This window comes from Micromonospora yasonensis, assembly GCF_026013475.1.
In the GTDB taxonomy this organism is placed as follows: domain Bacteria; phylum Actinomycetota; class Actinomycetes; order Mycobacteriales; family Micromonosporaceae; genus Micromonospora; species Micromonospora yasonensis.
This window is the reverse complement of record NZ_JAPDPH010000018.1, coordinates 1-56492: the sequence shown is the minus strand read 5'-3', so window position 1 is coordinate 56492 and position 56492 is coordinate 1. Positions and strand designations below refer to the sequence as shown.

The 56492-nt window shown below is 68.3% G+C and carries 59 protein-coding genes and 2 pseudogenes (1 of these 61 running past the window's edge); 25 read left to right on the top strand and 36 right to left on the bottom strand.

Going from position 1 to position 56492, the window contains the following annotated elements:
- From ONA70_RS06650 to ONA70_RS06640, 3 genes are all read left to right on the top strand, one after another.
- Positions 1-463: the 3' portion of a hypothetical protein gene (locus ONA70_RS06650; protein ID WP_265005438.1), read on the top strand. 122 nt of this gene lie to the left of the window's left edge; the window shows 463 of its 585 coding nt (coding positions 123-585); the start codon falls outside the window, past its left edge; its stop codon occupies positions 461-463.
- Between the two features lie 434 nt (positions 464-897).
- On the top strand, positions 898-1443 hold the full coding sequence (locus ONA70_RS06645) for a DUF2231 domain-containing protein (RefSeq protein WP_265005437.1): 546 nt from the start codon (positions 898-900) through the stop codon (positions 1441-1443).
- Entirely contained in the window at positions 1443-1838 is a 396-nt protein-coding gene (locus tag ONA70_RS06640; RefSeq protein WP_265005436.1) for a hypothetical protein, read from the top strand. The genes ONA70_RS06645 and ONA70_RS06640 overlap by 1 nt, the downstream gene beginning before the upstream one ends.
- Positions 1839-2169: 331 nt before the next feature.
- Here the strand turns inward: ONA70_RS06640 and ONA70_RS06635 are convergent, their stop codons facing one another.
- Complete coding sequence (locus ONA70_RS06635; protein ID WP_265005435.1) at positions 2170-2886, bottom strand: alpha/beta fold hydrolase; 717 nt, start codon at positions 2884-2886, stop codon at positions 2170-2172.
- 25 nt (positions 2887-2911) lie between these two features.
- On the opposite strand from ONA70_RS06635, the gene ONA70_RS06630 reads away from it, so the two are divergent.
- Positions 2912-3607: a helix-turn-helix transcriptional regulator gene (locus tag ONA70_RS06630; protein WP_265005434.1), complete on the top strand. Its 696-nt coding sequence runs from the start codon at positions 2912-2914 to the stop codon at positions 3605-3607.
- 13 nt (positions 3608-3620) lie between these two features.
- On the opposite strand, the gene ONA70_RS36880 is transcribed toward ONA70_RS06630, so the two are convergent.
- The 6 genes from ONA70_RS36880 to ONA70_RS06605 form a co-directional block, all read right to left on the bottom strand.
- The gene (locus ONA70_RS36880) at positions 3621-4151 is read right to left on the bottom strand and encodes a CbrC family protein (protein WP_406601156.1); all 531 of its coding nucleotides are present in this window, start codon (positions 4149-4151) and stop codon (positions 3621-3623) included.
- The gene (locus ONA70_RS06625) at positions 4094-6106 is read right to left on the bottom strand and encodes a family 10 glycosylhydrolase (protein WP_406601155.1); all 2013 of its coding nucleotides are present in this window, start codon (positions 6104-6106) and stop codon (positions 4094-4096) included. Before ONA70_RS06625 ends, ONA70_RS36880 begins: the two co-directional genes overlap by 58 nt.
- Positions 6107-6428: 322 nt before the next feature.
- On the bottom strand, positions 6429-7490 hold the full coding sequence (locus tag ONA70_RS06620; RefSeq protein ID WP_265005432.1) for an N-acetylmuramoyl-L-alanine amidase: 1062 nt from the start codon (positions 7488-7490) through the stop codon (positions 6429-6431).
- An 812-nt stretch (positions 7491-8302) separates the two neighbouring features.
- A complete protein-coding gene (locus ONA70_RS06615) occupies positions 8303-8926 on the bottom strand; it encodes an HIT family protein (protein WP_265005431.1) in 624 nt (207 codons plus the stop codon).
- A 240-nt stretch (positions 8927-9166) separates the two neighbouring features.
- Entirely contained in the window at positions 9167-9292 is a 126-nt protein-coding gene (locus ONA70_RS06610; protein WP_265005430.1) for a hypothetical protein, read from the bottom strand.
- 331 nt (positions 9293-9623) lie between these two features.
- Positions 9624-11795 carry a HelD family protein gene (locus ONA70_RS06605; protein WP_265005429.1) on the bottom strand — a complete coding sequence of 724 codons (2172 nt, stop codon included), beginning with the start codon at positions 11793-11795 and terminating at the stop codon, positions 9624-9626.
- Between the two features lie 298 nt (positions 11796-12093).
- Here ONA70_RS06605 and ONA70_RS06600 point away from each other — a divergent pair, with 298 nt between their 5' ends.
- The 4 genes from ONA70_RS06600 (at position 12094) to ONA70_RS06585 (ending at position 13541) form a co-directional block, all read left to right on the top strand.
- The gene (locus ONA70_RS06600) at positions 12094-12453 is read left to right on the top strand and encodes a transposase family protein (protein ID WP_265005428.1); all 360 of its coding nucleotides are present in this window, start codon (positions 12094-12096) and stop codon (positions 12451-12453) included.
- Complete coding sequence (locus tag ONA70_RS06595; protein ID WP_319956225.1) at positions 12454-13065, top strand: ISAs1 family transposase; 612 nt, start codon at positions 12454-12456, stop codon at positions 13063-13065.
- The gene (locus ONA70_RS06590) at positions 13066-13260 is read left to right on the top strand and encodes a hypothetical protein (RefSeq protein ID WP_265005427.1); all 195 of its coding nucleotides are present in this window, start codon (positions 13066-13068) and stop codon (positions 13258-13260) included. It abuts the gene before it with no gap.
- 77 nt (positions 13261-13337) lie between these two features.
- Positions 13338-13541, top strand: a complete 204-nt coding sequence (locus ONA70_RS06585; RefSeq protein WP_265005426.1) for a hypothetical protein — start codon at positions 13338-13340, stop codon at positions 13539-13541.
- 68 nt (positions 13542-13609) lie between these two features.
- On the opposite strand, the gene ONA70_RS06580 is transcribed toward ONA70_RS06585, so the two are convergent.
- From ONA70_RS06580 to ONA70_RS06570, 3 genes are all read right to left on the bottom strand, one after another.
- Entirely contained in the window at positions 13610-14161 is a 552-nt protein-coding gene (locus tag ONA70_RS06580; RefSeq protein WP_265005425.1) for an MmcQ/YjbR family DNA-binding protein, read from the bottom strand.
- 194 nt (positions 14162-14355) lie between these two features.
- Positions 14356-15585 carry a PqqD family protein gene (locus ONA70_RS06575; protein WP_265005424.1) on the bottom strand — a complete coding sequence of 410 codons (1230 nt, stop codon included), beginning with the start codon at positions 15583-15585 and terminating at the stop codon, positions 14356-14358.
- On the bottom strand, positions 15582-16733 hold the full coding sequence (locus ONA70_RS06570; RefSeq protein WP_265005423.1) for a HesA/MoeB/ThiF family protein: 1152 nt from the start codon (positions 16731-16733) through the stop codon (positions 15582-15584). The genes ONA70_RS06575 and ONA70_RS06570 overlap by 4 nt, the downstream gene beginning before the upstream one ends.
- A 616-nt stretch (positions 16734-17349) precedes the next feature.
- Here ONA70_RS06570 and ONA70_RS06565 point away from each other — a divergent pair.
- The 4 genes from ONA70_RS06565 to ONA70_RS06550 all read left to right on the top strand — a co-directional run bounded on the left by ONA70_RS06565 (position 17350) and on the right by ONA70_RS06550 (position 19772).
- Positions 17350-17913 carry a hypothetical protein gene (locus ONA70_RS06565; RefSeq protein ID WP_265005422.1) on the top strand — a complete coding sequence of 188 codons (564 nt, stop codon included), beginning with the start codon at positions 17350-17352 and terminating at the stop codon, positions 17911-17913.
- A gap of 30 nt (positions 17914-17943) precedes the next feature.
- Positions 17944-18267, top strand: coding sequence for a DUF7919 family protein (locus ONA70_RS06560; RefSeq protein WP_454557352.1), 324 nt, complete (start codon positions 17944-17946; stop codon positions 18265-18267).
- 116 nt (positions 18268-18383) lie between these two features.
- Positions 18384-19064, top strand: a complete 681-nt coding sequence (locus tag ONA70_RS06555) for a hypothetical protein (protein ID WP_265005420.1) — start codon at positions 18384-18386, stop codon at positions 19062-19064.
- A gap of 78 nt (positions 19065-19142) precedes the next feature.
- The gene (locus ONA70_RS06550) at positions 19143-19772 is read left to right on the top strand and encodes a YfbM family protein (protein ID WP_265005419.1); all 630 of its coding nucleotides are present in this window, start codon (positions 19143-19145) and stop codon (positions 19770-19772) included.
- Positions 19773-19957: 185 nt separating this feature from the next.
- On the opposite strand, the gene ONA70_RS06545 is transcribed toward ONA70_RS06550, so the two are convergent.
- The 4 genes from ONA70_RS06545 to ONA70_RS06530 all read right to left on the bottom strand — a co-directional run bounded on the left by ONA70_RS06545 (position 19958) and on the right by ONA70_RS06530 (position 23444).
- Positions 19958-21253, bottom strand: a complete 1296-nt coding sequence (locus tag ONA70_RS06545; RefSeq protein ID WP_265005418.1) for an MFS transporter — start codon at positions 21251-21253, stop codon at positions 19958-19960.
- Positions 21254-21494: 241 nt separating this feature from the next.
- Entirely contained in the window at positions 21495-21833 is a 339-nt protein-coding gene (locus ONA70_RS06540) for a DUF6193 family natural product biosynthesis protein (RefSeq protein ID WP_265005417.1), read from the bottom strand.
- Between the two features lie 173 nt (positions 21834-22006).
- Positions 22007-22567, bottom strand: a complete 561-nt coding sequence (locus ONA70_RS06535; protein WP_265005416.1) for an SMI1/KNR4 family protein — start codon at positions 22565-22567, stop codon at positions 22007-22009.
- A gap of 151 nt (positions 22568-22718) precedes the next feature.
- Complete coding sequence (locus tag ONA70_RS06530) at positions 22719-23444, bottom strand: TetR/AcrR family transcriptional regulator (protein WP_265005415.1); 726 nt, start codon at positions 23442-23444, stop codon at positions 22719-22721.
- 24 nt (positions 23445-23468) lie between these two features.
- Here ONA70_RS06530 and ONA70_RS06525 point away from each other — a divergent pair, with 24 nt between their 5' ends.
- On the top strand, positions 23469-24599 hold the full coding sequence (locus tag ONA70_RS06525; RefSeq protein WP_265005414.1) for an FAD-dependent oxidoreductase: 1131 nt from the start codon (positions 23469-23471) through the stop codon (positions 24597-24599).
- A 206-nt stretch (positions 24600-24805) separates the two neighbouring features.
- Here ONA70_RS06525 and ONA70_RS36875 read toward each other — a convergent pair whose 3' ends face one another.
- Positions 24806-25024, bottom strand: coding sequence for a MarR family winged helix-turn-helix transcriptional regulator (locus ONA70_RS36875; RefSeq protein WP_406601157.1), 219 nt, complete (start codon positions 25022-25024; stop codon positions 24806-24808).
- Between the two features lie 89 nt (positions 25025-25113).
- Between ONA70_RS36875 and ONA70_RS06515 the strand changes: the two genes are divergently transcribed.
- The 4 genes from ONA70_RS06515 to ONA70_RS06500 all read left to right on the top strand — a co-directional run bounded on the left by ONA70_RS06515 (position 25114) and on the right by ONA70_RS06500 (position 29478).
- Complete coding sequence (locus ONA70_RS06515; RefSeq protein WP_406601154.1) at positions 25114-25494, top strand: hypothetical protein; 381 nt, start codon at positions 25114-25116, stop codon at positions 25492-25494.
- A gap of 616 nt (positions 25495-26110) precedes the next feature.
- Positions 26111-27952, top strand: coding sequence for a glycoside hydrolase family 3 protein (locus tag ONA70_RS06510; RefSeq protein WP_265005412.1), 1842 nt, complete (start codon positions 26111-26113; stop codon positions 27950-27952).
- Positions 27953-27965: 13 nt separating this feature from the next.
- Positions 27966-28817 (top strand): endonuclease/exonuclease/phosphatase family protein, encoded by an 852-nt coding sequence (locus ONA70_RS06505; protein ID WP_265005411.1) that lies wholly within the window; start codon positions 27966-27968, stop codon positions 28815-28817.
- A gap of 358 nt (positions 28818-29175) precedes the next feature.
- Positions 29176-29478 carry a hypothetical protein gene (locus ONA70_RS06500; protein WP_265005410.1) on the top strand — a complete coding sequence of 101 codons (303 nt, stop codon included), beginning with the start codon at positions 29176-29178 and terminating at the stop codon, positions 29476-29478.
- 24 nt (positions 29479-29502) lie between these two features.
- Here the strand turns inward: ONA70_RS06500 and ONA70_RS06495 are convergent, their stop codons facing one another.
- The 4 genes from ONA70_RS06495 to ONA70_RS06480 form a co-directional block, all read right to left on the bottom strand.
- Entirely contained in the window at positions 29503-31029 is a 1527-nt protein-coding gene (locus ONA70_RS06495) for a HoxN/HupN/NixA family nickel/cobalt transporter (RefSeq protein WP_265005409.1), read from the bottom strand.
- A 44-nt stretch (positions 31030-31073) separates the two neighbouring features.
- On the bottom strand, positions 31074-32360 hold the full coding sequence (locus tag ONA70_RS06490; protein ID WP_265005408.1) for a tetratricopeptide repeat protein: 1287 nt from the start codon (positions 32358-32360) through the stop codon (positions 31074-31076).
- A 59-nt stretch (positions 32361-32419) separates the two neighbouring features.
- Positions 32420-32968: a sortase domain-containing protein gene (locus ONA70_RS06485; protein ID WP_265005407.1), complete on the bottom strand. Its 549-nt coding sequence runs from the start codon at positions 32966-32968 to the stop codon at positions 32420-32422.
- Positions 32969-33201: 233 nt separating this feature from the next.
- Positions 33202-34692: a DUF4331 domain-containing protein gene (locus ONA70_RS06480; RefSeq protein ID WP_406601153.1), complete on the bottom strand. Its 1491-nt coding sequence runs from the start codon at positions 34690-34692 to the stop codon at positions 33202-33204.
- Positions 34693-34967: 275 nt separating this feature from the next.
- On the opposite strand from ONA70_RS06480, the gene ONA70_RS06475 reads away from it, so the two are divergent.
- On the top strand, positions 34968-35186 hold the full coding sequence (locus ONA70_RS06475; RefSeq protein WP_265005406.1) for a hypothetical protein: 219 nt from the start codon (positions 34968-34970) through the stop codon (positions 35184-35186).
- A gap of 60 nt (positions 35187-35246) precedes the next feature.
- A pseudogene (locus tag ONA70_RS36870) lies at positions 35247-35321 on the top strand (BBE domain-containing protein); the annotation flags it as partial.
- A gap of 18 nt (positions 35322-35339) precedes the next feature.
- Here the strand turns inward: ONA70_RS36870 and ONA70_RS06470 are convergent.
- From ONA70_RS06470 to ONA70_RS06425, 10 genes are all read right to left on the bottom strand, one after another.
- Positions 35340-36131 (bottom strand): DUF1684 domain-containing protein, encoded by a 792-nt coding sequence (locus tag ONA70_RS06470; protein ID WP_265005405.1) that lies wholly within the window; start codon positions 36129-36131, stop codon positions 35340-35342.
- A complete protein-coding gene (locus ONA70_RS06465; protein WP_265005404.1) occupies positions 36128-36907 on the bottom strand; it encodes an ATP-binding cassette domain-containing protein in 780 nt (259 codons plus the stop codon). The genes ONA70_RS06470 and ONA70_RS06465 overlap by 4 nt, the downstream gene beginning before the upstream one ends.
- Complete coding sequence (locus ONA70_RS06460) at positions 36904-37710, bottom strand: ATP-binding cassette domain-containing protein (RefSeq protein ID WP_265005403.1); 807 nt, start codon at positions 37708-37710, stop codon at positions 36904-36906. Before ONA70_RS06460 ends, ONA70_RS06465 begins: the two co-directional genes overlap by 4 nt.
- Positions 37707-38606, bottom strand: coding sequence for an ABC transporter permease (locus ONA70_RS06455; protein ID WP_265005402.1), 900 nt, complete (start codon positions 38604-38606; stop codon positions 37707-37709). Before ONA70_RS06455 ends, ONA70_RS06460 begins: the two co-directional genes overlap by 4 nt.
- Positions 38603-39553 (bottom strand): ABC transporter permease, encoded by a 951-nt coding sequence (locus tag ONA70_RS06450; protein ID WP_265005401.1) that lies wholly within the window; start codon positions 39551-39553, stop codon positions 38603-38605. Before ONA70_RS06450 ends, ONA70_RS06455 begins: the two co-directional genes overlap by 4 nt.
- A 10-nt stretch (positions 39554-39563) precedes the next feature.
- A complete protein-coding gene (locus ONA70_RS06445; RefSeq protein ID WP_265005400.1) occupies positions 39564-41117 on the bottom strand; it encodes an ABC transporter substrate-binding protein in 1554 nt (517 codons plus the stop codon).
- Positions 41118-41347: 230 nt separating this feature from the next.
- Positions 41348-41623 (bottom strand): hypothetical protein, encoded by a 276-nt coding sequence (locus ONA70_RS06440; protein WP_265005399.1) that lies wholly within the window; start codon positions 41621-41623, stop codon positions 41348-41350.
- A 65-nt stretch (positions 41624-41688) separates the two neighbouring features.
- Positions 41689-42528: a citryl-CoA lyase gene (locus ONA70_RS06435; RefSeq protein ID WP_265005398.1), complete on the bottom strand. Its 840-nt coding sequence runs from the start codon at positions 42526-42528 to the stop codon at positions 41689-41691.
- Positions 42525-43733: a CaiB/BaiF CoA transferase family protein gene (locus tag ONA70_RS06430; RefSeq protein WP_265005397.1), complete on the bottom strand. Its 1209-nt coding sequence runs from the start codon at positions 43731-43733 to the stop codon at positions 42525-42527. Before ONA70_RS06430 ends, ONA70_RS06435 begins: the two co-directional genes overlap by 4 nt.
- Positions 43730-44500 carry an IclR family transcriptional regulator gene (locus tag ONA70_RS06425; RefSeq protein WP_265005396.1) on the bottom strand — a complete coding sequence of 257 codons (771 nt, stop codon included), beginning with the start codon at positions 44498-44500 and terminating at the stop codon, positions 43730-43732. The genes ONA70_RS06430 and ONA70_RS06425 overlap by 4 nt, the downstream gene beginning before the upstream one ends.
- A gap of 198 nt (positions 44501-44698) precedes the next feature.
- Here ONA70_RS06425 and ONA70_RS06420 point away from each other — a divergent pair, with 198 nt between their 5' ends.
- The 5 genes and pseudogenes from ONA70_RS06420 to ONA70_RS06400 form a co-directional block, all read left to right on the top strand.
- Complete coding sequence (locus ONA70_RS06420; protein ID WP_265005395.1) at positions 44699-45709, top strand: Bug family tripartite tricarboxylate transporter substrate binding protein; 1011 nt, start codon at positions 44699-44701, stop codon at positions 45707-45709.
- Between the two features lie 71 nt (positions 45710-45780).
- A complete protein-coding gene (locus ONA70_RS06415; protein ID WP_265005394.1) occupies positions 45781-46296 on the top strand; it encodes a tripartite tricarboxylate transporter TctB family protein in 516 nt (171 codons plus the stop codon).
- The gene (locus ONA70_RS06410; protein ID WP_265005393.1) at positions 46293-47843 is read left to right on the top strand and encodes a tripartite tricarboxylate transporter permease; all 1551 of its coding nucleotides are present in this window, start codon (positions 46293-46295) and stop codon (positions 47841-47843) included. The genes ONA70_RS06415 and ONA70_RS06410 overlap by 4 nt, the downstream gene beginning before the upstream one ends.
- Positions 47844-48240: 397 nt before the next feature.
- On the top strand, positions 48241-48459 hold the full coding sequence (locus ONA70_RS06405; RefSeq protein WP_265005392.1) for a hypothetical protein: 219 nt from the start codon (positions 48241-48243) through the stop codon (positions 48457-48459).
- A 15-nt stretch (positions 48460-48474) separates the two neighbouring features.
- Positions 48475-48930, top strand: a pseudogene (locus ONA70_RS06400) (TOTE conflict system archaeo-eukaryotic primase domain-containing protein); the annotation flags it as partial.
- On the opposite strand, the gene ONA70_RS06395 reads toward ONA70_RS06400, so the two are convergent.
- Positions 48829-50691: an elongation factor G gene (locus ONA70_RS06395; RefSeq protein ID WP_265005390.1), complete on the bottom strand. Its 1863-nt coding sequence runs from the start codon at positions 50689-50691 to the stop codon at positions 48829-48831. The pseudogene ONA70_RS06400 and the gene ONA70_RS06395 sit on opposite strands and share 102 nt — an antisense overlap.
- 613 nt (positions 50692-51304) lie before the next feature.
- Between ONA70_RS06395 and ONA70_RS06390 the strand changes: the two genes are divergently transcribed.
- Positions 51305-52294, top strand: a complete 990-nt coding sequence (locus ONA70_RS06390; protein ID WP_265005389.1) for a TolB-like translocation protein — start codon at positions 51305-51307, stop codon at positions 52292-52294.
- Positions 52295-52394: 100 nt separating this feature from the next.
- Here the strand turns inward: ONA70_RS06390 and ONA70_RS06385 are convergent, their stop codons facing one another.
- The 6 genes from ONA70_RS06385 to ONA70_RS06360 form a co-directional block, all read right to left on the bottom strand.
- Positions 52395-53366, bottom strand: a complete 972-nt coding sequence (locus ONA70_RS06385; protein ID WP_265005388.1) for a hypothetical protein — start codon at positions 53364-53366, stop codon at positions 52395-52397.
- Between the two features lie 601 nt (positions 53367-53967).
- Positions 53968-54483, bottom strand: coding sequence for a YcxB family protein (locus ONA70_RS06380; RefSeq protein ID WP_265005387.1), 516 nt, complete (start codon positions 54481-54483; stop codon positions 53968-53970).
- Positions 54484-54684: 201 nt separating this feature from the next.
- Complete coding sequence (locus ONA70_RS06375) at positions 54685-55185, bottom strand: SUKH-4 family immunity protein (protein ID WP_265005386.1); 501 nt, start codon at positions 55183-55185, stop codon at positions 54685-54687.
- 147 nt (positions 55186-55332) lie between these two features.
- Positions 55333-55818: a hypothetical protein gene (locus tag ONA70_RS06370; protein WP_265005385.1), complete on the bottom strand. Its 486-nt coding sequence runs from the start codon at positions 55816-55818 to the stop codon at positions 55333-55335.
- 30 nt (positions 55819-55848) lie between these two features.
- Complete coding sequence (locus tag ONA70_RS06365; RefSeq protein WP_265005384.1) at positions 55849-56085, bottom strand: hypothetical protein; 237 nt, start codon at positions 56083-56085, stop codon at positions 55849-55851.
- Between the two features lie 190 nt (positions 56086-56275).
- On the bottom strand, positions 56276-56492 hold a 217-nt coding region (locus tag ONA70_RS06360; protein ID WP_265005383.1), incomplete at its 5' end, for a hypothetical protein.

Sequence of the window (56492 nt, the reverse complement as noted above, 5' to 3'; positions counted from 1 at the left end):
GTTCGTCCTTGGCGTAGCGATCGGCGGTATCGGCATAGCCGAGGTACAGAGCTCACGCAACGCACGAACGCGGGCTGCCACTGTCGCGGTTGTCGTCATAGCCAGCTCGGCAAGTGACGGCGGTGAAATCTCCGGCAGCATCGCCCAGTTCAACGCGCAACTGACGGTGGTCAACGCTGGTCCGCAGCCGGTTACGGTTCGCACGGTTGGAGCACGCCTCCCCGGCACAGTGATCGATGCCACCGCTCCGTTTCGCCGGTTGCGTCCTGGCGAGGTAGGCGTGATAGACGTCCAGGTTGTCGTTCACTGCTCCGTCAAGCCTGATCCGGTGCCGATGCGCCTGTCGGTTGAGACGGCCGACCAACGAACCCGTGAGGTGATCTATCCCATGGCGTACATCGGCAGGCGGCGTGGTGGGACGCGCACAGGTTGGCGTCCGGGGCGGCGCGGGTGGTGGAGCTGACCGGCGAGTCGCGCTTGGCGCAGTCGAGGGTCGCCGATCGCCGCCGTACGCCGGCCTGCGCCACGGCACTGATCGGCTTCGTTTTCCACGCCAGCCATGGCGCGCCACTCGCTGCCTCATCCTGACCCGCCACGGTGCCACCTCGCCGCCACTGAAGCGAGCGATAGTCTGCGGGCTCGTCGCCCATGCACTGCCGGCTGGCCCATCGGGCAGGCGCCGGCGGTTCGCCCGCCCAGCTGGCAGGTCCGCACCGAGCTGCCCGCACCACCAGCGTCGCCTACGTTAGCCGGCTCGACCTGCTCGATCGGTTGGATGGTGCACCGTCACCCCACCGACAATAACACCAATCCATGCTATTGAAATTGCCGACCGCAGGGTACAGGATGGACATTAACGATAGCGCCGGTTGGTGAAATTGCTGGGAGGTGGACGGCGTGGAACGGGCCATGGAGCAGGCCAAACGGCCGGTGACCGGGCTGGCCGGCAGATACGGGCATCCGCTGCACCCGGCACTGGTGGCGGTGCCGATCGGGACGTGGATCGCCAGCTTCGTCTTCGACATCGCCTCACACCTGATCCCGAATCCGGGGTTCTTGACCCAGGGCTCGCGGTGGCTGATCGCACTCGGGGTGCTCAGCGCGCTGGCGGCAGCGATGTTCGGGTTCCTGGACCTGTTCGCCATCCCCACGGGCACCAAGGCGTTCCGGACCGGCCTGGTGCACATGTCGATCAACCTGGGCGTCACCGTCCTGTACGCGGTCGGCTTCATCATCCGCGGCGGAGCAGCCGCCGGGCCGGTGGGCTGGATACCGCTGGCCCTGTCCGCCGTAGCTCTGGCCGGGTTGGGGGTGGCCGGGTATCTGGGCGGGAAGCTGGCCTACCACTACGGCGTGCGGGTGGCCGACGAGGCGACCCAGGCAGCCGGCTACACCCGCACCACCACAAGCAAGTCCACCACTTCAAAGGAGGAAAGGGTCTGATGGCTGTCGCCGCACTGATCACCTGGCTGGTCACCGCCGTCGGCGGGTTCGTCATGCTGGGCATCTGGATCTCCCGGGGCGGGCACCGACCCGACAGCGGCACCCGGCTGGCCCCCGGCCTGGTGCTCGGCCACTTCGCCCTCGCCGCGATCGGCCTGGTGCTGTGGATCGTCTACCTCGCCGTGGACAAGACCGCTCTCGCGTGGGTGGCGTTCGGGCTGCTGCTGCCGGTGGCACTGCTCGGGTTCACGATGCTGGCCCGCTGGATCCCGGCCCGCCGCGCCGGCACCGCCGAATCCCGCTTCCCGGTCCCCGTCGTGGTCGGGCACGGCCTGTTCGCCGCCACAACCCTGGTCCTGGTGCTGCTGGCCGCCCTCGGGGTAGGCAGCAGCTGACCTGACGGTGACCCCACTGCGGGCAGTCCGACAACGGCCGCGGCCGGGACCCGGCCGCGGCCGAGGACACCCGACGGCGTTCCTGACCGCCCTCGGCGCCAACCTGGACTCCGACAGCCTCGCCGACACTCCGCGACGGACAGCCCGCGCCTACGCCGAACGCGGGTAAGACCGGGACGGCTTCACCGCAAGGCGCGGCAGCAGGTGCACCCAAGAGCGCTCATTTGAACGGACACCCTGCTACGGATGTTGGTCGACCGGGCCGGCCTGACCGCGGCGCTGTGGGGCGCGTTGGCCCGGATCGCGTCGGCCGGTGAAAGGACGGCCGACCTCAGGGTCGCGAATCGAGGAATCGAGCGATCGAGCCGGCCAGAGCTTGGGGGTCTTCAAGCATGGGTAGGTGACCAGTGTCGAGGTTGTCCCCCCATGCGTGACCGAGCCGCTGAGCGCATCGTCGTTGTAGCGCGATCGGCAGTTCGCGGTCCTGAGCGGTGAGCACGTATCCCCGCCAGCCGTTCCACGAGTGATGGCTGGTCTTGTCGCGATACAGACCGGGTGACTCGGGGCTGAAGTCTGCGACGAGGCGGTCAGCGGCCTGGTCATCGAGACGGTGCGCGAGGCGGCGGTGGATCACGGAGGCCGGTGGACGGGTCCCGGCGAGCCGCATCGCAACGTTCAGCACCCACCGGTTCGGTGCCGGCATCGCCGAGATGAACGATCCTGCGGGCTTGGGGATCACGGCAGTCACCGCCAGAAATGCGCTGACACGTTCGGGCGCGAGCCGGGCGACCTCGGCGCCGATCACGCCACCGGCCGAATGCGCGACGATCGCGAACCTGCCCGTAGGCGCGGAGCCGATGGCCGCCTCGGCATAGTCACGCAACCGAGCCTCGGCGCCGCGAGTCGGTCGAGCAGCGACGTGGACCTCGTGAGGCCAGCCCATGAGCTGGTGGACGTCATCCCAGATCCAGGCCGGAAGCCCGGCGCCGCTGATAAACAGGATCGGGTCGCGTGGAGCACTCATGGCGGCATCGTCACGCGCAAGCATGTCACGGGTATGTCACCATTTTCGAATGAACCGCACAGACCGGCTTTACGCGCTGAGGGAGGAACTGCGGCGCGCCGGCCGGGTCGGACGGACCGCCGAACGTCTCGCCGAAGTCTTCGAGGTCAGCGTACGGACGATCAAACGTGACATCTCGGCCCTGCAACACGGTGGTCTGCCCGTCTACGCGCGCCCCGGACCCGGCGGAGGCTATGTCGTCGACAAGGCCGCGACACTGCCGCCGGTCAACTTCACTGACGCCGAGGTCTGCGGGCTCGCCGCGGCCGTGGCAGCCCACCGCGGGCAGCCCTTCGACGGCCACGCCCGCGCCGCGCTGGTCAAGGCGCTGAGCGTTATGGATGTGCAGGCCCGACAACGCGCCAACGTCGTGAACGACCGCGTATGGATCGACCACACCGACACGCCGCGTGACGCCCGGACCCGTCACACGATCGAGCGAGCTCTCCACGAACAACGCGTCCTCGTCGTGCACTACCGCGACACACACGACAGGCAGACCGTGCGCCACGTCGACCCGGTGCTCCTCGCCCGCACTCGAGGACAGTGGTATCTCGTCGCAAACTGCCGGACCCGCAAAGCGATCCGCTGGTTCCGCCTCGACCGGGTGCTCTCCGCGCACTTGACCGGCGAAGCCGCCGCCAGCATCCCTGTCGAGGCCGTCGGCATCCCACCCGCCACCGCTCAAGCCATCGCCGACCTCTGACCCTCGTCCAACGTCACAGGCTGGTCGAAGACCGCCCTATCCTTGCTGGAGCTTCTGGTGGGACTGATCTCGGCGGCGGCTGCCGGCGACGTTCCCGCATCCGTCTAGCGGGCTGTCCAACCGAACGTGAGCATGACAACTGCCGCTGGCGCAGGAGAGCCAATGCCGCGCAGCATCCACACTGATACAGCCAGCTCGGCTGTGGCCAGGAGTCGAACGAGGGCGTGCGTTGCGACCTCCGCGCGACGGCGAACGGAATGCCTGGTGGCACGTCGGTCGCGTCGGTGCACGTGCGCGGGAGGTCGGCGGCGCCCGTCAACGCCCACGCCGCCTCACCCGAGGCGATGCAGTGCAGGCACAGCACATCGACCTGGCTGCCGTAGATCGGCCCGACAATACGGTCTTGGGACGAGCCAGCAGGGCAGAAACGGCGCCTTCGTTGAGGGTGCCAGCCGGCGGCGGTCAACCGGGGACGGCTCGGCGGATCTAGACAGAGGTGATGCGCACCGCGTCGGCGATCACGTAACCGGTGCCGGTCGTCCACCGGCTCACCCCGACCACGTTGTAATCACCGGCAGCGAGGGTGAAGGTGCCGAGGACCATCCACTGGCCGCCGCCTGTACGTTGGTCGATGTTGACCGTCCGGTTACCGCTGGTGGTCACGATCACGTGTGGCGTAGCGGCGTTGTAGCCGGCGTTGCTCGGATACCAGACCTCGATGCGGTAGCTGGCGGTGGCCGGAATGTTGACCTTGAACCATGCCGGGTCGCTGGCCGCCACGGGGGTGGCGAACCGGTAGTCGGTGCCGTAACGCTGCGTCGAAAACGACGAGGTACCCCAGTTCGCGCTCGCGGTGAACCGCCCCGCCGTAGTGTTGTCCACGATCGCACTGAAGCCGCCGACGGTCACCACCGCGCCCACGCTCGCCACGCTCTCGTTGTGCAGGCGGTCCAGCGCGCTCACGTGGTAGGTGTACGTACCCGCCGCCGCGGGCTTGTCGGTGAACGAGCCGGTCGTGCCGGTGGCCCGGACGGTGGCGATCAGGTTCCTGGCATCGGCAAAGGCGCAGGCGTCGGTCGGGCCACTGCCGCTGACCCGGTACACCGCGTACGACGTCGACGTCGCCGATCCGCCGGCCTGCCAGTTGAGCGTGACCCCGCCGGTGCCGGACACGGCCGAGGTGATGGAGGGTGCCGCCGGTGCCGTTCCGCCCAGGTGGGCGGCGACCGGGATCAGCGCCGGACGACTGTAGTGGTCCGCGACCATCCGACTCACCCCACCGAGCCGGTCGGCGCGCACGTCCTTCGCGCTGAACTGGATGTCGCCGAGAACCTGTGGATGGTTCCGGTTGAGCAACAGGTGGTCGCTCAGCTCAGCCGGGTCCTGCCACGCCGGGTCCTGGCCGGTCGCGCCGAGACGGTAGGTGGCCTGACCGATGAAGAGTTGGACCCGGGTTCCGGCGACCACGTTGGACCACCACGGAACCAGGACCGCGTAGTCGGCGGCGCTGAACCCGATGTGCCAGTAGACCTGCGGCGTGATGTAGTCGATCCATTGCTGCTTGACCCAGCGACGGGTGTCGGCGTAGATCGCATCGTAGGACTGCAGCCCGCTGGTGGCCGAGCCCAGCGGGTCGGTCGACGAGTTGCGCCAGATGCCGAACGGGCTGATCCCGAACTTCACCCAGGGCTTGACCGTCTTGATGCGCTGGCCCATCTCCTGCACCAGCAGGTTCACGTTGTTGCGCCGCCAGTCGGAGATGTTGCTGAATCCACTGCCGTAGGCGGCGAACGTTTGCTGGTCCGGGATCTGCTCGGTGCCGGATGGGTACGGGTAGAAGTAGTCGTCCCAGTGCACGCCGTCGATGTCGTAGCGGGTGACCGCGTCCATCATCGCGTCCTGGACGAACGCGCGCACCATCGGGAGGCCCGGGTTGTAGTAGAGCCTACCGCCGTAGGAGAAAATCCAGTCCGGATGCTGGCGGGCCGGGTGGCTGGCGACCAGCCGTGACGGGTCGTTGTGGGTGGCGACGCGGTACGGGTTGAACCAGGCGTGGAACTCCAGGTTCCGGGCGTGCGCCTCGGCGACCATGAACGCCAACGGATCGTACCCGGGATCCACCCCCTGGGTGCCGGTGAGCCACTGCGACCACGGCTCGTACGGCGAGGGCCAGAAGGCGTCCGCGGTGGGCCGGATCTGCACGACCACCGCATTCATGTTGCGCTGCGCGGCCAGGTCGAGCCAGGAGCGGAACTCGGCCTGCTGGGTGGACATGCTCAGGCCTGTGCCGCTTGGCCAGTCGATGTTCGCCACGCTGGAGATCCACATGGCTCTGAGCTGCCGCTTCGGGGTCGCTGGGTTGGTCTGGCAGGCGGTTGTCCCGAACCCTGGCCGGCTGCTCGCCCCGGCCGGTGCCACAACCGTCAGGATGCCGGCAGCGGTCACCGCGGCGACCGTCGAGGCGAGGGTACGAAGCCACAGAGTTCGATGCGCGCCCATGGTAGAAAATTTTCGGCAGACCATGGACTGGATGCAAGACTTCTCCAGCCCCAACTTCAATCGGCGGTAACACGAATCCGCCAAGGAGACGATGTGCCGGCGGCGCGTCCTGGTCAGATCAAGCTCATGGCCCGACCCACGGTCAACCGCAGGATGGGCATGGACTACAACCGGCCGCTGACATCAACAGTCGGAATGCGTCGCGGCCGACATCCGATAGATGTCGGCCGCGATGATTATCGAGAATCGGAACCCACGACGACCCGCTGCCGTGGAAGGCCTCCGTTGCCGGCCATCGACTGCCGGCGCGGGTGGCAGCGTCTCAGACTTGGGTTACCCGTACCGCGTCGGCGATCACGTATCCGGCAGCGCTGGTCCAGCGGCTCACGCCAACCAGGTCGCGATCGCCGGCGGCGAGGTTGAAGGTGCCGAGCGAACGCCACGTGCCGCCATTGGCACGCTGGTCCACGTACACCGTTTGATTTCCCGCGGCGGTGAGGATCACATATGGCGTGGCACTGTTGTAGCCGGGGTCGGCCGGGTGCCATACGTCGATCCGGTAGTTGCCGGCCGCCGGGACGTTGACCTTGAACCATGCCGCGTCGCTCGCGAGGACCGGGTTGGCGTACCGGTAATCGGCCCCGTAGCGCTGGGCGGAGTACGTCGAAGTGCCCCAGTTGGAGCTTGCGGTGAAGCGGCCCACCGTGGCGTTGTCCACAGTGGTGCTGTATGTGGGCGGCGGGGTGCTGAGCCCAAGGTAGTAGGCGATGCCCTGGGCATGCCCGGTGGCGGTGGCGGTAATGAAGTCGGCGCGCTTGAGAAGGTTCGCGTCGGCAACGGTGTCGATGAACAGGTTCTCGGTAAGGACAGCTGGCATGTTGGTCTCACGAAGCACGTGGAAGTTGGCGGTCTTCTGACCCCGGTCGGTGACTGTGGCGACCGAACGCATGCCCGCCAAGACCTTCGGGTGCAGCGCGTTGTGCAGGTTGATCGTCGCCGCGTCCGCCGCCGGGTATCGGTAGCTCTCGAATCCAGTGCCGCCGCCGGAGTTGATGTGGACGCTCACGAACAGGCCAGCGCCCCACGCATTGGCGTCGTTGGTGCGGTCGGCGAGGCTAACGGTGGCATCGGTCGTGCGGGACATCCGCACATCGACGCTCCAGTTGGCCTGAAGGATGCTGCGCAGTTGCAGCGCGATGCTCAGGGTGAGGTCCTTTTCCTGTAGGCCGTTTCCGACCGCGCCGGGGTCGGTGCCACCGTGCCCCGGGTCGAGGTAAATGCGGGGGACCGCGGCCTGTGCTCGGCCGGCAACCATGGGCGCGACCATAGCGCCGGCTGCGGCGGCCAGCAGGGTACGGCGCCGCACGATGGATTCACTGAGCATGAGCACCTCTCAGCTGGGATGGGATTGTCGGTTACCTGCCGGCCTGATCATGGATCTATGCAGGCAGATTTGAGCCGGGCTTCCTTCGGGAGCCCTCCCTGGCGCGGCCCATCATCGAGCCGCCGAGCGTGTCGCCCGCGCGCCACTGTCTTCTGTCGCTCGCAAACGCCCCGCCAGATGGCGCCGAGTCGTTGGCGGCACATCCGCACTGGTGACGGGATCGCCGAGCAGAAGCCCGGATGTGCGGTAACTGGGCCTACTTCTTCGCTGGCAAAGGCCGATGCGTTTGGCGCGACCAGGGTCCCCGCGCTGGCCCGGCTCGGTCACCGAGCCGGTGACGTCGCCGAATTGCATCGTCCATTAGCCACGGTGCGTGGCCTGCTTCCCCTGCCTGGTTCATCAGACGTCTGGGGGGTACGGCCGCAACATCGCAGCAGGTGCTGCGGGCACCGCTGGCACGCGTTGGCAGTCCACCGAATCGTCACGGAGCGACTATAACGAATGTCAATGGATTAGTGAAGGATGTTTTCGATCTCCGGCGTTGATCTTGAAAATTTCCTACGCCACGTGGCTGTGTGCACAGGGCCTGCGAGGTACAGCCCGGCAAGGTGACCACGCCGATGCTCTGGCCCCCAGAGATCAGCTCGACCAACGACTTCACCGGACCGTCCGCGCACAGCACAGCGTCGGCCAACTCGAAGGAGACAGGTCACCCTTGACCGGCCCGCTCCTTCATGCATGACACAGAGGGAAGCCAGATGACGATGGCGACGCGGCGGTGACGGGAGCGGTTGCTGCTGCGGATCAGCCGGTCAGGCACGCGGTGGGCTGGCGGCCGACCGGCGGCCCCCATGCGAGGCGACCAGGGCATCAGCCACGATCGCGGCGTCCGCCTCGGCGACGTCGGCGGGATACTCCGGCAGGAGGTCGTCCCAGACGACCAGCCAGGATCCGTAGAGCTGCGCCTGACCCTCCGGCCGGGCGAAGAACCAGACATGCAGGTGAGCGCCGCCGTCGCCGATGCGGTAGACGTGGGCTCGCGAGATGTGCGGCAGAGCCTGCACGTGGCGGACGATTCGCGTGGTCAGCAGTCCCAGCTCCGCGGCGAGATCGTCGGGGAGATCCGCCATGTCATAGTGATCGCGCGGGTACAGCATCAGTACCAGCGGCACGCCCACTCCCGGGACACGGGCCAGCCGCCAGCGATCATTGAACCAGATTCCCTCGTCGCGCTCCTGGCAGTTCCGGCACTCCGCCGGGTCCTCGCCATGTCGGGCGGGCTCGGGCAGCACCGGCGGGCGCAGCGGCGCGACGCGCAATCCATCTTGTTCGAACGGGCTGATGTCCCATCCCGTCATGCGCGCCAGCGGAAGCCGCCGCTCGCTGTCCGCGACGGCCACCGCGTGGTCATAGAACTGGTCCGGACGCAATGCCATGGGGCGAAGACTAGTACAACCAAGATCCCATCGCGATTCATCGCTACTACGTGGCCTGGCTGCCACGGCCCGACGCGTGGCCACACGCCCGACGGCACGGATACGCAGTGAGAACCCACTTGTCGGCTATGAGCGGAGCCGCCAGCGCCAAGGAGGCTCACGCGCTGTGACGACCGTCCGTCGGCCGGCGCACCTACGGCGGCAGATCCATGCGCCCCGATCCAGGGCCCGGCAAAGTCGTCAGGTGATGCCGAGTAGGGCCAGCGGGCGAGTGCTGTCGCGGGCGTAGTGGCGGTTGGCGGCGGCGATGTTGGTGACGCCGGCGGTGCGGAGCGCGCCGATCGCGGCGTTGCGCAGGGCGGCCATGACTTGTGGTCCCGTGCCGGTGCGGATCTGAGAGCGGTCCTCGTCGTAGGTGACGTCGCGGACCCAGTGGACCTTGTGCTCATTGACCAGTGACCACGGATCCAGCCGGCGAGCTGGGCGGGTTTGGCTTGGTGGACGCGGAGGTCGGTGATCGCGTAGACGGTCTCGGTGGTGAACCGTTTCGGCTGGTCGTATGTCACGAACGCTGAAGGAGGGGTCGAGAGTGGTGTAAATCCGCGTGCTCACCCCTGCTCACGTTCAGACAGAACGATCCTCACGTCCCAAGGGCGCGCCCAACATCCGGAGACTTTGTCCATGAGTGTGGCGATTGCTACGTGAGCACCAGCTGTCCGAGTTCCTGGGTGCATCGGGTGAGCGCGACGTAGAGGCCGTTCCAGCCGCGTGGTTCAGCGGCGATGCCCTGGGGGTCAATGAGTAACGTCGCGTCCCATTCCAGTCCCTTGGACTGGGTCGCGGTGAGCACCGGCACATCGCTCAGCACGGCTAGGAGTTCGGCGATGCGGTCGGCGGGGGCGATGACGCCAACGGTACCGCCATGCCACCGTTGCTGCAGCTGTCGCACAGCTTGGGCGGCGGCGCCGGCAAGCTCGGCGGGCGTGATCGTGAGCACCCAGGGGGCGATGCCGGAGGAGCGTACCGCCCGTGGTGGCGTGTTGTGGCTGCCAGCTTTTTTCAAGACGGGTTCGGTGAGGTCCATGACCTCACGCGGGGTCCGGTAGCAGATGGTCAGTTCCGCAGCGGCCCAGCGGTCTCCGAAAACAGCCTGCACCGCTTGTGCCCAGCTGGTGTGCTGGTGTGCTGCCTCCGCCTGATCGATGTCGCCGACGGCGGTGATGGAGCGACTGGGACAACGCCGTAGGACCATTTGCCACTGCATCTCGGACAGCTCTTGCGCCTCGTCGATGACGACGTGGCCGTACACCCAGTCGCGCTGCCGGCGAGCATGGTCAGCGACGAACTCGCCCTGTGGTTGCGGGGCCTCGACCTCGCCCAGCAGGTCGGCGAGGGCGTCGAGCAGGGGGATGTCGCTCGATGCCCACAGTGCGGGCTCGACCGAGACGGCGGTGATCTCCTCCATGGACAACTGCGGGGCAAACCGGGCTAGCAGGGTGCGGTCGGCCAGGAGATCACACAGTAGGGTTTCGGCGTCGAGGGTGGGCCACCATGCCTCGATGAACCGGGCGATGGTGGCGTTCTCGGCGATACGATAACGAAGGCTCTCTATCTCTTCCTCGGAGAGCATTCCGTCGACGTCACTGCCGGTGGACCTCCTGTCGAAATGGTGGTCATGCTGCATTCCTTTGTCGACGCGGGCGAGGATGTCCTCGAAGCCCTCCTCCATTTCGTTCATCAGCGCCTCGCGCTGCTCGACGACGGCTTCGGCAAGGATGTGGTGCAGCTGCTCGGCGAACGCCGTGCGGGCGCGGTGGTACGGGCGTCCCTGCACCGCCGAGGCGAGCGCCTGTGCCACTGTTTCGGCTGTGATGACGTAGAACTCGCCCTCCCAGCGCAGCTTCAGCTCACGGGGCCGGGGGAGCAGCGACGTGACGTAGTTTTCGAGCGCGGGTTGCCAGAGGGCGCGGCCCTTGATTTCGGCGAGAAGCCGGCTCTCGTCGCGGCCCACGCGGATCTCGGGCAGCAGAGTGTCGCAGGTCGCCGAGACGACGGCGGTCTCACCGAGCGCGGGCAGCACCTGGGCGATGTACTGGAGGAACCGCGGCGAGGGGCCGAGGACCAGGACCGCTTGGTCGGCCATCTTTGGGTGGGCGAACAGCAGGTAGGCGACGCGGTGCAGGGCAACCACGGTCTTGCCGGTGCCGGGACCGCCCTGAACGATCAGCGGGCCGGTCGCCTCGGCCCGGATGATGTCGTCCTGTTCGCGTTGCAGCGTGGAGATCGCCGTCGACATGCGACCGGTGCGCCGCTGGTCCAAGGCAGCCAGTAGAGCGCCTTCACCGACGAGTTCCGCCGTTATGGTCCCGTCCAGTGGCTCGTCGTCCACGCCGACGACGGCCGATCCCGTCGTGCGTATGTGACGGCGCCGTGCCTGACCTTGTGGGTCGACAGCCGTCGCGGTGTAAAACGGCCGAGCTGCGGGAGCGCGCCAGTCCACCAGCAGCGGCTCGCTGTCCTCGCCGTCGTTGCGGAGACCGACACGGCCTACGTGTCGTACGATGCCATCAAGGCCGTCGAGGCGGCCGAAGACCAGCCCTTCCCGTGCTCGCCGTAGCTCCTCGTACTGCTGGCGGAGCATGCGCCGCCGCGCCCGTTCCAACGCGTCCAGGGCGTCTGACGAAAGCTCGGCCTGTAGGTGGTCGACAAGCCTGTCGCGCCGGGCCGTGGCCAAGTCGAGAAACTCTTGTTCCTCGGCAACCGCGGATCGGCGCGCAACGCCCTCTGCGTTAGAGGTTGGCGGTTCGCCGTTTGGTGTTATTTCGCTGACGCCAGCAGTGCCGTTGTTCAGAGCAAAATTCCGGCGCATTCGCAAATCCTTGCATTGGTGCTTTCCCTCGGCCCGGATGAGCCACAGGTATTCCGGCGGCAAGCATAGAGTTGGTTTCTCCTCGTCGACCAGGAACCCTCTCGGCGGAGATAGGAATCTCAATGCCTTGCAGTTCGGAGCCGCTTGTGGCCTCAGAGCCAAAGCAGTTAGTTGATCTTCGTTTGGCCTGGTGAGGCGGGTATCTCGCGGGGGCCCAAGGGCGGTCACGGGCGCGGTCTTCCTAAGTAGACGATGGAGGTTCTTCACGCCAGTCGTCGTCTACAAAAGAAGGGCGCTCGTGTCAGTCTCCCATGCTGTCGTCGGTGTCGTCACGGATGAGGGTGGGGAGGTCGACACCGGGCAGGTGGCGACGCTGGCGGCCCTGTTCGGGCAGGTCAGCGATCCGCGTAAGGCACGGGGCGTGCGTCATCGGCTCGCGGCGGTGTTGACCGTGGTGACGCTGGCGCTGTTGTGCGGAGCGCGGAACTTCCGGCAGGCCGCCGACCGGGTGGCCGAGTTGCCGCAGCCGTTGCTGGCCGCGGCGGGTGCCCGCCGGCATCCGGCGCTCGGGTTCCGGATCGCGCCGGGTCGGGACACCCTGCGCCGGCTGGTCGAGGCCGTCGACGCGGCGGTGGTGGACCGCCTCGTCTGCGCCTGACTGGCCGAACGGCTCGACGATCCCGCCGGGGTCGGGCTGTCGCTGGACGGCAAGACCGTCCGACACTCGGGCGGCACCGACATCCACGTGCAGTTGTTTTCCGCGATGCGGCATGACACCGCAGTGGTCATCGCCCAGATCCAGGTCCCGGCCGACACCACCGAGGTCACCCAGATCGAAGCCCTGCTCGACCCGATCGACATCACCAGCATGGTGGTCACCGCGGACGCCGCGCATCCCAGCAGCGGCACCGCCGCCTACCTGCGGCAACGAAGCGCGGACTACGTGTTCACCGTGAAAGGCAACCGGCCCGCCCTGCTGGCCGCGATCACCGACCGGCTACCCGCGGCGACAGCGGCGACCAGCGCCCACACCGACACCGAACGCCGCAGCGGCCACCGGATCACCCGCACCATCTGGATCGCAGCCGCCACAGGCATCGACTTCCCCGGCGTGGCCGTGGTCTTCCGGCTCCGCCGTGACGTGTACGCCCCCGACGGCCAACGCGTCAGCAAGCAGATCGTCCACGGAATCACCAGCCTGACCAGCACGGCAGCCGAGATCGCCGCCCACGTACGCACCCACTGGTGGATCGAGAACAAGATCCACTGAGTGCGGGACGTCCTGTTCGGCGAGGACACCCACCACGCCTGGCTCGGCAGCGTCGCCCACACCATGGCCGCCCTACGCAACCTCGCGATCGCCCTGATCCGGCTCGCCGGACACTCCAGGATCAAACAGGTCATGGAACGCCACCACGCCGACAAGATGCTCATCCCCGCCCTGCTCAACGCATCCCGGCCATGATCAACAGACTTTGCTTCGGCTCTGCGCCCCAACCTTGAACAAACCGGTTCCGCGCGACGCGCGATTAGGGTCTGCGCATGCGGGATGACATCATTCTGCAGCTCGACCGCGCAACCGCCGAAGATCTGTACGTCGCGCTGCACGAGGCCGGAGAGCACATCGCGGCTGGCGCAGCGATCACTCCGCCCACCGCCGAGGAGTCCGAGCGGCTGGGTACTCTCCTGCGGGACCTGGGCCACGCCCTTGGCCGTCGTTGCTCTCCGTACTGCGACCATCTTTAGTTGGCAGGGGGTCTAGGCGGGGCCGGGGCTGTCGTGGCGGTCATCGCTCTTCACGGCCTCGGCCGCGATCATGCTCCGGGCCGCCGGGAGTCGAGCAGAGCAATCCTGCATGATCCGGCCGTACGTCGGTAGCTGGCGTCGAGTAGCTCGTCGACCTCGTCCCAGTCGGGGTCGCCGGTCAGGTCCACCCCGATCCATCCGTAGGCGCCGAGGTAGGCCGGCACGAAGCAGCGGTCTTCCTCCAACAGCGCCGCACGCTCGTCGGGATCAACCAGCACGAGCACCGAATGTTCATGCTGCCGATAGACGCCGTCGACTTTCACTGATCCCCCGTAGTAGGCGAAGACCTTGGTGGTGAAGAAGGCGGGATGTCCGTGGGAGATCTTCTCGGCCGCGTCAGGGAAGGCCAGGGCGAGCGCCCGCAGCCGGCTCAGGAGCGGATCTGCCTCGTCAAACACGATGGGGTGCGGCATATCAGAAGGTAAGCACACGGTCGACGGCTGCGGCGTCCTGCCGGCGGTAATTTGCACCAGCCGCCGCGGTCGACCTGTGGCTCGCACGGCGCCATCATCGCGGCCAGAAGCGGATGCGGAGTGGTTCGCCGAGGCAGAGACGTCCATCGCGCTTACGGGGCGCATGGCGCCGGCGGAAGGTTTCTCCGCCAGCCCACTACGCTACGGCGAGCGGCGACGTGTCCGCTGGCGCCGTCAGCTGCACTGTCTACCGCCCATCGGCAAGTAAGTCGAAGCTGCCTGCACCCATGCCATGGGCTGGACGGTTGTCTCGTTCCGAGCCGAGGGCGGCGGGTGGCGAGTCAGCGTGCGGCTTGCGTGACGGGGCGCAGCCGGCGCCGCAGCGCCACCACGCCGAGGGTGCCGAAGTGGGCGACCGCGAGCAGGAGCAGCACCACGGCGTCCCAGAAGCCCGCTGTGCTGGGTCCGGCGGCGACTTTGGCAGTCGCGTCCCGGACGAAGCTGATCAGGAGCGGTAGCCCCAACAGCAGGAACTGCCCGACGAAGATCGTCACACCCAACACGAGGACCAGGGAGTACCAGCGCACAATCCGGAGTTCCCGGGCCGGCACCGAGGACAAATCGTACGGCTGCGGTCGGCGCACGAGGCGGGCGAGCTGGTTGCCGACGTACTGCCAGGTGTCGGCCATCAGATTACCGAGCCGCAGCCAGGTGACGATCACGTAGTACACGTCGGTTCGCATGAAGAACGCTAGTTCGAGCAGCAGAGTGACCAGACAGAGGAAACCGATTGCCCGGATCGGCTGGCTGTCCCATCCCACCAGTTGTGCCAGCAGGCTCAGCAGCAGCGCGCTCATCGTGAACGTCATGCCGGCCAGGTACGGGACGTACCGCTGACGCCGGGGCAGTGACCGTACCGCCGACATGTCGGTCTCGGCGACGAGCAGGTGCAGCCGGTTGCTGACCCGCAGCACTCCGGTGCAACCGCGTGCCCGTACCGCGAGCAGATGTGCCGCTTCGTGGGCGAGCAGCAGGCCCCAACTGAGGACTGTCAGGGCGACCGCGTCCGCAGCGACACCGAGACCAAGCCGGCCGTCGGTGCCGGAGGGAATCAGGTCCGGCCGCACCGCCATGAGCACCGGGACGGCTACCCACACCATGGCCCAGACGACCAGGGCGGGCCCGCTGACGAGCCAAGCCACGCGCTCGGCGGGCACCGAGCTGAGCAGGCGCCAGCCGCGCATCTGGGGACCCGCCGGCCCCACCGGCTGGGCAACCGCCTCGGCTTCGACGCCTTCATCTCCCGCCGGGCGTACGAAACCGCAGTCAGTCAGCGTCGCGAGGAAGTCGTCCAGGTCGGGCGGCTCGCCGTACCGTTGCGCGAAGTTTGCCGAGACCTCGGCCAGAGTGAGGCCGCGCTGCATGTCCTGGATCAGGGTGATGCCCGGTTCGGGCAGACTGACGAAAACGCCGGTCTCCGGGCGGCCGACCTCGGCTGCCCCGTCCTCGATTTCACCGATATGCAGCGGGTAGAGCGTGGCGGTTCGCTCATCCTGTGCGGGGGCGCTCACCCTGCCACCTCCGTCAGCGGCGCCGGCACCGGAACACTCCCGGGGCGGAGATGCCCGCATACGTCGCAGTCCGGGTCCTTGACGCCCTCGTTGAACCGGATCTGCATGGTCTGCAAATCGAAGATCAGCTTACGGTTGAGAATGGTCGGTTCGGCCACTCCCGTCAGCAGCTTGACCGCCTCCAGCGCCACCAGGCTACCGATGAGTCCCGAGACAGGAGCTGTGCATGGATTGACGGTGCGATCGCCGACGTGCTCCATCGCGTAGCGCATGATGGCCCCGTATCCCGGTACATTGGCGTGAGCACGACGTTGTTCACACGCGAAGCAGGCGGTCACTCCTGGCGAATGCAGGAACAAGTTGACAGTCAAACCGTCGTTGGCGCCACGGACCCATGGCACCTGCTCGGTCAGCGCCGCCTCGTTGAGCCAGTCATAGATGCGGATCCGCGGCCGGTCCGCCGCACAGATCAGCAGATCGCGACCCTGCATGCAGGCGCGCGCGTCGTCGACGCCACTGACTCGCCGGTTGATTGTCGAAACGGCGACGTGCGGGTTGGCTGCTGCCACTCGCCGCGCCGCGGCCAGCGTCTTGGGCGAACCGACATCGGCGTCGGTGTAGAGGACCTGCCGGTTGAGGTTATGCAACTCGACGTTGTCGTCGTCGATCAGTAGCAGGTCACCGACGCCGGCTGCGGCCAGGGCCAGCGCCACGTACGAGCCCAGGCCGCCGATCCCGAGCACGGCCACCTTCGCGTCGTGCAGCCGGGCTTGGAAGTCGTAGCCGGTCAGTGGCGGGTGGTGGAAGAACGAGAAGAACTCGGCGTTGCGCCGGTAGCGCTCGACCTCGTCCGGCCTGAAGATGGCGGGCGGCATCACGGCCGCGTCGTCGAGGTAGCCGGCGTCCTCGAGCATGGACACTGCCGTCTCGATCTCCACCGCGGTGATCTCGGGATCCCTGGCTCGCATTTCCGCGATGAGTTCGGGCATCGACCGTGTGCCGTCCAGCAGCTGGAGGAGTTGCCAGACGTGGCGTTGCTCGTCGTCTTTGATCTCACCGGCAATGCCGAAATCTGCGCCACCGATACGGATGGTCCCATCGTCCAGCGGAATTGGCGGAAACATGCTCTTTATGCGGGGTCTGTCCATGTCGTCCTCCTCAACACCGCGACGTCTGGGCGGGCCGAATTCGGCCCGCCCAGGCAATTGGGGTAGATCAGCAGTCGGTGCAGCCGCAGCAGCCGTCGGCGGCGGCGGTGGTCTCGATGCGCTCGAGCTTGCGGACCTCGATCTTCATGCGAATCCCCTCTCTCTTTCCTGCGCCAGTCCGATGTTGGCGCCGTATGCGGAAGGTAGCCACAGCCGTCTATTAGGTAAAGGCCTATGTCGCGCGGCTTACATCTGCCGAACGCATCAACATCGGCCGGCGGCACCCAGTCGAGCAGCCCCACATAGGCGTTATTGAGGACAGACGCGCCACAAAAAATATTGTCACCTCGATTCCACATCAGCCGACAGATTTCGGGAGGGGCAAATCGGCCGATATCGGCCGCAGATAGTCAAGGTCGCCCCGCGTCGCGGGCGAGCGAGGCGACTATCAATGAACCATTAAGCGCCAGAAATCCGAGACGTGCGTATTCCAAAATCTAGGGATGTTTGTGCTCATGGCGGAAACTCTTTGAAGTCAGAAAGGTCAATGTCTGCGCTCATTGCGCAATCCCCTGCATCCAAGCCCAAGGGTCTGGTCGCTCAGTTCCGCATCAACATGAGCCAGCTGGGGATCGATCCGCAACGGCTGGCACACCGCCGGCGTCCGGTCACCTTCATCGACCTGGTCTACGGAGGGCGCACCTACGCCAACTTGTTCCTCCTGCTATGGCGGTGGATCGCCGAGGAGAACGCGCCGTGGGCGGTGGTACGCACCAAGCTGCGGTTCGTCGGCATCATCGTCCGGACCAGGACCAGCCCGAACACGTGGCGCTGGCACCAGGCCGCCCCATGGGCAGCGCACCTGCCGCGTAGCGCACTGATCGGGATATCCCTGGACGGCGGCGTGTGGAGCTACCTGGGCGACCAGCAGGCCAAGACCACCCGGTCGTTCCCCGTCGCGCGATGGCTCGACCAGGACGCCAACCGACCTGACCGCGACCCGAAAGCGTTGGCGGCCCTGGCCGAAGCGGTCGCCGTGGTCGCGCACGGCCGCTCCGCCGAGGGACGCGCCGGCCTGGTCGCCGCGATCACCGCGGAGCCGACCATGCGCGAGGCATGGCTACGGTCCCTGGTCATCGAACTACGCCGGCCAGCATCCGTCGATCAGCAGGAGAGGTGACCGCGATGGACCTGCTGCCAGACCGACGCGCTGCTCGACATCATCGCGGCACCGCGTATCAACACGATGCGCGGGCATCACCGGTGCCCCTTTTGCCCGGAACCTTCGGAGGGTTCGATGCTCTCTGTGGACCATCCGACCGGCGCCCTCTTGCTGGGACACACTGAAATCAGAGTGCCGTCAGGGCGGGGCGTAATATTCGCCGCGCCCTCGCTCATCTGGCATTACGTCACCGCCCATTTCTACCGGCCGCCGGCCGAGTTCATCGAGGCCGTCAAGCAGTACGACCACGGCTGGACTACCGAACCGAGCCCGTGGATACCCCACCATGCCCAGCGCATCAGGTTCGACTGAGCTGCGGGCGCTCGTGGCGCGCTCATAGAGTGCGCGGCAACCGAAGGTGCATGGCCGCCACCAGCGGCGACTCAGGTAGGTGATCGAGTCGACGCCTGCCGGCGTAGGGTCACCCGGTGACCGTCTACGACATCGCCGCCAGGCTACCCACCATTGACGTGCTGCGGGAGCGATGCAAGGCACTGGCCGTGCTGGAACGCATCATCGACGGCGGGGAGCCCTACTACGTCTACATCCCGGCATGGGGCAAGGATGAGGCGGCGCTGATGAGCAACGGCAGCGGTGACGAATGGGCGGCCGTCTTCACCGCAGACGGCGCGTTCATCCGGGTCTTCGATCACGAGTCAACGATGTCGCCGTACGGCGATCCGGACCACGAGTTGTGGCCAGGCCTGACTGACGGCATCCCGGTGGTGTTGTGCCCGCAACTGGAGGAACCCGCGTTCTGCGATGAGACGGGGCAGTTCATCGCCACCGCGGTGCTGTGGCGGCTGGCCGGTGACGACCGCTGGCACGCCGGAGAAGGCATTACCTTCCCACCGCTGCGCGGATCGTACGACGGTACCGGGCCGGACGGTTCCGGCATGCTCGAGATCCTGTTCGACGACATCGTTGACCGGTTCGTCGAGTTCGCCAGGGACTACTACGAGATCGAGGTGGACCGGGGGGTTGTCGAGCACGTCGTCGCGCACCGGCCGCTCAGCGACGCCGTGATACAGGCGCTGAACCCTCACCTCACCGTCGCCGATCTGTGCAAGGACGTCGCCACGATCGGTTACCCGATCGCCGGGACATAGCGGCACCCTCGGCTCGCGGAGCGCCTGTCATGCGCCGCGGCGCCTGGCTGGCGGCAAATGCGTGCGGTTTAGGCGGGTATGAAGCGGACGTTGGCAAAGGTTGATCTGACGGTGCCGATGCCGGCGGCGGGTATCGCGCCGCTGCCGAGAGCTGCGGGGGTCTCCGCGACGAGATGTGAACGGACTATTCGGGAGGGCCTGCTCATGGGCATGGAGTTGATCGGACGCCGCCTGTCGGCCAATGAACTGCAGGCGGTGCTAAACGATCCGACGACGGTTGACACGCTGCTCTACGGCGACCTCGACGACGATGACGCCGAGATGCCCGAACCCGAACTGGATCTGAACAAGTCCTGGCACGCCCTGCACTACCTGCTGACCGGTACCGCATGGGAGATCGGTGACGGCGCCGGTGCGGCGATCCTCGGCGGCGAGGAGATCGGCGAGGACGGCGGCTACGGACCGGCACGCCTTCTCGACGCCGAAACGGTCCGCGAGATCTCCACCGCGCTCGACACGCTGGACGTCGACACGTTGCGCGCTCGGTTCGACGTCAACGCGATGATGGCCGCCGACATCTACCCGAATGTGTGGGATCGCGGCGCCGGCGACTTCGACAGCGTTTTCGCGCCAGCCTTCACCGACCTGTGCCGGTTCTACCGAGCGGCCGCCGCCCATGACCAAGCGGTACTCCTTGCCATTACCTGATCCCTGACTGGGGCGCCACCAATCGGGCGGGCCGGCCGCAAACTGGGCCGCGCTGACCACCGAAGCGCCGGCGGGAAACCGGTATACACCGCCTGCGGTAGAAGAGTGAGCTGCGGTACGTGGCGGCCCACTGATCCTGCTCTTCGAACTGGCGGTGTGGCTGGCCTCGAGGAAGCCCGCCGCTGTCAGGCGCGGACGGCTGGTTCGGTGGGCTTCGTGGTGGGGCTGTCACTCGGTCCACCGTCGGCTGGCCCGGCCTGTGCTGCGTCGGCAGCGCGGGCGGGGGCTATCGCCTGCAGCCGACGGACGTCTCGGCTCGCCAGCATACCGAGGACGGCGAGCACCACCAGCGTGGCGAGGATCAGCAGCGTGTCGCGGGTGCCGATCGCTGCGGCGAGTGGTCCGGCCGCCACCTGGCCGAGGGGGATGGCGACCCAGGATCCCAACATGTCGTAGGAGTAGACGCGGGCCAGTCGGTCGGCCGGGATGTGCTGCGCGATCGATGTGTCCCAGGCGACGGCGAACTGTTCGACGGCGATGCCGACCGCCAATGCGGACGCCACCAACACGACGATGGTGGGCGCCAGGGCCAGCCCCAACAGCAGGAACGACTCGGCGAACATGCAGGCGACCCCGAGCAGCAGCAGCCGGCGTACCCGGATCCGCAGGGCGATCAGCCCGCCCACGACCATTCCGGCGGTTTCCGCGGCCAGCACCAGGCCCCAGGCGCTACGGCCGATCGTCTCGTCGGCGACGGCCGGGCCGAGCACGTTCACGCCGCCGGCGAGAGCTGCGTTGAGGATCATGAAGCCGAGAACCACCACCCAGACCCAGGTCCGCTCGGTGAACTCGGTCCAGCCCTCCCGGAGGTCAGCGGCGATGCTCGTGCGGTTACTCGTCGCCGGCGGGGCAGCGATCCGGACTCCGGTGAACGCCATGGCCGCGATAGCGAAGGTGAGCGCGTCGACGGCGAGCCCCCAGCCGGGCCCGACGGCGGCTACCAGGAGGCCACCGAGCGCCGCGCCGCCGATCATGCCCGTGTTGATGCCGAGCCGGATGAGCGCGTTGGCCGGCTGGATCAGCTCCGCCGGCACGGTCTGCGGCGTCGCGGCGGCCGAGGCTGGCTGGGACAGGGCACTCACGATGCCGTTGGCCGCGCCGAGTGCCAGCAACAGCGGGATTGTCGCCGTGTCGGTGAGCACCAGGATGGCCACCGCCGCCTGGGTCAGCGCACCCAGCACGTTGGAGCCGACCAGGACCAGCCGGCGTGGAATCCGGTCGGCCACCACCCCGCCGAAGAGCACGAAAAGCACGGTCATCAGCGATCTCGCGCCGACCACCAGGCCCAGGTCGCGTACCGAGCCGGTCAGGTCGAGTACGGCGAAGGCGAGCGCGATGGGAGCAACGCCGTTGCCCAGCATGTTGACCATCCGGCCAGCAGCCAGGTATCGAAACGCGCCATACCGCAGCGGTGCCAGCATCAGTCCTCCATCCGGAACAGGGGAACGGTCAACATGGAGCAGATGCAGGTCGCCGAGCCGATCGGCACCCAGGCCGCCCTCGTGGCTGGGGGTTCCATGCCCCGAAGGAAGGTGGTGGAAGGAATCCCCGTAATGATCAGCCTTCAGTGCGGTTCGATCGAGCCATTCTCTCAAGAGCAGAAAGGCGGTGCGGTAGACCCGTTGGCAGCCGACGTCGGCGCACTCATCTCGGTGCGTCGGATCAGGAAGATGCCGCCGGGTCAGGCAGGCTCGCGACGAGGAGCGTCACGGCTTCCTCCGCTGCGTTGGCCTCACCAACAAGCTGGCCATAGCCCGCGGTGAAGATCTGATACGGAGGGCCACCGCAGACGATGAAGGGCAGTTTATCGCCGGGGTCGGTTGGCCACGGTGGCGGCGCCGTCCTGTAGAACCGCAGCGTTCCATGGGTGGGGAAGGGAAAGAGCGCGCGCAGAGTCGGGTGTTCATAGGCGGCCCTGATCACTGGATCACCCGACCACCAGCCGGGCGCGCCGTCGACGAGCTCGCGCCAAGTCTCGTCAATTTTCGACGTGTCTTCCATCGAGGCATCCTTTCACCTGCCACGTCACGAGTTGAGGGCTCGTGGTCGGCGGAGACGCCCTGAGCTCGGCACGAGCGTGCACGTGGGGCGCGGCCGACGACGGAGCCGGCTTACGGACAGTGATGGGCATTCGGCCAGCTCGCGCACACGGTCGCGGCATGACAGTACGTTTCTCAGGAGGCGTCGAACCATGGTTTGCCAGCTGCCCAGTGCCGTACCCACCCGGCGAACCCCGGGCTGGCGGTGGTGTAACCGAACTCCGCCCCGAACGGAACGGCACCCTCACCGCTGATGTTCCAGATGTGGCCGCGATGCCGGCCGGTCACTATCAGGTGCCAATACATCCCACAGCCGTCCGTGCCAAGCACCACCGATCCATGGTTGAAGACTGGGTCGAGCAGCGCCTCGATCTCCTCGTGGGGCCGGGGATCGTCCTCCCAAAGCCACCCCTCAGTCAGCGGAAAGGGCGCGCTCAGGTTCCGCACCGAATGATCGTCGCCCCAGTCGTCGGGCATCTCCGCGACGCCCACAAGGCCGTAGTCCGGCGGTCCGGAGAAGGATCCGTCCGTGATCTCGGCGACGAACGTCCGGTACGGCTCCGGCAGAACAATGCCGTGCTCTGCCTCGAAGGCGTGCACCCCTGCCCAGCCCAGAGCCGATTCGCCAGCGTCATCCACGCCGAAGGCGGTACGGAGCTCGATGAGGTCGTCCGGGTGGGCGTACTCGGTGTTCATGCCGCCGTTGATACCACGGTCCTTGCTTCACGGGATACCGGCAGAGTCGACCGTCCTGCAGCGGATTCGACGGCCGCGCGACCAGCGGCAGATCCGGATGTCTGATCGAGGCGTATCGGTGTTCAGCCGGTACCGGCCTGCGAACGGTAGGTCACGTGTGGGGTTGGCTGGCGATGCCGTCCAGGATGGTGATCAGGTTGTGGTGGAAGGTTTCCTCGGCGTTGAGGTGGGCGCCGTCGATGACGAGCCGGGCGATGGTGGGGTAGCGGCCTGTTTCGAGCATGCGTGTCAGGTAGGGTCCGAGGGCGGCCTGCCAGGCGGACACGTCGGTGCCGGTTGCACGGGCGGTGCGGCGCTCGGTGATCTCCCTGCGGAGCGCTCCGACGATGAACGCGTTGAGGGCGCCCACAGCCCGCTGGAGATCGTCGATAGTGTGCACGCCAGGGGCCTGGCTGAGCGCCGCCGCGGTCGATTCGCCCACGGCGAGCGCGTGAGGTCCTAAGTGTGGCCTTGCGCCGAGCAGGTCGACGAACCACTCATGATCAAGAGCGGCATCGCGGGTCCGGTGAACGATGGCCAGTACCGTGGTGCGCCACTCGGAGCGCTGGCCGGCCTCGGCGATCTGGGCATATACGGCATCGACCATCAGATCAAGCAGTTCAGATCTGTTGATCACGTAGTCGTAGAGCCGCATCGGACCGACACCGAGTTCTTTGGCGATCTTGCGTACCGATAGCCCATCGAGGCCGTGGGCGTCGGCGATCCGGATCGCCGTGGCGGCGATCTTCGCGCGGCTCAGCGGCACCGGCGCCGCCCGCGGCTGAGGCTCGGGCCGTTCCCAGACGGGCAGCGGTGCGCTACCGTACGGCGTATCCATGAGGTACAGCGTACGGTAACGGAGATGATGATGCGAATCGCGATCGCCGGCGGTGGCCTCGGCGGCCTGACGCTGGCCCGAATCCTGCACCGGCACGGCATCGACGCGGTGGTGTACGAACGCGAGGCAAGCCGATCCGCGCGATCACAGGGCGGATCGCTCGACCTGCACCCGGAGTCCGGGCAACGGGCCCTGGCCGATGCGGGCCTCGCCGGCCGATTCCGGTCCGAGGCACGGCCGGAGGGCGAGGAACATCGCATCCTCGACCCGGCCGGACACACCCTCGTGCACCACACGCCACAACCCGGCTCATTCTCCGGTCGCCCCGAGATCGACCGCAGCGCACTACGTGATCTTCTGCTCGATTCGCTCCCCGACGACGCCGTGGCCTGGCAGCACCAGCTCATCGCGGCGACGCCACGACCCGACGGAGGCTATGGGCTCATGTTCGATGGCGGCCACAGCGCCGACTGCGACGTCCTCATCGGCGCCGACGGCGCACGCTCGGTCGTCCGGTCGCTGCTGACCGACGCGACACTGTCCTCCGTCGCCACCTTGGTAGAGCTCAGCATCAGCGACGCCGACCGGCGCCACCCGGATCTCGCCGAGCTGGTCGGCCCCGGAAACCTCTGGTGCATCGGCGTGAACCAGATCCTGGCAGCACAACGCCTCGGCGACGGAAGCATCCGAGTCGGCATCTCCCTACCCGCGGACGATCGCCCCCTAGACACCTACCGCAGCGAGCGCGCTCTGCTGGACATGTTCGATGGCTGGGACCCCAGCCTCACCGCACTCATCGAAGCCGGCGACAGCCCGCCGACCCCACGCAGGATCGAGGCGATGCCCACCGGTACACGCTGGACCCACCAACCGGGCATCACCCTCATCGGTGACGCCGCGCACCTCATGCCGCCGGTCGGCGAGGGCGCCAACCAAGCCATGCTCGACGCCGCCGAACTCGCCGCCGAATTTGCCGCCAACCCCGCCGACCCTGACTCGGCGATCCAGACATACGAGGAGGCGATGTTCACCAGAACCCACCCGATCGCCGAAATGTCCGCACGAGTCCAGGCAATGATGCTGTCCCCCACCGCAGCCGACGACATCATCCGCTTCTTCACGCCACAGCCCACCGAGCCGGCCCCCGCAGATTGACAACACGCAACGCAGCCGGCCTCGCATAGCTTCGGGCGGCGCAGCAGCTGCCGTAGCCGTTCCCGGCCGAGCGATACCCGCCGTACAGGTTGCGGGCCAGCTTGCTTGGATTGGGCCGCCTTGATTGCCGGGCTTTTGGGAACCCGTAACCCGCGATGATCAAGGCCGTCAGGTTCGCAAACTCGACAGTTCCGGTGACGGGCGCGCTATGGGTCGAGGTTGCTGTCTACCAGGCGGGTCAGGAAGGCCTCGACAGCGTCGGCCTCGTCGGCTGTCAGCTGTCTCCCGAAGTGCTTCACGATCTCGCGCAGGTGGGACCTGGAAGCCCGTTGGTAGAGGTCGTGGCCGGTCGGGGTGAGGACGGCGTGGACGACACGGCGGTCGGCGGGATCGCGTTCCCGCCGCAGTAGTTCGGCGTCGCACAGCCGGTCGAGTAGGCGGCTGATGCCGCCGGTACTTCGCTGTCGAGATCGTCGACCATGCTGCCGACGCTCGCGCCCTGGTCAACCGTCTGTTGCCCACCGACAAGACGATCTTCACCTCGTCCAGCGAGACGCTTCGTCTGTCCGGGCTCGACGACGACATCAACACCTCGGGCCGGTTCAACCCAATGCGCCCGAAGCTCATGAAGCTTCGGGACGAAGGACGATTCGACGAGATGCGCACGGCGGGCGCCGCGCCCGACGTCGTGGTCGGCAGCGTCCACGCGGTGACCGAGGACGGGCGGCTCCTCGCCGCCTCCGGCAGCGGAAGCCAGCTCAGCCTCTACAGCTTTAGCGGGCCCAGAGTATCTGGGTCGTCGGTGCCCAGAAGGTCGTTCCGGACCTCGAGACCGCCCTGCGGCGCATCGAAACCTACTCCTACCCACGAGAAGACGTCCGATTCCGTGCCTTGACATCAGCGGCGGGGGCCATGCGCACCGCGGCCTGCGCGACGTCGACGCGCAGGGCGAGGCCAGGCATCCAGCCCAGGGCGCGCAGCAGCGGTCGGGCGGTCACCCGACCGCGGCATCGCCGGCGGGCGACGTCAAACAGCACGGCGCCGGAGGTCTGGTCAGCGGGCGGCGGCAGGGCCGGCATGGACGCCGGCTGCGTCGGCGTGGCCGGCAGCGGGGTGGGCACGAGCGCCTCGACGAGATGCTTATCGGGCCAGCGAGGAGAGGATCGTCGACGACTCACGGCGGTCCCCGCCAGGGCCGCACCAAGGATGCGTCCGCGGTCATTCATCAGCCTTGATTGATGGATGACGATGATTACCCCAAGAAGACCATCTATGGAATACTGTCGATTACGGCGTCGGCAGGTCAAGAGCCCCGGAGTACAGCTCGCGGGCTTCGAAATAGATGCCGGCGCCCGTGTCGGAGCGCCGGTGGCTCGCCATCGAAGCGCCACCGACTGGTCATACCGGCTTCGACAAGAGATCATCGGCAGCTTCACGGACAGCACTTAGGGTTCTCTACGCCTCCTACCGGGGCGAACTCTGCGCCGTTCTCGTACGGGAGGAAACGCCTCATGTCGAAACGCGTAGCCCGCCTGCTTCCTCTCCTCACCACGGCCGTCCTCGCCGCGAGTTCCCTGACGTGGCCGGCCGACCCGATCAGGGCAGCGGACACGGCCCTCGCCCCGCCCGCTGCCACCGGAATCCCGCCCGTGTCCGACGCGGAGACCGGCTGGGTGATGAAGACCCTCCACCAGATGACCTTGGAGGAGAAGGTCGGCCAACTCTTCACCACCCGGGTCTACGGCGAGACCGCCGACACCACCGATCCGGCGGCGGTCCAGATGAACCGGTCCTTCCTCGGCGTAGACAACGCCGCACAGGCGGTGGTGCGCTACCACCTCGGTGGCTTCGTCTACTTCGCCTACGCCGGCAACACCCGCTCCCCGGAGCAGGTCGCCGGGCTGTCCAACGGCATCCAGCAGGTCGCTGTCACGCAACCATCCCGGGTGCCGCTGCTGCTCAGCACCGACCAGGAGCAGGGCGCGGTGGTACGGCTCGGCCCGCCGGCCACCCAGTTCCCCGGCAACATGGCGCTCGGCGCCGGCCGCAACGTCGACGACGCCGGCACCGCCGCCCGGATCACCGGCCAGGAGTTGCGGGCGGTCGGCATCAACCAGGACCTGGCCCCGGTGGCGGACGTCAACGTCAACCCCGCCAACCCGGTGATCGGCGTACGGTCGTTCGGCGAAGATCCGACGCTCGCCGCCGACATGGTCGCCGCGCAGGTGGCCAGCTACCAGGACGCCGGGGTCGCGGCGACCGTGAAACACTTCCCGGGCCACGGCGACACGGCCGTCGACAGCCACAGCGGACTGCCGGTGATCTCCCATTCCCGGGCCGAGCTGGACCGGATCGACCTGCCGCCGTTCCGCGCCGCCATCACCCGCGGCGTCGACGCGATCATGACCGCGCACATCGTGGTGCCGGCGCTGGACCCCTCCGGTGACCCGGCCACGCTGTCCCACCCGATCATCACCGGGCTCCTTCGCGAGGAGCTCGGCTATGACGGTGTCGTGGTGACCGACTCGTTGGGCATGGCCGGCGTACGGAAGAAGTACGGCGACGCCCGGGTGCCCGTACTCGCACTCAAGGCCGGGGTGGACATGCTGGTCAACCCGCCGGTGATGCAGGTGGCCTACGACGCGGTCCGCGACTCCGTACGCAACGGGGAACTCCCCGAGAGCCGAATCGACGAGTCGGTGACCCGGATCCTGCGGCTCAAGTGGCGCCGCGGGATGGTGGCCGCGCCGTTCGTCGACCCCGCGGCGGTCTCCCGTACCGTGGGCACGCAGGACCACCTCGCGGCCGCGCAGCGGATCTCCGACCGCACCACGACGCTGCTGCGCACCGACGCCGCCACGCTGCCGATCCCGGCCGGACGGCGGGTGCTGGTGACCGGGTGGGACGATCCGGCGGCGCCCGCGACGACCCAGGCGCTGGGCGCGGCGCTCGGGCGGCACGGCCTCGCGACCGACGTTCTGAGCACCGGCGTGAATCCGTCGGCCGCGCGCATCGACGCGGCGGTGGCGGCCGCCCGCCAACACGACACCACGGTGGTGCTGACCAACCGGGCGACCGGTGACGTGGGTCAGCAACGCATGGTCGCGGCGCTGGCAGCCGCGGGAGTACCGCTCGTCGTCGTCGCCGTGCGCGACCCCTATGACGTAACCGCGTTCCCCGACGTGTCCACCTATCTCGCCGCGTACGCCTTCAACGACGTCGCGATGAACTCGCTCGCCGGTGTCCTTACCGGCGCGATCCCACCGGCTGGCCGGCTGCCGGTGACCATCCCCGATCCCGCGCGCCCGGGGGCTGCCCTGTTCCCGTACGGCGCTGGCCTGTCCACCCCCTGATCCGGAGGATCCGTTGAGATTGAACATTCGCCGCCGTTCCCTGCTCGGCGCCGCGCTCGCCGCTGTGCTGGCACCAGTGCCGCTGGCCACGCCGGCGGGCGCAGCCGCGCCGCCCGTGGCGCTGCGCGTGGCGACCTACAACATCCACGCCGGGGCCGGCGAGGACAACGTCTTCGACCTGGCCCGGACCGCCGAGGCGATCCGGGCGCTGAACGTTGACGTGGTCGGCCTCCAGGAGGTCGACGTCCACTGGGGAGATCGCAGCGACTTGGTCGACGAGGCACAGGAGCTGGCCGAGCGGCTGGGCATGCAGGCCTTCTTCGCGCCGATCTACGACTTCGACCCGCTGATCGCGGGCGCGCCCCGCCGGCAGTACGGGGTCGCGGTGCTCAGCCGCTACCCGATCCTCGAAGCGGAGAACCACGAGATCACCCGGCTCTCCACCCAGGTGCCCAACCCGGTACCCGCCCCGGCGCCGGGCTTCGCCGAGGTGACCGTCAACGTGCGGGGCGCGCACGTGCACGTCTACTCCACGCACCTCGACTACCGGTCGGATCCGACCGTACGGCGCATGCAGGTGGCGGACACCCTGCAGATCCTGGCCGCCGACTCCGGGCCGAAGGTGCTGGTCGGTGACCTCAACGCGGAGCCGGGGGCGCCCGAACTGGCCGCCCTCTGGCAGGACCTGCGGGACACCGCCCCGACCGGCGGCAAGACGTACCCCGCGATCAATCCAGTGCGAAGGATCGACGTGATCAGCGCCTCGCCGGACATCACCGTCGTGGGCACGGACACCATGGCGACCGCGGCATCGGACCACCGGCCGGTCGTGACCGACCTCCTGCTGCACCAGCGCGGCACCTGACCCGGCCGCCCGAGCGGCAACCGACCCGCCAAGGGGAGTGCTCCGGTCCCTGGGACCGGAGCACTCCCCCGGCCTGGCTCCCCGGTCAGCTGGGCTGGCCAGCGGCGGGTCGGTGCGGGCGCGATGACGGCGTCGCCGTCCAGGGCCGCCCAAATGCCAGCCAGCGGCGCTGTTGCGTGGCCGCCACCGAGGCCGACGTCCAGCTCTTCTGGGGCGAGCCACTCGACGGCGTGGCCGAGCGGCTCAAGCAGCTCAGCGAGAAGCTGGGACGCGAGCACGCCCCGCTGGAGTTCGCACCACGCTGGTACGGGACACCATCGAACAGGCCTGGGCCGACGCCGAAGCCAAGGTGGCAGAAATGGCGAAGGGCACGGGCGTCACCGCGCGGGACCAGAACTGGCAGGCTGCCGTCGGCCAGTGGCGCCTGCTCGACCTCGCCACACGCGGAGAGGTGCTCGACGGCAACCTCTACACCGCTCCCGGCAGGTTCGGCGGCGGCGGAGCGGGCACCACCTGGCTGGGCGCCTCCGCCGAGGACGCGGCAAGGTCGCTGCGCAGGTACCAGGGGCTGGGCATCACCCACTTCGTGCTCTCCGACACGCCCTACCTCCCGGGGATCAGGCGCCAGGGCGATGAGCTTCTGCCGCTGCTGCGCGGGTGAGCGCCACCAGCCAACGCCGCCCGTTTAGGACAGCTGCGACAGGAGTGGCCACGCCGCTCGGAGCGTGAGGATGACGCCGACGGCCAGGACCAGGCTGGCGGTGAGGATGGGAGTGGCGGTGGTGAGGCGGTCTGCCCAGTTCCCGACCCGGTGCTCGAGTCTGCTCGTCAGCCGTCGGTGCAGTCGGACGAGCAGCAGGCCGGCGAGGGTCAGGGTCGCGGCCATGCCGAGGCCGTAGGCGAAAACAAGCATGACACCGAACCAGGTACGGCCCAGCGCGACGGCTCCGAGCAGGACGATGAGCGCGGACGGGCTGGGCAACATGCCGTTCGCGATGCCCACGCCGATCAGTCCGCCGGTGCGAGGACGGCCATGCCGGTGGCGGTGGTGGTCGTGGCGGTGGTGATCATGGCTGTGGTGGTCGTGGCGGTGGGAGTCGCCGTGGCCGCCGTGGGCGTGCGTTCCCGAGGAGTTGTGCTGGTGTACGACTTCCTCAGTTTTAGCCGGCCCGGCGAGGACGAGTTCCTGCGGCTCCTTGCGGCGGGGCCGTGCGGTGAGGGCGCCGGCGAGCAGGCTGGCACCGATGCCGGCGATGAGGAGACCGCTAAGTGTTCCGAGCCAGCCGAGGACAGTTTCCCCGGCCAGAGTGGTCGCCGTGGTGAGCAGCAGGCCGACGGCGAGGACGCCGGCGGTGTGGGTTGCGGTGACGGTGGCGCCGACGGTGAGAGCGTCGCGGTAGGTGCCGCGCCGGCCGGCGATGTAGGCGGCCATGACAGTCTTGCCGTGTCCGGGCAACATCGCATGGCCGGCACCGAGCAGTAGTGCCAGCGCTACGCCGAGTATGCCGGCCAGTGGGGTCAGCCGGTCAGCGCCGGTGAGAGCGTTGAGCCGGTCACCGAGGACACCCATTGACCGGGTGATAAGTCCGGCGACAGGGACGGTGACTTTGTTGGCCGCCCCTGTTTCGGCGCCGGCGCCAGCCGTCTGCAGTCGCACCGATCGTTGGTTGAGCGGAGATGACAGCAGGTTGTTGGGATATTTGCGCAACTCGTCGCTGGTGCTCGTGGTCTGGACCGGGGAGTTGGTGATGCCGATGTCGTGGCCGGCGGCGGTGATCTCGTGCCAGCCGACGCGGTCGGGCCGGAAGCTGTCCTGAATGTGGATCGTGGTGGCCTTGCGAAGGTCGACGTTGGCGGTGAGGTGGCATTCGGTGCGGCCGGTAGCCAGGTTGGCGGCTCCGGGGCGGTAGGTGAAGGTGCTGGCGGTGACCCGCCAGGCGAGGGCCCGGTCGGCAGTTCTGACCGATAGGGCGTCGGCCACTTCCCTACAGGTGGCGTTGGCGTATGTGGTCTGCTCGGCGGGGGTGACAGTGCCGTCGCCGTCGCGGTCGACGCTGGCCTTCTGCTGCAGGGTGGGTATCTCCGCGTCGTCGAGGACTGCCAGGTCCTCGATCCTGTCGGGATACAGGTGCAGGCCATGGTAGTGGTTGACGCTGAAGTTCCCCAGCGGGTGGGCGGCGGCCGGACTCCCGACGCCTATCGCGATGGCCACGGCGGTCACGCTCAGCGCCGTGGCGGTGGCGGGTCGTCGCCGTGTCATCGGCCGCCGCCGAGGGTGTCCAGCAGGTGCCGCGCGACCGGCGCCTGGATGACGTCGAAGTGCGGGTTGATCTCCAAGGCGCGGCTCAGGTCCGCCCGAGCCTGATCGTGGTCGCCCAGCGCATGGCGGATCGCCCCTTGATGGTAGTAGAGGGTGGCGTTGCGCCAGCCGAGGCGGGTGGCCTGAAGGGAGTATTCGAGCGCTTCCGCGTTGCGTCCGTTGCAGTGCAAGGCCCAGGCGAGCGCGTCGGCGGTCAGGACGCTGTGGCGGGCGTTCCACTCCGCCTGCGCCTCGCTCAGCGCTTCGGCGGCCTGGTCGTGGTCGGCCAGGAACGCCGCCGCGGTGAGGTGGTCGGAAACGCCGTTGGCGGCGGACAGTTGCCGGACGGCGTTCACCAGGTCGTACTGCTGGCGGGCCTGGGTGGGCTGGCCGGTGGCGGCGAGCAGGTCACCGTACTCGATCAGCAGTTCGGGCAGTGGGCGGGCCTGCACGGCGCGGGCGTAGTCGGCGAGGGCGTCGGTGGTCTGGCCGAGCGCCGCTCGGGCCTTTCCGCGGCCGGCGTAGAGCTGCTGGTAGGTCGGGTCGGCGGTGATGCCGGCGGCGTACTGGCGCAGGGCTTCCTGCGGGTCGCCGTTGTTGAACGCGAGCTCGCCGAGATAGTAGCGGCAGAATGCCCGGTCGGCGGGGGTGGTTGCCTCGGCGAGGGCGCGGTTGAGGGCGTCGCGGGCCTCGGCGACCTGGCCATGCTGTTCGAAGTCGTAGGAGGCGCGGGTGAACGATGACACGCCCGGTTCGACGTCCAGCATCCGCTGCAGCTGCGTGCGAGCGCCCTCATAGTCGCCGAGCTGAGTGAGGGCGTCGACCAGCACGCCGTGGACGCTGCCTCCATGCGGGTTGAGCGCCTCGGCGCGGTGTCCCCAGTCCCGGGCCGCGGTGAAGTCGTGGCGGGCATTGGCCAGCGCGGCCATCCCGGCCATCGCCTGCCAGTTCGTGGCGCTCTCCAGCTCCAGCGAGCGCCGCAACGCGCCGTCGGCCTTTGGGTAGTACGAGGGGTCGGCGGTGATCCGGGCCTGTTGCACGTAGGCCGAACCGAGTTGGGCCCAGGTCACCCAGTCGTTGGGGAGGCGCTTGAGGCGCCGTTGCGCGGCCGCGACCGTGGAGTCCGAAGCGCTGCCGCCCGTCGTCGCACCGGGCAGCGCCGAGCGAGATCCGTGCTCTCGCGGCAGGTGTGTGGAGACGATCGGGGTGCCGACCAGGAGGACGACGCCGGCTAGCAGGAGCACGACGGGCAGTCGGGTCAGCGCGCCTGAGGCGGCGGCCGCCAGACGGCGTCGCAGGCCGGTCACGACCCGCCGCCGGACAGGGTGGCGTAGGCGACGAGGTTGTCCCGGTAGCTGCCCGCCCGCTGGTCGAAGACGCCGGTGCAGGTGATCAGCCGCAGCTCGGCATGATTGCTGGGGGCGTACACCTCGCCTGAGGGGAAGGTCGCCTTCGGGTACTCGCTGAGCCGGTAGACCCGGAATCGCCATACCTTCCCGGCGATGTCCCGGACTTCCACCTCACCGCCCACCGCGAGATCCCGCAGCCGGTAGAACACGCCCGGGCCGGTGGACGAGTCCACATGTCCGACGATCACCGCGGGTGGTCCACCCGCCTCACCGGGCATCGGACCACTGGCATACCAGCCAGCTACCTGATAGTCGGCGGGCGCTGGCAACGCACCATTAGGCTCACGCGCCAGGTCCACGAGCGTGGACCGCACCCCGATCGAGGGAATTGCCAGCTCGGCAGGCTGCGCGGGAGAGCCGGAGCCGGTCCGGCCGCCGCCTGCCTCAGGCGTCGCGGTCGGGACGGCAACCACGTGGTTGGCCGGCGCCCACACCGCATCCATCGGTGGCCGCACGGTCGCGGACCATTCCGCGCCTGGAGCCGTAACCAGGCCTGCGGCGATCACCAACAGCACCGCCATCGGGAACCGGCGAAGCGGCTGCCGCAGCGTCAACCACTTGCGCCCGCCGGCCCGCCCGTTAGTCCCCGCGCACATCGCGACAACCTCCTGTGACCTCGAACCATGGGGTGCGGCGCCGGCCACCCACGCAGGCCGGGCCGGCGCCGCACCGTCAGTCAGTTCCCGTCCGCTCGGGGACTCGTCACCGCCGGCCGGTTGCGGCGGCGCCCGAGCAGTAGACCGGCCCCGAAGAAGCCGGCCGCGCCGAGGCCGCCGGCGATCCGGATCCACGTGACGGCTCGCGGCGCGGTGCCGCCGGCGCCGCTGGGCACTCCACCTGACGGCATGCCGTCGGCGTCGATCTGGTTCACCGCCACGTTGCTCGGCAGCGCCAGATAGGGGAAGGTGTTCCCGAACGGCACGTTGTTGGTGTTGACCTCGTCACCGGCAGCGAGCGCAGGCACCAGTTGGCCGGTCTGCGCCGCGCCCTCGAACGCCTGCAACTCGATGTCCAGCACGTCATCGGTGAGACGTCGCCCGTTCGGGAAGCCCTGCAGGTCACCGCCGAGCACGCCGAGCCGATTCGGGTTGGCGGTCACGGGGACACTCATGTTCAACCGGAGCATCTCCGAGGGTACAAACGACGCCGCGTTGACGTCGGCGTTGAGGATCTGCGAGTTCAGGTCGGCCTGAATCGGCGCCTTGGTGTTGTCCAGGGTCGGCGCGTTCTTCGCGATGCCGGTCAGGAAGATCTCGGCGAGGTCGTTGCGGGGCATCGCCGGTGCCGGGATGTTGTAGAGCTTCTGGATCACCTGCGGCAGTTCCGGGTTGAGGATTCGGTTGATCAGCTGCTGGTTCTTGCTGTCGTCCGCCGGCGTGCTGGCGTTGAAGGCGTCCTTCTGGTTCGCGGCCGGCACCAGCTCGTTGACGAGCGGATTACCCAACCGGGACACCTGAACCTGGTCCCCGCCGGCCCTCGGCTCGCTGACCTGCATCCCCTGTTGCGAGGTGCTGCTCCAGATGCCGACGACCGGGTTCCTCGTGTCGTCCCCGTTCAGGGCAAGCGCCGACTTGGGCACCTGCAACGCCACGGTCTGGACGTTGTAGCCGGCCAGGGTGTCCTGCCCGCGCTCGGACAAGTTTCCGCCGTAGATGAGGTCGAACACCCGCAGATCCAGGAAAAATGGATCCTCGGTCTGACCTGCATACGTCTGACCGCCGCCTTCCACCGGAAGTATCGCCTGCTGTCGCAGCCGGCCGTAGTCCGGCATCGACGCCGGCCCCACATCCGACGGGGCCGCCGTGCCGTTCTGCACCAACACCCGCGACTCGCTGCCACGGATCTCGGTCAGCGTGTAGTTCTGTTTGAACAACAAGGTCGGATCGGTCAGATTGTTGACCACGCCGTTGTTGTAGAGGAACGTCGTGCCGTCACGCTTGTCGTCGTTGGTGAAGACCCACCGGTAGGTAATGTCCGCCTTCGCGTCGCCGTTGTTGTCGATGTTGATGTCATAGTGCGCGCCGGGCTTGAAGAAGTAGAAGTTCGGACCGCCGTTGGGCTCCTCGAACGGCAGCCAGTTCGCGATCAACGTGACCGTGTCCTGCTTGTCGGGGCTCACGAAGGCGTACACGTCGGTGTTGTCCACCTCCGGGTCACCCGCGATCAACGGCGCCTCCCGGTGACTCGACGCATCCGCCACCTCCGACACCAACCCCGCGCCGCCGGTTCCCGCGATCAACGCCAGCACGCCAGCGCTGGCATAGCACGCCCGCGCGCTGCGGCGCGAACTCCATCCGATACCGATCCGCACGCCCCACCCCCCCCATGATCAGGCCGCCCCTAGGCAAAACGCCGGGTACCTGGCTCATTCAAAGCACGCGAAGGGAGCAACGTGAGGGGAATTCACGAAAGGCGCGCCGTCGACGGTCAGGGAGTAGTAACGTGCTCGTCCGACACATCGTCACCCGATGCCGAGCTGCACACACCGGCAACCCGGACGGGGCCGGGTTCACGCTGTTCGTCCTCGACGGCGAGACCAACCAAGTGCCGCCGGACGCGACGGCGTTCGTGCACCGACACAGCGTGCTCATCCTCGCTGCCGAGGCCTCCTGGGCGGACTATGCCCTGCGTTGCCACGGCCGATCTGCGCTGGCCCGGTGAGCTCTACCACGCCATTTCGGCGAAACGCCTCCTCGGCATTCCGATCAGAATTTCCCGGATCCGACGCCTAAGAACTGGCGGCGGGCTTACCACCGTACGAACTACGACCGGCTGGTCCGAGTGAAGCGAAAGTAGGATCCGCGACCGACTTCTTCAGCTATCCACAAGGTTCGGCACCTGCCCGGCTGGCTGATCAAGCACTGCCTTTTCGCCGGCCCGGACGGCGAACGGCAGCACGTTCCCCGGAGGTGGCAGCGGGCAGATGAAGGCATCGGAGAACGCACACGGCGGCAAGGTGACGCGGGTGAAGTCCAGCGTCACCGGGCCCGCCGCCGCCGGCAGTGGCAGGAGCAGAAACCGGGCCGCGCCGTAGCTCTCCTTTCCACTGGTGGCATCCCGGAACGTAATGTGCGCTTCACCCTCGTGGCCGGTGTACAGCGCGACCAACTCGGCGTGCTGGCCGTCAACGGTGAAGGCGAACGTGCCGACGACCGGGTAATCCACCAGCCGGTCGGAGTGGCTGTGTTCGGTGCGCACCGTCTGGTCGGCGTCAGCCGGGGTGAACTCGGCGGCCACCACCCAGGCGGGGTCGGGGACGTACGCGTCGATGCCGGCGAACCGGCGCACCGCCAGCGCATGCGGGTCGTACGTCCGTACCGCCAGGTCGGCGCCGCGGCGGATGATCTTCAGCTCGACGTCGCCCACCATGAGCCGCTGGTCGGGGCCCAGTAGGCCCTCAGCGATCGGTACGCCGCCGACGAGCAGGCCTTCGGCGCCGGACACCCGTACGTCGCTTCCGTCGGCCCACCAGGTGCCGGGTATCCCGTCGATCTGGGTGCGCCCCACCAGCCAGTGAGTGCCGGTCAGCGTGAGGTCGCCGCCCGGCGCCGAGACGGCCGCCTCACGGTCGGCATGCCACGTCTGCCACTGATCAACAAAGGTCACAATTCCTCCACCAGGTCGACAGGCAGCTGCGGGATGGCTGCCAGCAGGGCACGGGTGTACTCGTCGGCGGGGTTGGTCAGCACGTGCATGGTCGGGCCGCGCTCGACGACGCGGCCGTGGCGCATGACGAGCACCTCCTGGCACAGCTGGCTGACGATCGCCAGGTCGTGCGAGACCAGCACCAGCGTGAGCCCGAGCCGGTCAACGAGATCCTTGAGCAGGTCGATGATCTGCAGCCGGACCGAGACGTCGAGGGCGCTGACGGGCTCGTCGGCGAGCAGGATCCGCGGGGCCGGTGCGAGGGCCCGCGCGATGGCGATGCGCTGGCGCTGGCCGCCGGAGAACTCGTGCGGGTAGCGCCGTCCGTCTTCCGGGCGCAGCCCTACCGCGGTGAGCACCTCGGCGACGCGCTCGGCGCGGGCCGCCCGGTCCGTACCGATGCTCAGTGAGCGCAGCGGCTCGGCGACGATCGACGCGACCGACATGCGGGGGTTCAGGGACGACCGGGGGTCCTGGAAGACGACTTGGACCTGCCGGCGGAACGCGCGGTGTCGGACCCGATCGAGGGGTTGGCCGGCGAAGCGGATCTCGCCCGAGGTCGGGCGGTCCACGCCGAGCAGCTGCCGCAGCAGGGTCGACTTTCCGGCGCCCGACTCGCCGACGATCCCGAGGCTGGTGCCCGGCCGTACGGTGACGTCCACCGCGTCGAGCGCCGGGTGGATGCGGCCCGGGAACCATCGGGTGAGCTGATGCCCGCTGAGAATCGGTTCGCTCATCGGTCCTCCCTGCGTACGCTGGGGCGGGCCAGCCGGGTCACCCTGGCGGCGCTCGCGACGAGCTGCCGGGCGTAGTCGGAGCGGGGTCGGCGCAGCACGTCGTCGACCGGGCCGGATTCGACCAGCCGGCCCGTGCGCATGACCAGGAGATGGCGGGCCAGTCCGGCGACGACCGGCAGGTCGTGGCTGATGAACAGCAGCGCCACGCCGGTGTCCTCGATCAGCTCGTCGAGGAGGGTGAGGATCTGCGCCTGTACGGTCACGTCCAGCGCGGTCGTCGGCTCGTCGGCGATGAGCACTCGGGGCCGGCAGGCGAGGGCCATCGCCAGGGCCACCCGCTGTCGTTGGCCGCCGGAGAGTTCGTGCGGCAGGGCCCGTACCAGCCGGGCCGGGTCAGGCAGGTGCACCCGGTCGCACCACTCGATCGCGCGGCGCTCGGCGTCGCTGCGGTTGAGGCCCTGGTGCAGCCGTAGCGGACCGGCGATCTGGCGGCCGACCGGCATCAGCGGGTCCAAGGCGGTCAGGGGCTCCTGGAACACGATGCTGACGGTGCGGCCGCGGACCCGGCGCCACTGCCGGTCCGGTGCGCCGAGGTGGTCCTCGCCGTCGATGAGGATGCGGCCGCTCGTGCGCATGCCCGGCGGGAGCAGTCCCAGCAGCGCCAGCGCGGTCAGCGATTTGCCGGAGCCGGATTCGCCGATGAGGCCGACCCGGTCGCGGGCGGCGAGGCCGAACGAGACGTCGCGAACGAGCGGTTGCCCGTTGAGCGTGATGGTCAGCCCGGTGGTCTCCAGGATGGTCATCGGTCGGCTGCCTGCCTTTCCTGCCGTAGCTGCGGGTCGAGGACTTCCCGCAGGCCGTCACCGAGCAGGTTGACCCCGACGACCGTGACGGCGACGGCGAGGCCGGGCAGCAGGACGTTCCACGGGGCCACGCTCACCGTCGACTGCGCCTCCTGGAGCATGCGGCCCCATGACGGCGCGGGCGGCGGAGTGCCGAGGCCCAGGTATGACAGCGACGCCTCGGCGATGACCGCGACGCCGAAGGCGAGGGCGGCCTGCACCAGCAGGGTGTGCCAGATGTTGGGCAGGACGTGCCGGACCAGGATCATCAGTGGCCCGGTGCCGCAGGTACGCGCCGCGAGTACGTAGTCCTGGGTGAACACCCGGCTCGCCGAGATCCGGGTCAGCCGGGCCACTTCGGCGGAGACGCCGATCCCGATCGCGCTGATCGCGACCGCGGTCGACGCGCCGTACACGGTGACCAGCAGCATCGCCAGCAGCAGGGTCGGGAAGGCGATCACGATGTCGATCACTCCGACGACGGCGTTCTCGACGAACCGGCCGGCGGCCGCCGCGAGCAGGCCCAACGGGACGCCGATGACGAACGCCACCGCGACCGAGGCCAGCCCGATCCACACCGCGGTACGCGCGCCGAGCATCAGCTGGGTGAATTGGTCACGGCCCAGGCGATCGGTGCCCGCCCAGTGCCGTGCGGACGGGCCGGCCAGCCGGGCCGCCGGGTCGGTGTGGTCCAGCCCGTACGGGGACCAGACCAGCGACATCAGCGCCAGGACGAGAATCGCCAGCAGCAGCGCCGCGCCGAGCACGAACGACGGCGAGCGCCAGCCTCGGCGTCGCCGGGCGGGGGTGTCGAGCGCCTCGATCGTTTCGACCGCTTCGACCAGAGGTGTGCTCATGTCCGTGCTCTCAGTCTCGGGTCGACCAGCCGCTGCACGACGTCCACGACGAGCCCCATCACCAGCACGGTCGCCGTCATGAGGAAGACCGTGCCCTGCACGATCGGCAGATCGCGGGACTTCACGCTGGCCAACAGCAGCGAGCCGAGGCCGGGCAGGGCGAAGACGCTCTCGATGACCACGGTGCCCAGCAGTGAGCTGGCCAGCAGGATGCCCAGGATCTGGACCACGGTTGCGGCGCCGTTGCGGGGTCCGTGCCGCCACAGCGCCCGCGGCAGGCTGTACCCGAGCGAGCGGGCGGTGCGCACGTACTCCTGGCTCAGCACGTCGAGCGTCGCCGAGCGTACGTAGCGCACCAGCACCGACCCCTGCGCGATGGTCAGCGTCGCCACCGGCAGGACCAGTGACTGGAGCGCGGCTCCTGGATCCTGCCAGCCGGTGCGGGGAAACCCGCCCGGCGGCAGCGCCCGCCACTGCACCGCGACCAGCCAGACCACCACGATCCCGACCCAGAAGATGGGCAGGGCGATTCCCAACTGGGCCAGCGTCGACACCGCCACCCCGAGCAGGCCCCGCCGCCGTACCGCCGCGAACACCCCGATCGGTACGGCCACGACGATCGACAGCATGAACGCGCTCAGCGCCAGCGGTACGGTGACCGGGAGCCGGCCGGCGATCTGGTCGAGCACCGGCATCTGGGTGAACAGGCTGTTCCCGAGATTCCCGGTCACCAGGTCGCCCAACCAGTGGCCGTACTGGGCCAGTACAGGCCGGTCGGTGCCGAGCTGGTGCCGGATGGCATCGATCTGGTCCGGGGAGGACCCGACCGCCAGCAGTGTGACGGCCGGGTCGCCCGGTAGGACCCGGAGCAGGAAGAACACCGCCGAGCCCGCGACGAACAGCGAACCGATCAGCCAGGCGACCCGACGGATGAGGTAGCTGAGCACTGCTTATCGCCTAGCGTTTGGTGATCGGCGCGACATAGAAGCTGTCCGTGGTGTTGTTCTTCTGGTAGCCGCTGACCGAGGTGCTGGCGACCTTGATGGCGGGGTCGAGGAACAGCCAGGCGCTCGCCGCGTCCTCGGAGATCTGCCGTGCCACCTTCTTCAGCAGGGCGGTCTGCTCGTCGGGCGTCGCCGCGGTCTCGGAGTCCTTGACCCACTGCTGCACCTGCGGGTTGTCGTACTGCCAGTAGAACGTCGGGTCGCCGTACCAGACCAGGTCGCGCTGGTTGACGTGGGTCATGATGGTGGCCTGGAAGTTGTGGTTCTTGTAGACCTTGTCGGTCCAGGTCGCGTCGTCGACGGGGTTCAGCGTGATGGTGATACCGGCCTGGGCGAGCTGGCTCTTCAGCCCCTGCGCGATGATGTTGACCGCGTCTGACGGTACGTAGTCGACGGTGAAGGACAGGCCGTTCGCGTGCCCGGCCTTGGCCAGCAGCTGCTTGGCGCCGGCCACGTTGTGGTCGTCGATGCTGGTCAGGTCCTCGTACCAGGGGTCCGTGGGCGGCACCATCGAGCCGATGACCTGGCCCCGGTCGGCCCACACCGCCGTCAGCAGCGCCTTGCGGTCGATGGCCTGCCGGATGGCGTGCCGTACGTCGGGGTTGTTGAACGGGGCGACGGCGTCGTTGAAGTTGAACAGCTCCTTCGTCGTCGATGTGCCTTCCACGATGGTGAACTGCGGCTGGTTGTCGAACTGGGTGAGCACGTCCGGCGAGGACACCTGGGTCACCAGGTCGAGTTGGCCGGCGAGCAGGGCGTTGTTCTCGGCGGTGGCGTCCTTGAAGAAGCGGTACACCACCTGCTTGTTGCTGGCCTTGGTGCCCCAGTACTTGTCGTTGCGGGTCAGCGTGATGGAGTCACCCTGCTTCCAGGAGGTCAGGGTGTACGGGCCGGTGCCGATCACCGTCGTCTCCGGGTTGCCGGCATCGGGCTTGGTGACGGCCGCGCCGGTGCTGGTGAGGTAGAACAGGAACGATTGCGACCGCGTCGACAGGGTGACCTTGACGGTGCCATCGTCCGACGCCTCGATCGTCTTCATGATCGAGAGGTTCTTCTTCCGGGCGCTGGTCGACTCGTCGGACGTCACCCGCTTGAGCGCGGCCACGACGTCGCTGGCCTTCAGCGGGGTGCCGTCGGAGAAGGTCACGCCGGGCTGCAGGTGGAACGTGTACACCGTGCCGTCCGGCGACACGTCCCACGACTTGGCCAGCAGCGGCTCGACCTTGCCCTCGTCGGTCAGCACGGTGAGCCCCTCGACGACGTTGCGCAGCAGCACCTGGGCGTGGCCGGTGTTGCCGCCCTTGACCGTGTTGAGCGTCGTCGGCTCGTTCAGCGAACCGATCGTGATCGTCGCGTCGGTGTCGGCGGCGCCCGTCGACCCGGGGCTCGTCGAGGAGCCGCAGGCGGCGAGCAGCACCGCGAGGGTGGTGGTGGCCGCGAGCGCGCCGAGCGTGCGCAACCGGCGTGCGAAGGGTAGGCCGGCCGAGGGCCTGCGGTGAGTGGTCATGTCCTTACTCCAGGCAGACGGAACCTGCGTCGCGCGAGCGCGGGACGCGGTGATTGAGGCTCACAAATGAGGGCGGATCAGACGTTGATGACAGCGCGCGGGCAGCGTGGCGCGGAAGCCACGGGCGCGGATCGGGGTGTCAGACCGTCAACAACAGCAGATGCGGCGCGCGGCGACGACGCGGACCGCGAGCGGGGTCCGGTCCAACGACGGCGCAGTGTTCACGCAGGTCAGGCTACATGATCACGCAGTTGGGGCGGCAAGCCGGCGATCGTGTCCTTTGCCACAGGTCCGAATCCTGTTCGCAGGCGGCGGTACAGCAGCGTCGACAGCGAGTCGGTGGACTGGGCCGGACCGCCCTGCGTGGTCACCCAGATCTGGTCGGAAATCATGAATCGCCGGATCAGGGACAGCACCAGATTGACCGTGATGGCAGGCGCCAGCAGCGGCCGGGCGACGTACCAGAACCTTGCCGCCGCACCTGCGGCGGCCAGCGCCCACGTCATGGCCAGGAGGCCGTTCGGTTGTTCGGCCGGTCCCCTGTACGTACTTTCCCTGATGGATGTTGGGATCAGGGTAGGGGCATGTCACGGGGAGCCGGGCCGTCGTAGTCCGCGAGTAGTGGTGGCGGTAGCGGGCCCTTGATCCGTCGCCCTGAGCCGCGCTCCTCCCATGCGTGAGCGAGGATGCCCACCGAGCGCGAGAGTACGAACAGGCCGCGGGCCAGCTCGGGCTCGAAGCCGAGTTCTCCGTAGACCACCGCCGTGGCACCATCGATGTTCATCGGCACCGGACGCGATCGGCCCTCGCTCAGCCGGCGCTCGATTTCCTGGGCGGCGCGTAGGTGGCTACCCGCGAGGTGTCCCGCCGCGACTCGCTCCGCCACTGCTTTGAGCAGTGGATCCCGGCGTGGGTCACGTGGATGGAACCGGTGCCCGAATCCGGGTACGTGGGCTTTGCGGGCTCGGAAGTCGGCGAGGACGTCGCAGACGGCCTCTTCGAGCGGAACGTCGGAGCGGGCGACCAGTGCGTCGAGCAGTTCCAGGCACTGCTGCCCTGCGCCGCCGTGCACATCGCCGAGCAGGTTGACGCCGGTGGCCACCGCTGCATTGAGACCGACCCCGCAGGTGGCGGCCATTCGAGCGGCCGCGATCGAGGGGGCTTGCGGGCCGTGGTCCACGGCGGCGACCAGGGCCATCTCGAGGAGTTCGGCCTGTGGCATGGACGGTAGCTCGCCACGCAGCATCAGGTAGGCCATGGCGGGGAAGGACACCGAGCCGATCAGCTGTTCGACGGGATAGCCGCGCAGCCGGATGACTCCCGGCTCGATGTCGGAGACCGCGGTTGACCACCAGGCGGTGGCGTCCGCGGTGGTGACTCGGGCGCGTGCTGCCGCGTGTGCGTCGGTCATACGGCTCCCTCCGCCCGGAGCCTGGCTATGTCCGCGGCTCTGAACCCGAGCTCGGCGAGCACCGTGTCGGTGTGTTCGCCGAGCAGCGGTGGCCGGCTGCTGGCGCTCACCGGGGATCCGTCGATGTGGGTGGGCAGGCCGAGCACCTTGAGGCTGCCACCGTCGGTTGCGGGGGACGGCACCTCGGAGACCAGCCCACGGTGAGTGACCTGGTGGGATGCCAGTGCGTCGGGGACCGATACCACCCGAGCCGCGGGCACCCCGCTGGTGGCCAGCAGCTCGTCCCACTCTCGGGCCGGGCGCTTCCGCAGGCTCAGCTCCAGCTCTTCCCGCAGGGTCTCCCGGTGCCGCTTCCGGTCCTCACGGGTACGGAAGCGTGGGTCGGCGAGCAGCTCCTCGCGGCCGAGAACGGAGCAGAGGGTCTCGAACTGTTCCTGGCGGTTCGCGGCGATGTTGAGCATGTCGTCGGCGGTGGCGAAGGTCCCGGAGGGAGCCGACGTCGGGTTCTCGTTGCCCATCGGCTCGGGTTCACGGTCGCCGATCAGGTAGTTGGAGACCACCCAGCCCATGGTGCTCAACGCGGCGTCGAGCATGCTCACGTCGAGGAACGCTCCCTGGCCGGTTCGCTGCTTGCGTACCAGGGCGCCCGCCACCGCGAACGCGGCGGCGAGGCCCCCGATCGAGTCGCACACCGGGTAACCGACCCGCAGGGGCGCGGTCTGAGCCGTTCCGGTGACGCTCATGATGCCGGACAGGCCCTGGATGATCTGGTCGTATGCCGGCCGCCGGCTGTCCGGGCCGGTCGAGCCGAATCCAGACACCGCGCAGTAGACGAGCCCCGGGTATTGCTCACGCAGCCGCTCCCAGCCGAAGCCGAGCCGTGCCAGCACACCGGGGCGGAAGTTTTCGATCAGCACGTCGGCGCCGGCCAGCAGTCGCTCGAAGACCTCCCGGCCGGCCGGGCTCTTGAGGTTCACGGTGACCGAGCGCTTCCCGGCGTTCTGAGCGAGGAACGAGATGCCGAGTCCCTGTTTCGACAGCTCGGCGTCGGCGCCCAACTGGCGGGCCAGGTCACCGGTGCCGGGCACCTCCACCTTGATGACGTCAGCGCCCAGCAGGGCGAGCTGGTAGCCCGCGAAGGGGCCGGCCAGCACGTTGGTCAGGTCCAGCACACGGACCCCGGAGAGCAGGGGTGCGTCGGTCACAGGAATGCCTCCACGCTGCCGAGCCCCTGGTCGCTGATCCGCCGGGCGGCAGTCACCACTGCCTCGACGTAGGCCGCGATGCGGTCGGCGGTGAACCGCGAGGTGGGGCCGCTGACCGAGAGGGCGGCGAGCACCCTGCCGTCGTGGGCCACGATCGGGGCGGCCACCGCGGAGGCTCCGAGTTCACGTTCGCCGTGACTGAAGGCGTACCCGGTCTCGCGTGTCGATGCGACCGTGCGGGCGAGGGCCTCTCGGTCGAGGCCTTCCGCCGCAGCGAGCCGCTCCAGCAACCCGTTCGGGGCACCGGTCAGCAGCACGCGCGCCGTCGCGCCGCGTGACAACGGCATCGGTACGCCGAGCGGCACGACGCTCCGTACCGTCGCGGTGCCCTCCTCCTGCGCGATCGAGACCCGCTCCGTGCCTTGCCGGACGTACACGTTCACGGTTTCACCGCACCGGTCGACGAGTTCGCGCATCATCGCGCGGGTGTGGTCCGAGACGTCCCACAGCGACGCTGCCAGATGCGCCCACCTGAGAAAGGCCGGCCCTGGCGCGTAGGTCGTCTCACTAGGCCGGAGCAGCAGGCCACGGGCCTCGAGGGTCGCGCAGACCCGGACCACGGTCGTCTTCGGCAGGCCGGTGGCGGCCACCAGGTCCCGGAGCGTACGGGTCGGGTGCGTGGTGTCGAACAGCGCCAGCACGTCGATGGCGCGGGCGATGCTGCGCACCCCACCGTCGTGCGGTTCCGTCTCGTCGGACCGGGCCATAACGCCTCCTGGATCAACTGCGTGGCGGTATGACCATACCGCCAGATGGTTTGAGCGAGTCAAGTCCGGCTAACGATTCGGCCTTCTCGATTCCCAAACCATTACGCGGTCCGAGGGGTTCACACAGCGGTTTGCTTGCGCTAGCGTGACGGCACTCACCCACCCCCACCAGCACCATCACCCCTGAGGAGGAAGGCCATGCGTGCGGTTCGGCGCCCGGCTACTCGACGTACTGCCGCGATCGCGGCGGGTCTGGCCCTGAGCACCGCCCTGGCGGCCTGCGGCCAGAACGCCGGCGGGTCGTCATCGGATCAGTACCCGTCCAAGACGATCAACTTCATGGTGCCGGCGGCGGCCGGCGGTGGCTGGGACTCCACCGCTCGGGCCATGCAGCAGGTCATCCAGAAGAAGAACCTGGCCAACAAACCGGTCGAGGTCTTCAACGTCGCGGGCGGCGGTGGCGCCACCGGGCTGGCCCAGCTCCAGAAGGAGAAGGGCGACCCGCACGCGCTGATGATGACCGGATTGGTCATGATCGGCGCGCTCACCCGGGCGAACTCGCCGGTCTCCCTGAAGAACACCACGCCGATCGCCACCCTCACCGCCGAGGCAGAGGCCTTCGTCGTGCCGGCGAACTCGAAGTACAAGACCATCCAGGACGTCGTCAACGCCTACCAGCAGGACCCCTCGTCGGTCACGTTCGGCGGCGGCAGCGCCGGCGGCTCCGACCACCTCGTCACCGGCCAGCTGCTGAAGGCCGCCGGCGCCGATCCGAGCAAGCTCAAGTACGTCGGATACTCGGGCGGCGGTGAGGCCACCGCGGGCATCCTGTCCGGCGACGTGGGCGTCGGGATCTCGGGCGTCAGCGAGTTCGAGAGCCAGATCGAGTCCGGAAAGATGCGCCTGCTGGCCATCAGCACCGCAACCCCTCAGGACATCGCGGGCAAGCCGGCCCCCACCCTCAAAGACGCCGGCTACGACGTCGACTTCAGCAACTGGCGCGCCGTGGTCGCCGCACCGGGCCTCTCGGACAAGGACAAGCAGGCGGTCACCGACCTCGTGGACAAGCTGCACGAAACCCAGGAGTGGAAGGACGTACTCAAGACCAACGGCTGGGACGACTTCTACAAGACCGGCGACGAGGCACAGCAGTACATCGAGGGCGAGACAAAGCGCGTCGAGCAGCTGTACAAGGACCTCGGGCTGTGAGTCACCCGAACCCGACGGACGGCGGAGCCCCTGGCCGCGGGGGCTCCGCCGTACGGGACCCGGAGATCGCGGTGCACGAAGCGGAGCCCGAGCAGCCGGGTGCCGAGGAGCACAGCGCGGCCGCGCGCTCGCCGGTCGGTCCGCTCCTGGTGGGAGTGGTCATGCTGGCCCTCGGCGTGCTCATGCTCAGGCAGACCTTCAACATCAAGGGAGGCGGCTTCGAGCCCAGCGGCCCGCGATTCATGCCTCTCGTAGTCGCGTCGCTGTGGGCGGTACTGGCGCTCATCTACCTCGGGCAGCAGGTCTCACGGCTTGTCAGGCGTGCCGACAACCTGCCGGCCGAGCGGTTCACCCACATGCTGGGCGCGGCCACCCTGGTGGTGTTGCTCGTGATCTACGCCTACCTGCTGGACCCGCTCGGTTACGTGATCGCCACCAGCCTGTTCTTCCTGGGCGCGTCCCGGGCCATGGGCTCCCGCCAGTGGTTCCGTGACCTGATCGTCGCGGTCGCGCTGTCACTGCTCGTGTATCTCACCTTCACGCGCGCCCTCGGCGTGCATCTCCCGGAAGGGGTTTTGGGCCTGTGAGCTCCTTCGCTGAGCTGCTCGGGGGATTCGGGACAGTCCTGTCGCCCGCGAACCTGTTGTTCGCGGTGATCGGGGTGACACTCGGCACGCTGGTCGGCGTGCTGCCCGGGATCGGCCCGGCGGTGACCATCGCTCTCCTGCTACCGGTCACCTACAACTTCGACGACCCGATCCCCGCGTTCATCATGTTCGCCGGCATCTACTACGGCGCCATGTACGGCGGGTCCACCACGTCGATCCTGCTCAACACGCCTGGGGAGTCGGCGTCCGTCGCGACCGCCATCGAAGGCCACGAGATGGCCAAACGCGGGCAGGCCCGCGCCGCACTCGCAACCGCGGCGATCGGCTCCTTCGTGGCGGCACTGATCTCGACCGTCCTGCTCGCGCTCGTCGCCAAGCCGGTGGCCAGCATCGCCATCTCGTTCCGCGCCACCGACTACTTCGCGCTCATGATCCTGGCGTTGGTCACGGTGACCTCCCTGGTCGGCCGCTCGCTGGTGCGTGGACTGGCGTCCCTGCTCCTCGGTATCTCGATCGGCTTCATCGGCCTCGACGGCGTCTCCGGCGAGCCCCGCTTCACCTTCGACAGCCCGATGCTGTTCAACGGGATCGACTCGGTGCTGCTCATCATCGGCCTCTTCGCGATCGGCGAGACACTGTACGTCCTGGTCAAGGGCCGCACCCGGCCGGGCTCGGTGACCCCGCTCGAGCCCGCATCCGGCGGATTCATGTGGCTCAGCCGCAACCAGTGGCACCGCTCCTGGGCACCCTGGCTGCGGGGCACCGCGTTCGGCTTCCCGTTCGGTGTACTGCCCTCCGGAGGCGCCGAACTGCCGACCTTCCTGTCGTACTCCTACGAGAAGCAACGCTCTCGCGGCCGCAAGGAGTTCGGCAAGGGCGCCATCGAAGGCGTTGCCGGGCCGGAGGCCGCCAACAACGCTTCGTTCTCCGGCGTACTGGTGCCGCTGCTGACGCTGGGCCTGCCGACCTCCGCGACGGCTGCGGTGATGTTGGCAGCGTTCAAGATCTTCAACCTGCAGCCGGGACCGCAACTGTTCGACAAGTCCCCGGACCTGGTCTGGGCGCTCATCGCGTCGCTGTTCATCGGCAACGTGATGCTGCTCGCGCTGAACCTCCCGCTCATCCGGCTCTGGGTAAAGGTGCTGGAGATCCCACGGCCGCTGCTCTACGCCGGCATCCTGGTGTTCGCCACGCTCGGGATCTACTCCGTCTCCGGCGCGATCACCGACATCCTGATCGCCTACGCCATCGGCATCGTCGGCTTCCTGATGCGCCAATTCGACTTCCCGATCGCACCCACGATCCTGGGTGCCATCCTCGGGCCGGAACTCGAAGACCAGTTCCGCCGGGCGCTGAGCATCGGCAACGGCGACCTGACCGTATTCCTGCACCGGCCGCTCACCGTCGCCATCCTGGCGCTCGCCCTACTGGCGCTGCTGCTCCCCTACGCGCCCAAGGTGGTGGCCCGACTGCGCGGTCGACCCGTCGAGGGCACGAGCAAGCTGGCCTTCGCCGACGAGGACTGAGAGAGACGTGTGACGGTTGGCGGGGATCCGGGGGTGGCGGCGACGCGGGCTGGGCTTCCGGGGGCGTCAAGCCCTTGCCGTCGGACGGACGGGGGTAGGACCTGCTCGAGTTGGGATAGCAACGCTGCGACGTCCTCGTGCCAGCCGCGGAGTTCAGCGACCGTTGGTGCGAGTTCGTAGGTGTGATGGTGCATCGCTCGGGACAGGCCGTGCCAGGCGGTGCGCGCCATCCGGACCGCGCCGCGAGGTATCCGTCCCAGGGCCGCAACGCCGCGCCCGTACAGGACGACCTGCCGGTCGCGGATCATGCCGCGGGTGCTCGGCCACCTCGTCGACGTCGGCGGTTACCAAGATCGTCAACGTTCCAAACTCGGACCTGATGCTATACGGTCGGGGGGTGAAAACCGAGCGTCACTGGTGGAACGGCAACCGCACCGTGCGAGGGCGCCGCGACGTGTACATCCGCACCGATGGTGAGTCGTGGGAGGTCGAGGCCCGAGCCGGCGGCGACGCTGGTCGGTCGAAGATCCACCAGTGCCCGGGCCGACAGTCGGCGGAGATCCTGGCCCGGGCATGGATGGACGGACAGAGCCGGTGGCAGGCCGTGGCGCCCTGATCGGCCCACGTCTGGACCTTCTTCAGGGAGCCAGTACCGGCGGTGGAGGCGCGAGCGTTGGGGTTCGGGCTGCTGCGCGAGGCGATGACAGTCCGTGGTGAGCTAGGGCTGGACAGCTACGACCGGTTCTTCCCCTCGCAGGACCACCTGCCTGCCAAGGGTGAAGGGCTGGGCAACCTGATCGCGCTGCCGCTGCAGAAGCAGTGCCGCGACGCCGGCACCACTGTCTTCGTCGACCCAAACACGTTCACGCCGTACCCGGACCAGTGGGCGTTTCTGGCCGGTGTCGCCAAGCTGGGACTGGCCGAGGTGCAGCGGTTGGTCGCCGATCTCCGGCCAGTCGCGGTCGGGCCCGAGGCGTCGCTGTGGTCATTCACGGCGCGGCGGCTTTCCGCGGACGGGGCGGTGACCGGCGAACGCCGCCTCGAGCACCCCTTCGCCGCCGGTCACCTCCGGCAGCATCCGGTGTAGCTCCTGAGCGTCCGCGGCGGTCAGAACCGCCACGATCACCATCTCGTCCGCACGCGCCACCTGGTCCTCCACCATCGCCCCCAGCTTGCTGAGCAGGCTCAGCACTCCGCTGGGTGCCCGCGCGGGCACTTCGAGGGTCACCCGGGCCAGCGGTTCGCAGACCACCGTCCCGCCGGCGGCCAGCGCCTGCGCCACGACGATCGGCGTGAGCCTGCGGAAATCCTGTGCCGTGCTCGTCGGCCCCCGCAGCGATGGCGGCCCGTCGGCCACGCTATAGCCCGAGTCGGTCATCGTCACCACGCAATCGGTCACCGGCCACCCGTGCGGACCGGCCGCGAGCGCGTCGCGTACGTAGTCGCCCATCGCCTCCTGGAACAGGTCCAGCGTCCGGTAGACGTAGAGCGGCGCTAGCCGGTAGTCCACGGGCACGTGCACCGTCACGCCCGAGCCGGGCGGCCCCGGCTCAACCCGCAACCCGATCGTGGCCTGATAGGGATTCGACGGCGTGTTCAGCCGCTTCAGCCCCTCGCCGGTCGCCTTCGGCCGCTCCACGCACAGGGTCGTGGTCTGCAGGAAGTCTGCGTCGACACCGAAGTCGGCGGCCAGGGTCGTCTGGATGACCTCTTTCTGCACCTCGCCGTAGAGCGACACGGCCGTGCCGTCACGCTCGTCCGCGCGTACGTTGATCAGCGGATCCTGCTCGGCCAGCAGCATCAGCGCCGAGCGCAGCCGCCCGCCGTCCCCTGGGCGGCGGGGAACGGCGAGAGCTTCCAGCATCGGCGGCGCGAAGTGATGGTCCATCTGCATGGCGCTGTCGCCCAGGGTGTCTCCGACGCGGACACCCGCGAGGCCGCGCAGCGCCGCGATCTGGCCCGCCGCCACCGTGTCGCGCCGCACCCACACCCCGTTCTCGAGCATGTGGATCGCCGTGATCCGGTCGCGGCCGCCGGTCGGATGATCGCGTACCCGCAGCTCGCCGTCGAACAAACGCACGTAGGCCACCTTCTCGCCGGCAGGTCCCCGCTCCACCTTGAAGATCCGGCCCCGCAGCGGCCGGGCCGGCTCGCCAGCGGCCGGGGGCAGCAGATCCGCCAGGCCCGCCATCAGCTCGTCCACCCCGGCTCCGGTCATCGCCGAACCCCCGAACAACGGGTGCACGGCGCACCGGGCCGTCTGGGCCGCCAGCTCGGCGCGCAGCCGCCGGGCCGTCACGCTCGCCTCATCCTCCACGTACTCCCGCAGCAGCGCATCGTCCGCACTGGTCAATGCGTCGGCCAGAGCCGCGGTGGGCGCGGTGGCGGACACCACCGTCACGTCCAAGCGCCGCGCGATCTCCGCGTAGACGCGCTGCGCGTCGGCGCCGCGCCGATCCGTCTTGTTGATGAAGATCAGTGTGGGTACGCACAGCCGCCGCAGCGCCCGCATCAGCAGGCGGGTCTGCGGCTGGACGCCCTCGACGGCGGACACGACCAGCACTGCCCCGTCGAGCACGCCGAGAACCCTGTCGACCTCGGCGATGAAATCCGGGTGCCCGGGAGTGTCGATGATGTTGACCTCGGTGCCGCCGATGCGCAGCGATGCGACGGCCGAGCGAATGGTGATGCCCCGCTGGCGCTCCAGCGCCAGCGAGTCGGTCTGGGTCGTGCCAGAGTCGACGCTGCCGAGCTGGTCGATGACCCCGGCCGCGTGGAGCAGCCGTTCGGTCAGAGTGGTCTTACCGGCGTCGACATGCGCCAGAATCCCGAGATTGAGAGTGCGCACAGCGCGCAGCGGATACGAAGACAAACGTCACGTCCTTCGAGCGAATGGGCAACAGAGCTCCGAAAGAGGTGAACGTCGCTCGCATGTCTGCTCCTTGCTCGATGGATGCGCTCGCGTGCCAGGAAACCACATCAAGTTTCCCGGGCGCGACCGAATTATCCCGTCCGCCGGTGAGTTGAGTGGTACTTGAAGGTCCAGCCGTCCGCACGCGGAGCAACGCCGGCGCACGCATCGCGTACACCTTGCTGAGGTTCCCCGATAACGCCGAGGGTCCGAGCTACCGTCAGGACGTCGGACTGGAGTGGTCATTGCCCATGCGGGGCCCCGATCTCCGTATTTTGACGAAGCTGGCGAGGCCAGTCCGCTTTGGGAGCACGGGCCACCCGGGGGGCCGGTCATTGGACGACGAAGCCGTGACACGCGAGACCTCCTTGGCCTGGCTGCCGACCTCGTCGTGCACGTAATCCTTGACGCGGTAGGTGATGGTGCCGTTGTCGTTTTCGTGCGGCACGTTGACCTGCTTCGGTTTGCCGGTTCCACGAAGTTGGTGGGAGTCTCGACGGGCGGGCGGTGTCTGAACCTTCTGAGTGACGTGCAGGGCAGAATGAGGCAGATGAGCGCTGGAAGGCCTGGTGTGCGTGCGCTGCGTACGGCCGTGGTGCCGGTCGTCGTGCTGGCCGTGATCATGCTCGGCGGGTGTGGCCGGATGGTGGGACTCGTGCTGCCGGTCTCCCTGTTCGATCCGGTCTGGGCCGCTGACGGTTGGGTCTACTACCTGCGAGAGGTGTCCTCGGACGGGGCCGAACTGTGGCGGCAGCGGCCCGACCAGAGCAACGAGGAACGGGTTCTCGAGCATGCCCCACAGGGGTCCGTCTGCAAAAAGGGCGTGTTCAGCTTTCTCTTCGCGAGCTCTGACGGCGGCGTCGGAATGGCCGTCGAGTGTGGCGGCCGCTGGACGGACCTGCTCAGCTACTCCGCGAGCGACAAGAAGCTCGAATACCTGGCGTCGACCCGCTTCCTTGGCGGCGCGGTACTCGTTGACGGCGACGGCAGGGGGTATGTGGAGGTGCCCCGGAAGTGCGGCGTGGGAATCCAGTCGCTCGCTGACGGCAAGGCTTCGGATTTCCCCACCCCGGTGACGGTCGACGGGAAAACCTTCAATGTCAGTGGCGGTGATTCGGGTTGCGAGTCCGTGGTGCTGGTTTGGTCGCCGGCAGCCGTGGGTGACCGGCTGTTCTTCATGACCGCGCCCGACTCCCTCGGCAGGTTGCCGCTGCGTGCCGGCGTAAACCTGGAGGACTTCACCGGGTACCTGACCGAGTGGGATGGGAAATCGGCCTCGGCTAGGTTTCTCACGGAGATTCCGGGCAGCGTCGATCTAGCGGTGTCGCCGGGCGGCCGGTCGGTGATCGCTGCCGTCGGGTCGCCGGAGAACGAAGCCGGGATCTGGTCGGTCGACGTCGGTACCGGGGAGAAGACGAGGATCGTCGACGACGAGGAGGCGCATCACCCGAGCTTTTCACCTGACGGCAAGCGGTTCGTCTACGTCGAGAACTACAAACATTTGAAGTTCGCCACTGCTTCCGGACACGCGCCCGGATGAGCACCGACACGGCCTACTGGCGGCCCGGTCAAACTCGTGTTCGAGGAGCGTGTGGGCCATCTCGTAGGGGATGAAGCGTGAGTGGCGGTACCCCTCGGACCTAGTCCTCCTCGCCGCAGGTGAGCCAGGTGCCGTCGCCAAGCGCCATCGGGGCCTCTGATACAGGCATCGGGTAGTCCACCTGGCCGAGCACGTCCCCCCGCGCGGTGTCGATCAGCCAGTGCCGCGGATGCCCGTATTCCTCGTCGCTCTCGCCGGTGCTCGCGATGACCGTGCGCTCGTCGACGAAGCCGCACCGGTAGTCCCAGAAGGGCTCGTCCTCCGGTTGAGATGGCGCCTGGGGATGCGGTGGAAGCCGGTCGTAGGCGGCGACCTCGTGGGTCACCGCGCCGTCGGGAAGGCGGTGGATCGCCAGTTCCCCCTGCTCGTGGGCGACTGTGAGGAACCGCGTCCCGCACGGGCTGACGTCGACGAGGCAGCGGTCGTCATCACCGATGCGGGTGACGGTGAGTCGAGTGCCGTCCCACCGGCCCCACCGCAGCGGCGCACCGTCCTGGCCCTCGCCGACGCTCAGGCCCATCTGGCCGGGGTCGGGGTGGGGGATGTGGTGGGAGCCGACGGCCGCGGTGTCGGTCGAGGCCCGCCCCCGGACGCGGCCGTCGACGGTGTCGAGCACGAGCCACTCCTCGTCGTACTCCGGCTCGACGTCATCCGGCAGCGGGATGCGTACATGGGCCCACGCCGTTGAGCCGTACGCGCTGACCCAGCACGAGCCCCAGTCGGGATAGCGGTGCCCGTCGCTGCCCGCGTACTCGTCGTAGGAGTCGTGGAAGGACGAGCAGGGCGAGCTCCAGCATGCGTGTCGCACCCTCCAGCGCAGCGCGCCGGCCGCGTCGACCGCGTGCAGCGCGTGCTGACCGCTGAAGACAGCCAGGTCGAGGTTGGGGCTCACCGCGTCGATCCCGCCCGCCCCGCGCGGCCATGGCGCCGGAAACCGGGCGGCGGGAGCGCCGTCACCTGCGACGAGCCGGCCGAGGTCGTACGCCAACAACTCGTCGTTTCGGCGGATCACGACGAGCCGGCGATGCGGCCACCGCTGGACGGCGGGCGTGTCCGCAGTGTGGGCCGTATCGGGTACGCGAGGAGCGTTCGCCGGCACGCGGAAAGACGCCACCAGGCGAGGGGCGAAGAACATCCTGATCATCCTGCCAGAATTCGCCACCTGCTACGGCGGTGGCACAACTCGACCTGGCGTCCCTGCTGCAGCGCGCCACCGGGCATCTCCGGGCCTCGGCGCAAACATCTGGCTGCCGGTCAACTGCCGGCCGCCGGTCAGCCATACCCAGGCGGCTTCATCCGCGCCGCTGGCGGTAGCGGCTGCTTTCGCACCCACGCCTCCGTCTGCTCCCGCACCTTTACCAGGTCGTTGCCGATGAAGAGCTCGGACCGGCGCCGGTGCAGAATGTGATCGGCATCGTCAAGCTCGGAGCCGGCACAGCGCAGGGCGCGCCGCCGCTGCGACGACCGGGATCGCCATACGGATCACCGTGCAGCGACCCTCTCCGCCGTCGGTCGGGGCCGACGAGGTGCGGTGGCGTCAACAGGTCGGCTCGTGCCAACAACTGGTGCTCGTCGTCGCACTCCGCCCGTTCCGTGTCGTCCCTCGCCATTGGTTATTGACGCGTTCGTTGCCTTCTGCCTGCTCCAGCTTCGCGGTGGCGCCGGATCGCCGCCTCGATCGCACTGGTATCTGACTCACTCAGAGTTCGACGGTGAAGGACGATGCCGAGATGTCCGGGCGCTGGAAAGAAGAACGCGTGGGGCGTGACCAGCACGTCGTACATCGCGACCCACCGAACGAGGCGGCGCGATGCCGTCGTCTCCATCTCTACGCCCTCTTCCGAGATGCGGAAGGTGGTTGGTCCGTAGGTCGACGGCGGCAGCCTACGAACCTCCAGCTCGATGCGCCACCATCTGTAGGTCCAGGCGATCACGACCCCGATGAAGCAGATACCCGCAACAATCGGGAGTTCGGCGCAGAGTGCAAGTACGCCGGCCAGCGCCGTGGCTGCCCCGGCCACACCCAACCAGGCGATCTTGCGCTGGTAGATGGCGCACAGCGTTCGACGAAAGTCCCGCCGGTTGGATTGAGTCGTAACCTCAACGGTGTCCAGCGGCTGCTGTTGCACCGGCGCAGTGTGCCAAGATGCCAGCACCTCGTCAATCCGCGCGTCGTCGCAGTGCGCTTCGGTCGTCACTCAGTTCGTCACTCACCCGGCCGACTATGCCCCGGTTGGGCTCGAGTTGGTCGCCATTGGCGGTGGGAAGGACTGGCGCGTGGCGGTCCAGCGTACGAGGGAAAATCCTGAGCAGGTCCACCCGCTGCCTACCTAAACCATCGCCACCATCTCCTCGATGATCCCGGCCCACCAGGCACCCGCCCTGGTCGCCGACTCGTCCACCTGGGCAAGCTCTCGACTCACGGCCTCAGCCCGCTCGTGATAACGCGGTCCCTCCTCCATCTCGGCGAGAAGAGCCAGGTCGTGCACCCGTCGAAGGAAGATGACGAACCGCTTGATGTCGCTGTTCATGAAAGTCACTTCGGCCGAGCCGCCCTCCGCCGCAACGACCGACCACAGCGATCCGTCGCTGAGGTCGATGTGAACCTCGCAGACACCGTGCCACGCCCGGCCGACAGCAAGGCGACCGGGAAACTCCGTCGACAGGCCGACCCGCTCGGCCGGGTACGCCTCGAAGAAAACGTCCACCCCGCGCGGCAACTCCACCCCGAGCAGCTCCGCCGCCCCTAGCGGCACGTTCTCTCCGAAGATCCGACGCAGGCCGGATTCGGAGTAGCGGACCACCTCCGGCATGCTCTGCAAAGCTCCCATCACGGCATGTCCCCGAATTCCGCCGACCCGGCCAGCAAGGTGATGGGCCAGTGCGCCTGCTCGGACCGCGCCACGGCCCTGCTGCTTCGTCAGCTACGGATGAGATCGTAAGCCCGCGCGAGGTCGTCCGCCCAGACCGCATCGTGGTCACGCCCGAACGCCCGATACAGCCGGTCTCGGACCATCTCGCGTCGCAGCCAGTCGCCAAGGGCACTCGGCCTGCGGGATGCGAAGTTGCACCCGTTCACCGCGTCGGCCAGGTGACGGTCCACCGGCGAGCCGAGCGTGGCATCCCAGATATCCAGGAAACGGTCGACTCTCTCCCCGGTGCCGCTGGCCGCATCGAGGAAAGGTCACCGCGTCGAGGAACGACCCGAGCCGCGACGGGTATTCCGCCAACAACGACCGCCACACCGCCTCCAGGTACCGGTCGACGGCATCCTGCTCGGCGCCCGGCCAGGTGCGCCACTCCTCGCGCAGGAGCAGGCCCAGAACGATGCTCGGGTCGAGTTCATCGGACATCACCAACCGCTCGAACAGCACCGGCAACAGGCTTTTCACATCCTCGCGGCTGCCGACCGTGTTGCCGAGGCTGATGGTTAGCGAGAAGAGGTCGTGTTCGTCGACCAGCACCGCAGCGCCGCGTACGAGGCCGCCGGACGGTCACGACGCCGCATCCTGCCATCGGGTTACCGCATGCCACGGACCGTCTGCCAGGCCCGCGACGTCGACCTCGAGCACACTCCCATCCGCGAACCGCAGATCGTACGGACCGCCCAGATCGAGCAGAAAATGCCACGCCTCCGGATCGGGCTGACCGTCGCGGAGCCGCGCGTTCCAGCCCTTCCCATCGACGACCTCAATACGTACCGGGTGGGTGATCGCCAACGAGGAATTCATGACCCATTCCCAGGACCACAGCACTCTCGAACGCCAGGACTGCCTCATCGACGGCGTCGCCGCTCCGATCATCCACTGGCGTCCTCCGCTGTCGGGTTCAAGCCTCTCCCCCGGAATCCCATCGCCGTCACGAGTCTCGCATCGCCACACCACCGACATCTCACCATGGCCCGCGACGTGCCAGCCGCTTCTACAGGTCTGCGGCCACGCCTATCGTGGCGAACCCCTCGATCGCGTCACGTAGCCGGTTGAGAAAGCCGGTCAGATTCCCTGCCACCACATCGAATCGTGGGTCATCGCTGCGGTGGACACCGGCGACGATCTCGCCGGCAGGAAGCCGGTACACCGGCGCGCCGGCCACCGCGCCCACCGCAAACAGGGTGCCGCCGCCATCACTGGCGAACACG

Excerpts from the sequence above, each read along its gene's own strand:
- ONA70_RS06455 (WP_265005402.1), bottom strand. The coding sequence starts at position 38,606 with ATGAGCACACCTCTGGTCGAAGCGGTCGAAACGATCGAGGCGCTCGAC.
- ONA70_RS06635 (WP_265005435.1), bottom strand. The coding sequence starts at position 2,886 with ATGCTTGCGCGTGACGATGCCGCCATGAGTGCTCCACGCGACCCGATC.
- ONA70_RS06585 (WP_265005426.1), top strand. The coding sequence starts at position 13,338 with ATGCGGGATGACATCATTCTGCAGCTCGACCGCGCAACCGCCGAAGAT.
- ONA70_RS06630 (WP_265005434.1), top strand. The coding sequence starts at position 2,912 with ATGAACCGCACAGACCGGCTTTACGCGCTGAGGGAGGAACTGCGGCGC.
- ONA70_RS06610 (WP_265005430.1), bottom strand. The coding sequence starts at position 9,292 with ATGGCCGCCCTGCGCAACGCCGCGATCGGCGCGCTCCGCACCGCCGGC.
- ONA70_RS06530 (WP_265005415.1), bottom strand. The coding sequence starts at position 23,444 with ATGGATACGCCGTACGGTAGCGCACCGCTGCCCGTCTGGGAACGGCCC.
- ONA70_RS06465 (WP_265005404.1), bottom strand. The coding sequence starts at position 36,907 with ATGAGCGAACCGATTCTCAGCGGGCATCAGCTCACCCGATGGTTCCCG.
- ONA70_RS06445 (WP_265005400.1), bottom strand. The coding sequence starts at position 41,117 with ATGACCACTCACCGCAGGCCCTCGGCCGGCCTACCCTTCGCACGCCGG.
- ONA70_RS06620 (WP_265005432.1), bottom strand. The coding sequence starts at position 7,490 with ATGCTCAGTGAATCCATCGTGCGGCGCCGTACCCTGCTGGCCGCCGCA.
- ONA70_RS06535 (WP_265005416.1), bottom strand. The coding sequence starts at position 22,567 with ATGAACACCGAGTACGCCCACCCGGACGACCTCATCGAGCTCCGTACC.
- ONA70_RS06640 (WP_265005436.1), top strand. The coding sequence starts at position 1,443 with ATGGCTGTCGCCGCACTGATCACCTGGCTGGTCACCGCCGTCGGCGGG.
- ONA70_RS06435 (WP_265005398.1), bottom strand. The coding sequence starts at position 42,528 with ATGACCGACGCACACGCGGCAGCACGCGCCCGAGTCACCACCGCGGAC.
- ONA70_RS06570 (WP_265005423.1), bottom strand. The coding sequence starts at position 16,733 with ATGGACAGACCCCGCATAAAGAGCATGTTTCCGCCAATTCCGCTGGAC.
- ONA70_RS06550 (WP_265005419.1), top strand. The coding sequence starts at position 19,143 with ATGAAGCGGACGTTGGCAAAGGTTGATCTGACGGTGCCGATGCCGGCG.
- ONA70_RS06460 (WP_265005403.1), bottom strand. The coding sequence starts at position 37,710 with ATGACCATCCTGGAGACCACCGGGCTGACCATCACGCTCAACGGGCAA.
- ONA70_RS06485 (WP_265005407.1), bottom strand. The coding sequence starts at position 32,968 with ATGGATGCGGTGTGGGCGCCGGCCAACCACGTGGTTGCCGTCCCGACC.
- ONA70_RS06420 (WP_265005395.1), top strand. The coding sequence starts at position 44,699 with ATGCGTGCGGTTCGGCGCCCGGCTACTCGACGTACTGCCGCGATCGCG.
- ONA70_RS06510 (WP_265005412.1), top strand. The coding sequence starts at position 26,111 with ATGTCGAAACGCGTAGCCCGCCTGCTTCCTCTCCTCACCACGGCCGTC.
- ONA70_RS06540 (WP_265005417.1), bottom strand. The coding sequence starts at position 21,833 with ATGGAAGACACGTCGAAAATTGACGAGACTTGGCGCGAGCTCGTCGAC.
- ONA70_RS06615 (WP_265005431.1), bottom strand. The coding sequence starts at position 8,926 with ATGGCATTGCGTCCGGACCAGTTCTATGACCACGCGGTGGCCGTCGCG.
- ONA70_RS06425 (WP_265005396.1), bottom strand. The coding sequence starts at position 44,500 with ATGGCCCGGTCCGACGAGACGGAACCGCACGACGGTGGGGTGCGCAGC.
- ONA70_RS06545 (WP_265005418.1), bottom strand. The coding sequence starts at position 21,253 with ATGCTGGCACCGCTGCGGTATGGCGCGTTTCGATACCTGGCTGCTGGC.
- ONA70_RS06625 (WP_406601155.1), bottom strand. The coding sequence starts at position 6,106 with ATGGGCGCGCATCGAACTCTGTGGCTTCGTACCCTCGCCTCGACGGTC.
- ONA70_RS06605 (WP_265005429.1), bottom strand. The coding sequence starts at position 11,795 with ATGCGCCGGAATTTTGCTCTGAACAACGGCACTGCTGGCGTCAGCGAA.
- ONA70_RS06440 (WP_265005399.1), bottom strand. The coding sequence starts at position 41,623 with ATGACGTGGGCGCTGGCCGCCGCAGGTGCGGCGGCAAGGTTCTGGTAC.
- ONA70_RS06580 (WP_265005425.1), bottom strand. The coding sequence starts at position 14,161 with ATGGACGTCTCTGCCTCGGCGAACCACTCCGCATCCGCTTCTGGCCGC.
- ONA70_RS06565 (WP_265005422.1), top strand. The coding sequence starts at position 17,350 with ATGAGCCAGCTGGGGATCGATCCGCAACGGCTGGCACACCGCCGGCGT.
- ONA70_RS06525 (WP_265005414.1), top strand. The coding sequence starts at position 23,469 with ATGATGATGCGAATCGCGATCGCCGGCGGTGGCCTCGGCGGCCTGACG.
- ONA70_RS06375 (WP_265005386.1), bottom strand. The coding sequence starts at position 55,185 with ATGGGAGCTTTGCAGAGCATGCCGGAGGTGGTCCGCTACTCCGAATCC.
- ONA70_RS06500 (WP_265005410.1), top strand. The coding sequence starts at position 29,176 with ATGGCGAAGGGCACGGGCGTCACCGCGCGGGACCAGAACTGGCAGGCT.
- ONA70_RS06365 (WP_265005384.1), bottom strand. The coding sequence starts at position 56,085 with ATGAATTCCTCGTTGGCGATCACCCACCCGGTACGTATTGAGGTCGTC.
- ONA70_RS06390 (WP_265005389.1), top strand. The coding sequence starts at position 51,305 with ATGAGCGCTGGAAGGCCTGGTGTGCGTGCGCTGCGTACGGCCGTGGTG.